This is a genomic window from Flagellimonas marinaquae, assembly GCF_023716465.1.
Lineage (GTDB): Bacteria > Bacteroidota > Bacteroidia > Flavobacteriales > Flavobacteriaceae > Flagellimonas > Flagellimonas alginolytica.
The window spans coordinates 332,180-389,850 of sequence record NZ_CP092415.1 but is presented as its reverse complement, the minus strand read 5'-3'; the positions used below and the strand labels follow the sequence as shown (position 1 = coordinate 389,850).

At 41.3% G+C, this 57,671-nt stretch carries 55 protein-coding genes and 1 riboswitch (2 of these 56 running past the window's edge); of the genes, 30 read left to right on the top strand and 25 right to left on the bottom strand.

The annotated features are described in order from the left end of the window. The 3 genes from MJO53_RS01790 to gndA form a co-directional block, all read right to left on the bottom strand. Window positions 1-247: the 5' end (the start) of a S9 family peptidase gene (locus MJO53_RS01790; RefSeq protein WP_252080246.1), read on the bottom strand. Its footprint begins 1,784 nt before the window's first position; 247 of the gene's 2,031 nt are visible here — the first part of the coding sequence; the start codon lies at window positions 245-247; its stop codon lies off the left edge, out of view. A 161-nt stretch (window positions 248-408) separates the two neighbouring features. Further along, entirely contained in the window at window positions 409-1,260 is an 852-nt protein-coding gene (locus tag MJO53_RS01785; protein ID WP_252080244.1) for a ChaN family lipoprotein, read from the bottom strand. A gap of 10 nt (window positions 1,261-1,270) precedes the next feature. Continuing rightward, window positions 1,271-2,680, bottom strand: a complete 1,410-nt coding sequence (gndA, locus tag MJO53_RS01780; RefSeq protein ID WP_252080243.1) for an NADP-dependent phosphogluconate dehydrogenase — start codon at window positions 2,678-2,680, stop codon at window positions 1,271-1,273. A gap of 168 nt (window positions 2,681-2,848) precedes the next feature. Between gndA and zwf the strand changes: the two genes are divergently transcribed. Next, window positions 2,849-4,381, top strand: a complete 1,533-nt coding sequence (gene zwf, locus MJO53_RS01775) for a glucose-6-phosphate dehydrogenase (RefSeq protein WP_252080241.1) — start codon at window positions 2,849-2,851, stop codon at window positions 4,379-4,381. 104 nt (window positions 4,382-4,485) lie between these two features. Next, window positions 4,486-5,211, top strand: coding sequence for a 6-phosphogluconolactonase (gene pgl, locus MJO53_RS01770; RefSeq protein ID WP_252080234.1), 726 nt, complete (start codon window positions 4,486-4,488; stop codon window positions 5,209-5,211). Here the strand turns inward: pgl and MJO53_RS01765 are convergent. The 6 genes from MJO53_RS01765 to MJO53_RS01740 all read right to left on the bottom strand — a co-directional run bounded on the left by MJO53_RS01765 (window position 5,192) and on the right by MJO53_RS01740 (window position 10,616). Next, complete coding sequence (locus MJO53_RS01765) at window positions 5,192-5,737, bottom strand: acyl-CoA thioesterase (protein ID WP_224837791.1); 546 nt, start codon at window positions 5,735-5,737, stop codon at window positions 5,192-5,194. The two genes, pgl and MJO53_RS01765, sit on opposite strands and share 20 nt — an antisense overlap. Before the next feature lie 71 nt (window positions 5,738-5,808). Next, window positions 5,809-6,174: a 6-phosphogluconate dehydrogenase gene (locus tag MJO53_RS01760; RefSeq protein ID WP_252080233.1), complete on the bottom strand. Its 366-nt coding sequence runs from the start codon at window positions 6,172-6,174 to the stop codon at window positions 5,809-5,811. A gap of 10 nt (window positions 6,175-6,184) precedes the next feature. Beyond that, window positions 6,185-7,519 carry a DNA recombination protein RmuC gene (rmuC, locus tag MJO53_RS01755; protein WP_252080231.1) on the bottom strand — a complete coding sequence of 445 codons (1,335 nt, stop codon included), beginning with the start codon at window positions 7,517-7,519 and terminating at the stop codon, window positions 6,185-6,187. 134 nt (window positions 7,520-7,653) lie between these two features. Then, entirely contained in the window at window positions 7,654-8,433 is a 780-nt protein-coding gene (locus MJO53_RS01750; RefSeq protein ID WP_252080230.1) for an ABC transporter ATP-binding protein, read from the bottom strand. Further along, window positions 8,433-9,464 (bottom strand): FecCD family ABC transporter permease, encoded by a 1,032-nt coding sequence (locus MJO53_RS01745; RefSeq protein WP_252080229.1) that lies wholly within the window; start codon window positions 9,462-9,464, stop codon window positions 8,433-8,435. The genes MJO53_RS01750 and MJO53_RS01745 overlap by 1 nt, the downstream gene beginning before the upstream one ends. Then, window positions 9,465-10,616 carry an ABC transporter substrate-binding protein gene (locus MJO53_RS01740; protein ID WP_252080228.1) on the bottom strand — a complete coding sequence of 384 codons (1,152 nt, stop codon included), beginning with the start codon at window positions 10,614-10,616 and terminating at the stop codon, window positions 9,465-9,467. A gap of 55 nt (window positions 10,617-10,671) precedes the next feature. After that, window positions 10,672-10,895: riboswitch (cobalamin riboswitch) on the top strand. A 68-nt stretch (window positions 10,896-10,963) separates the two neighbouring features. Between MJO53_RS01740 and MJO53_RS01735 the strand changes: the two genes are divergently transcribed. Then, window positions 10,964-12,826, top strand: coding sequence for a TonB-dependent receptor plug domain-containing protein (locus tag MJO53_RS01735; protein ID WP_252080227.1), 1,863 nt, complete (start codon window positions 10,964-10,966; stop codon window positions 12,824-12,826). A gap of 33 nt (window positions 12,827-12,859) precedes the next feature. Here MJO53_RS01735 and MJO53_RS01730 read toward each other — a convergent pair whose 3' ends face one another. Then, window positions 12,860-14,353 carry a S41 family peptidase gene (locus MJO53_RS01730; RefSeq protein ID WP_252080226.1) on the bottom strand — a complete coding sequence of 498 codons (1,494 nt, stop codon included), beginning with the start codon at window positions 14,351-14,353 and terminating at the stop codon, window positions 12,860-12,862. A gap of 212 nt (window positions 14,354-14,565) precedes the next feature. Between MJO53_RS01730 and MJO53_RS01725 the strand changes: the two genes are divergently transcribed. The 6 genes from MJO53_RS01725 to MJO53_RS01700 all read left to right on the top strand — a co-directional run bounded on the left by MJO53_RS01725 (window position 14,566) and on the right by MJO53_RS01700 (window position 18,896). Continuing rightward, window positions 14,566-15,075 carry an RNA polymerase sigma factor gene (locus tag MJO53_RS01725; protein ID WP_224837783.1) on the top strand — a complete coding sequence of 170 codons (510 nt, stop codon included), beginning with the start codon at window positions 14,566-14,568 and terminating at the stop codon, window positions 15,073-15,075. After that, a complete protein-coding gene (locus MJO53_RS01720) occupies window positions 15,062-15,496 on the top strand; it encodes a hypothetical protein (RefSeq protein ID WP_224837782.1) in 435 nt (144 codons plus the stop codon). The genes MJO53_RS01725 and MJO53_RS01720 overlap by 14 nt, the downstream gene beginning before the upstream one ends. Window positions 15,497-15,510: 14 nt before the next feature. Continuing rightward, window positions 15,511-16,050 (top strand): DUF4252 domain-containing protein, encoded by a 540-nt coding sequence (locus tag MJO53_RS01715; protein ID WP_224837781.1) that lies wholly within the window; start codon window positions 15,511-15,513, stop codon window positions 16,048-16,050. A gap of 117 nt (window positions 16,051-16,167) precedes the next feature. Further along, window positions 16,168-16,707 (top strand): DUF4252 domain-containing protein, encoded by a 540-nt coding sequence (locus tag MJO53_RS01710; protein WP_224837780.1) that lies wholly within the window; start codon window positions 16,168-16,170, stop codon window positions 16,705-16,707. A 139-nt stretch (window positions 16,708-16,846) separates the two neighbouring features. Beyond that, window positions 16,847-17,662 (top strand): mechanosensitive ion channel family protein, encoded by an 816-nt coding sequence (locus tag MJO53_RS01705; RefSeq protein ID WP_224837779.1) that lies wholly within the window; start codon window positions 16,847-16,849, stop codon window positions 17,660-17,662. 403 nt (window positions 17,663-18,065) lie between these two features. Further along, window positions 18,066-18,896, top strand: coding sequence for a DUF1963 domain-containing protein (locus MJO53_RS01700; protein ID WP_252080225.1), 831 nt, complete (start codon window positions 18,066-18,068; stop codon window positions 18,894-18,896). Window positions 18,897-18,952: 56 nt separating this feature from the next. Here the strand turns inward: MJO53_RS01700 and purB are convergent, their stop codons facing one another. Continuing rightward, complete coding sequence (gene purB / locus MJO53_RS01695) at window positions 18,953-20,296, bottom strand: adenylosuccinate lyase (protein ID WP_252080223.1); 1,344 nt, start codon at window positions 20,294-20,296, stop codon at window positions 18,953-18,955. Window positions 20,297-20,342: 46 nt separating this feature from the next. Beyond that, window positions 20,343-20,915 (bottom strand): hypothetical protein, encoded by a 573-nt coding sequence (locus MJO53_RS01690; protein WP_252080222.1) that lies wholly within the window; start codon window positions 20,913-20,915, stop codon window positions 20,343-20,345. A 34-nt stretch (window positions 20,916-20,949) separates the two neighbouring features. Here MJO53_RS01690 and MJO53_RS01685 point away from each other — a divergent pair, with 34 nt between their 5' ends. Next, on the top strand, window positions 20,950-21,402 hold the full coding sequence (locus tag MJO53_RS01685) for a heme-binding domain-containing protein (RefSeq protein WP_252081210.1): 453 nt from the start codon (window positions 20,950-20,952) through the stop codon (window positions 21,400-21,402). Here MJO53_RS01685 and MJO53_RS01680 read toward each other — a convergent pair. Together MJO53_RS01680 and MJO53_RS01675 are read right to left on the bottom strand one after the other, a co-directional pair. After that, on the bottom strand, window positions 21,392-22,084 hold the full coding sequence (locus MJO53_RS01680; protein WP_252080220.1) for an SIR2 family NAD-dependent protein deacylase: 693 nt from the start codon (window positions 22,082-22,084) through the stop codon (window positions 21,392-21,394). The two genes, MJO53_RS01685 and MJO53_RS01680, sit on opposite strands and share 11 nt — an antisense overlap. Window positions 22,085-22,165: 81 nt before the next feature. Next, on the bottom strand, window positions 22,166-24,364 hold the full coding sequence (locus tag MJO53_RS01675) for a DUF5916 domain-containing protein (RefSeq protein WP_252080219.1): 2,199 nt from the start codon (window positions 24,362-24,364) through the stop codon (window positions 22,166-22,168). A 148-nt stretch (window positions 24,365-24,512) separates the two neighbouring features. On the opposite strand from MJO53_RS01675, the gene MJO53_RS01670 reads away from it, so the two are divergent. Further along, a complete protein-coding gene (locus MJO53_RS01670; protein ID WP_252080217.1) occupies window positions 24,513-25,283 on the top strand; it encodes a S1/P1 nuclease in 771 nt (256 codons plus the stop codon). Window positions 25,284-25,290: 7 nt separating this feature from the next. On the opposite strand, the gene MJO53_RS01665 is transcribed toward MJO53_RS01670, so the two are convergent. Continuing rightward, window positions 25,291-26,160: an AraC family transcriptional regulator gene (locus tag MJO53_RS01665; RefSeq protein WP_224837771.1), complete on the bottom strand. Its 870-nt coding sequence runs from the start codon at window positions 26,158-26,160 to the stop codon at window positions 25,291-25,293. 210 nt (window positions 26,161-26,370) lie between these two features. On the opposite strand from MJO53_RS01665, the gene MJO53_RS01660 reads away from it, so the two are divergent. Then, window positions 26,371-26,748: a hypothetical protein gene (locus tag MJO53_RS01660; protein ID WP_224837770.1), complete on the top strand. Its 378-nt coding sequence runs from the start codon at window positions 26,371-26,373 to the stop codon at window positions 26,746-26,748. Window positions 26,749-26,797: 49 nt separating this feature from the next. On the opposite strand, the gene MJO53_RS01655 is transcribed toward MJO53_RS01660, so the two are convergent. Further along, complete coding sequence (locus MJO53_RS01655) at window positions 26,798-27,430, bottom strand: MOSC domain-containing protein (protein WP_252080215.1); 633 nt, start codon at window positions 27,428-27,430, stop codon at window positions 26,798-26,800. Between the two features lie 66 nt (window positions 27,431-27,496). After that, entirely contained in the window at window positions 27,497-27,850 is a 354-nt protein-coding gene (locus tag MJO53_RS01650) for a DUF6249 domain-containing protein (protein WP_224837768.1), read from the bottom strand. Between the two features lie 135 nt (window positions 27,851-27,985). Here MJO53_RS01650 and MJO53_RS01645 point away from each other — a divergent pair, with 135 nt between their 5' ends. Both MJO53_RS01645 and MJO53_RS01640 read left to right on the top strand, forming a co-directional pair. Further along, complete coding sequence (locus MJO53_RS01645; RefSeq protein ID WP_252080213.1) at window positions 27,986-28,564, top strand: RNA polymerase sigma factor; 579 nt, start codon at window positions 27,986-27,988, stop codon at window positions 28,562-28,564. Further along, complete coding sequence (locus MJO53_RS01640; protein ID WP_252080211.1) at window positions 28,557-28,967, top strand: hypothetical protein; 411 nt, start codon at window positions 28,557-28,559, stop codon at window positions 28,965-28,967. The genes MJO53_RS01645 and MJO53_RS01640 overlap by 8 nt, the downstream gene beginning before the upstream one ends. Here MJO53_RS01640 and MJO53_RS01635 read toward each other — a convergent pair. The 3 genes from MJO53_RS01635 to htpG are packed head-to-tail and all read right to left on the bottom strand — an operon-like array spanning window position 28,964 to window position 32,639. After that, complete coding sequence (locus tag MJO53_RS01635) at window positions 28,964-29,320, bottom strand: MauE/DoxX family redox-associated membrane protein (protein WP_252080209.1); 357 nt, start codon at window positions 29,318-29,320, stop codon at window positions 28,964-28,966. The two genes, MJO53_RS01640 and MJO53_RS01635, sit on opposite strands and share 4 nt — an antisense overlap. A gap of 5 nt (window positions 29,321-29,325) precedes the next feature. Next, window positions 29,326-30,732, bottom strand: a complete 1,407-nt coding sequence (locus MJO53_RS01630) for a hypothetical protein (RefSeq protein WP_252080207.1) — start codon at window positions 30,730-30,732, stop codon at window positions 29,326-29,328. A 20-nt stretch (window positions 30,733-30,752) separates the two neighbouring features. Then, complete coding sequence (gene htpG / locus MJO53_RS01625; protein ID WP_252080205.1) at window positions 30,753-32,639, bottom strand: molecular chaperone HtpG; 1,887 nt, start codon at window positions 32,637-32,639, stop codon at window positions 30,753-30,755. Between the two features lie 331 nt (window positions 32,640-32,970). Here htpG and MJO53_RS01620 point away from each other — a divergent pair, with 331 nt between their 5' ends. Together MJO53_RS01620 and MJO53_RS01615 are read left to right on the top strand one after the other, a co-directional pair. After that, window positions 32,971-33,627 (top strand): TetR family transcriptional regulator C-terminal domain-containing protein, encoded by a 657-nt coding sequence (locus MJO53_RS01620; RefSeq protein WP_252080203.1) that lies wholly within the window; start codon window positions 32,971-32,973, stop codon window positions 33,625-33,627. Window positions 33,628-33,632: 5 nt separating this feature from the next. Next, window positions 33,633-34,943, top strand: a complete 1,311-nt coding sequence (locus MJO53_RS01615) for an ABC1 kinase family protein (RefSeq protein ID WP_252080201.1) — start codon at window positions 33,633-33,635, stop codon at window positions 34,941-34,943. A gap of 77 nt (window positions 34,944-35,020) precedes the next feature. Here the strand turns inward: MJO53_RS01615 and MJO53_RS01610 are convergent, their stop codons facing one another. After that, a complete protein-coding gene (locus MJO53_RS01610) occupies window positions 35,021-37,438 on the bottom strand; it encodes a prolyl oligopeptidase family serine peptidase (RefSeq protein WP_252080199.1) in 2,418 nt (805 codons plus the stop codon). A gap of 149 nt (window positions 37,439-37,587) precedes the next feature. Here MJO53_RS01610 and MJO53_RS01605 point away from each other — a divergent pair, with 149 nt between their 5' ends. After that, window positions 37,588-38,595, top strand: coding sequence for a 3-oxoacyl-ACP synthase III family protein (locus MJO53_RS01605; RefSeq protein ID WP_252080197.1), 1,008 nt, complete (start codon window positions 37,588-37,590; stop codon window positions 38,593-38,595). Window positions 38,596-38,706: 111 nt separating this feature from the next. Here MJO53_RS01605 and MJO53_RS01600 read toward each other — a convergent pair whose 3' ends face one another. Further along, window positions 38,707-41,157: a TonB-dependent receptor domain-containing protein gene (locus MJO53_RS01600; RefSeq protein WP_252080195.1), complete on the bottom strand. Its 2,451-nt coding sequence runs from the start codon at window positions 41,155-41,157 to the stop codon at window positions 38,707-38,709. A gap of 343 nt (window positions 41,158-41,500) precedes the next feature. Here MJO53_RS01600 and MJO53_RS01595 point away from each other — a divergent pair, with 343 nt between their 5' ends. Beyond that, on the top strand, window positions 41,501-41,860 hold the full coding sequence (locus MJO53_RS01595; protein WP_224837757.1) for a CoA-binding protein: 360 nt from the start codon (window positions 41,501-41,503) through the stop codon (window positions 41,858-41,860). Here the strand turns inward: MJO53_RS01595 and MJO53_RS01590 are convergent. Beyond that, complete coding sequence (locus MJO53_RS01590) at window positions 41,844-43,331, bottom strand: sodium:solute symporter (protein ID WP_224837756.1); 1,488 nt, start codon at window positions 43,329-43,331, stop codon at window positions 41,844-41,846. The genes MJO53_RS01595 and MJO53_RS01590 overlap by 17 nt on opposite strands. Window positions 43,332-43,407: 76 nt before the next feature. Here MJO53_RS01590 and recR point away from each other — a divergent pair, with 76 nt between their 5' ends. The 9 genes from recR (at window position 43,408) to MJO53_RS01545 (ending at window position 49,255) form a co-directional block, all read left to right on the top strand. Then, the gene (recR, locus tag MJO53_RS01585) at window positions 43,408-44,028 is read left to right on the top strand and encodes a recombination mediator RecR (RefSeq protein WP_224837755.1); all 621 of its coding nucleotides are present in this window, start codon (window positions 43,408-43,410) and stop codon (window positions 44,026-44,028) included. A 79-nt stretch (window positions 44,029-44,107) separates the two neighbouring features. After that, window positions 44,108-45,472, top strand: coding sequence for a dihydrolipoamide acetyltransferase family protein (locus tag MJO53_RS01580; protein ID WP_252080193.1), 1,365 nt, complete (start codon window positions 44,108-44,110; stop codon window positions 45,470-45,472). A gap of 72 nt (window positions 45,473-45,544) precedes the next feature. After that, window positions 45,545-46,318, top strand: coding sequence for a 3'-5' exonuclease (locus MJO53_RS01575; RefSeq protein WP_224837753.1), 774 nt, complete (start codon window positions 45,545-45,547; stop codon window positions 46,316-46,318). 31 nt (window positions 46,319-46,349) lie between these two features. Then, window positions 46,350-46,961 (top strand): fumarylacetoacetate hydrolase family protein, encoded by a 612-nt coding sequence (locus tag MJO53_RS01570; protein ID WP_224837752.1) that lies wholly within the window; start codon window positions 46,350-46,352, stop codon window positions 46,959-46,961. Then, window positions 46,961-47,299 carry an Hpt domain-containing protein gene (locus MJO53_RS01565; RefSeq protein WP_224837751.1) on the top strand — a complete coding sequence of 113 codons (339 nt, stop codon included), beginning with the start codon at window positions 46,961-46,963 and terminating at the stop codon, window positions 47,297-47,299. Before MJO53_RS01570 ends, MJO53_RS01565 begins: the two co-directional genes overlap by 1 nt. Next, window positions 47,300-48,550, top strand: coding sequence for a competence/damage-inducible protein A (locus tag MJO53_RS01560; RefSeq protein WP_252080191.1), 1,251 nt, complete (start codon window positions 47,300-47,302; stop codon window positions 48,548-48,550). Window positions 48,551-48,624: 74 nt separating this feature from the next. Beyond that, window positions 48,625-48,852: a 50S ribosomal protein L28 gene (rpmB, locus tag MJO53_RS01555; RefSeq protein WP_100817573.1), complete on the top strand. Its 228-nt coding sequence runs from the start codon at window positions 48,625-48,627 to the stop codon at window positions 48,850-48,852. Between the two features lie 28 nt (window positions 48,853-48,880). After that, a complete protein-coding gene (gene rpmG / locus MJO53_RS01550; RefSeq protein ID WP_100817574.1) occupies window positions 48,881-49,063 on the top strand; it encodes a 50S ribosomal protein L33 in 183 nt (60 codons plus the stop codon). Between the two features lie 39 nt (window positions 49,064-49,102). After that, window positions 49,103-49,255 carry a DUF4295 domain-containing protein gene (locus MJO53_RS01545; RefSeq protein WP_224837749.1) on the top strand — a complete coding sequence of 51 codons (153 nt, stop codon included), beginning with the start codon at window positions 49,103-49,105 and terminating at the stop codon, window positions 49,253-49,255. Between the two features lie 74 nt (window positions 49,256-49,329). Here MJO53_RS01545 and MJO53_RS01540 read toward each other — a convergent pair whose 3' ends face one another. Further along, a complete protein-coding gene (locus MJO53_RS01540; protein WP_252080189.1) occupies window positions 49,330-51,213 on the bottom strand; it encodes a hypothetical protein in 1,884 nt (627 codons plus the stop codon). Window positions 51,214-51,424: 211 nt separating this feature from the next. On the opposite strand from MJO53_RS01540, the gene ftsY reads away from it, so the two are divergent. From ftsY to rimO, 3 genes are all read left to right on the top strand, one after another. Then, entirely contained in the window at window positions 51,425-52,381 is a 957-nt protein-coding gene (gene ftsY, locus MJO53_RS01535) for a signal recognition particle-docking protein FtsY (protein ID WP_252080188.1), read from the top strand. A 2-nt stretch (window positions 52,382-52,383) separates the two neighbouring features. After that, complete coding sequence (locus tag MJO53_RS01530) at window positions 52,384-54,048, top strand: amidase family protein (protein ID WP_252080186.1); 1,665 nt, start codon at window positions 52,384-52,386, stop codon at window positions 54,046-54,048. A gap of 112 nt (window positions 54,049-54,160) precedes the next feature. Then, window positions 54,161-55,462 carry a 30S ribosomal protein S12 methylthiotransferase RimO gene (gene rimO, locus MJO53_RS01525; protein WP_252080185.1) on the top strand — a complete coding sequence of 434 codons (1,302 nt, stop codon included), beginning with the start codon at window positions 54,161-54,163 and terminating at the stop codon, window positions 55,460-55,462. Here rimO and MJO53_RS01520 read toward each other — a convergent pair. Beyond that, a protein-coding gene (locus tag MJO53_RS01520; protein WP_252080184.1) for a cyclic nucleotide-binding domain-containing protein crosses the window boundary here: on the bottom strand, window positions 55,459-57,671 show its 3' portion. It continues 370 nt past the right edge of the window; the window shows 2,213 of its 2,583 coding nt (coding positions 371-2,583); its start codon lies off the right edge, out of view; it ends in the stop codon at window positions 55,459-55,461. The two genes, rimO and MJO53_RS01520, sit on opposite strands and share 4 nt — an antisense overlap.

Here is a 57,671-nt window from a genome sequence, read left to right as displayed (position 1 = left end):
CCGTGGTAAGCGGGCGGTTATTGGAACCGTCAAAATCAATGATCCAAAGATTGGAGAGGTTCCGGTCTGTCATAATATCCTTAAAGTTTCTGACATAGATGATCTTGGAGCCATCGGGAGAAATTTGAGGGTCGGATACATATTCCATATTAAAGATATCCAACAATTCAAGGTTTGATTGTACTTGACCAAATCCTAATGAGTTTATGGCCACAAACAATAATAAGGTAGCGATGATTTTTTTCATGATTACGGGTTGATTAGTGTCTTAAAAATAAGGATTTTATCCCGGGTTGGGGCTGGTATGTGGCAATAGTTGTAGATGGTACTTAAAATGGACCGTGCCTTATCGGAAATGTATGGGGTCAATTAGAGAAATGTTGACTGTTCTCTGCTGCTCGGTAATGATTAATAGGTGGTCGTCATGTTACTGTCCACACAAATAATAAAGTCGGCTATTCCTATATTTTCTTCATCCAGTTGATGCACATTCTCCTGCATAACGGTCGAGATGGTTCCGTAGATCAAGTCGGGTCTGTTCAATTGTAAATACCAAAGAATACCTTCATAATCGTTGGAATGGTAGGCTCCGTTGTAATGTATAAAAAGAGAGCCCTCTTTATAGTTCTTAAGAATAAAATGTGCCATGGTAGCATCTTTGATCGCTTGTGCCATTACCAATGTGGGGCTACCGTGATCGCCCATCATGGTTAGAATATTCTGGTATCCTGGCAATTCGGGGTCGTATGGAATGGGCAAGGGGGCAATCCATTCCTTTTCTCTGGAGGGCAATGTGTCCAATGCTTCAAAACCACCTTTGTAAACCATGCTAGCATAGCGTCTAGGTATATTGGAGGCTACAAAAACAAGATCATTATCCTTGGCAATATCGACCAACGGTGCATAATCGGTCTTATGGTTGTTCCAAAGTCTTGCGGTGGAATCCAATGCTTTGTAATCTATTGTTCCGGACAAATAATCGTTAAGCTCCTTTTGGTTATCGGCTTCGACCATTTCTGCTCCAAGAATAAGTGGCCGTTTGGTATGGAGGTCGGTAGTGAGCTCGTATTGTAACCAATGCGCGATGGGATTGTTGTGGAGTTCACCGAACAATACCATATCCTTTTTCTCCATGGTCTTCAACATTTTTTTGTAAGAGACCTTTTTGCCTTTGGCGTTATAAATAACGTATGGTTTCTTTTGAGCATTTATGGTGGAAAAGCAAAATGAGCATACAACTAACAGGAATACCTTTTTCATAACCCACATTTTATTTTTCCCATTCTGTATGGAAAATACCCTCACGGTCCAGACGCTCATAGGTATGCGAGCCAAAATAATCGCGCTGTGCCTGAATCAAATTTAATGGCAAACGGCTACTGGTATAGGCATCGAAATAGGTGAGTGCGTTGGATAATCCAGGTAACGGGATACCATTCTCGGCACCATAACTTACCAGTTCTCTTGCGGCATCTACAGTGCTTTTCACTTTTTCCACAAAAGAAGGAGAGAGCAAGAGGTTCTGTAACGCTTTATCGGCTTGGTAGGCTTCGGTAATATCCGCCAACAAAGCGGCCCGGATAATACAACCGGCTCGCCATATTTTGGCGATCTCCCCCAGTTCCAATTCGTAACCATATTCCTTGGAGGCATCGGATAACTGGTGCATCCCCTGAGCATAAGTAATAATAAAGGCAAAATATAAAGCTTGTTCCGCTTTTATCGCAAAATTATCCTTGTCCACCGCTTTTGGGGTGGGACGGTCATACAAATTGTCCGCTTTGATACGTTCGGGTTTTAATGCGGAAATCTCTCGCATACTCACGGCAATATCTATGGTGGGTACGGGAATTCCCAAATCCATTGCGTTTTGAGAGGTCCATTTGCCCGTTCCTTTTTGTTTGGCCTTATCCAAAATCATGTCTACCAGATCATTGTTGGTCAAGTCATCTTTTTGGGCAAATATTTCGGAAGTGATCTCGACCAAAAACGATTGTAACCTTCCGTTGTTCCACTGAGAAAATGTGTTGTGCAGTTCGCTGTTGGAAAGTCCCCCTGCCTTTTTAAGCAGATCGTATATTTCCGAGGTAAGCTGCATCAATCCATATTCAATGCCATTGTGCACCATTTTTACATAGTTGCCGGCAGATTTTGGACCTAAATAAGTTACGCAGGGTTCACCTTGGTATTTGGCGGAAACAGCTTCGAAAATGGGTTTTACGTGCTGGTAAGCTTCCTTGGAACCGCCTGGCATAATACTTGGACCTTTACGAGCGCCTTTGGCACCTCCCGAAACACCAGCTCCAAAAAAGTTGATGCCTTTTTCTTTTAAATAAGCTTCACGGCGATCCGTATCGGTGTAGAACGAGTTTCCACCATCAATGATAATATCACCTTTGTCCAAGTGGGGCAAAAGCCCATCGATTACACTGTCCACAATTTTACCTGCCGGTACCAACAACATAATTTTGCGAGGCATGGTCAGGGATTGTACAAAGGTTTTAATATCGGAGGTAGCATTGACCTTGGCCGCATCTCCACCTTCATCTATCAGGGCGTTCACCTTTTCTTCATCTAAATCGTTTCCGAATGCGGTAAATCCGTTATCCGCCACATTAAGAATAAAATTACGTCCCATTACTCCCAGGCCAACAAGACCAAAATCGTATGTATTTGCCATGATGTATTTTTCTGCTCTTTTTTATTGTTAAGACAACACTAAGGTTGATGTTTATTGAATTATGAACCTAAAATAAACCTTATCTTCGTGATGCTCAAAGATAATGATACCAACTTGAAAAAGGGTAATAACCTTTGATGCAATACTCGCCAGAAAACAAAAAAATATATGAAAAAGACAGAGAATCAGATGCTCGTGATTTTTGGGGCATCAGGTGATTTGACCGCTAGAAAACTTATTCCATCGCTATTTAATCTATACATGGCCGACCAGTTGCCAAAAAACTATGTGGTACTTGGTGTAAGCCGGAGCAATCTTTCGGACGAAGCCTATCGTGAACGGGTTGTTTACAACAGTTCTTTTTTGACCGAAAAGACCAAGAATATCGATGAGGCTAAACTCAAGGGCTTTGCCGATAAACTCTACTATGAGGATATAGGGGATGATTATGATACGGACTACTCCAACCTGCGAAAACGTGTCGAATCACTTAAAGAAAAACACAATACCTCGGGAAACATCATATATTACCTCTCGACCCCGCCAACTTTGTACGAGACTATTGCACATAGACTTTCGGAAGTAAGGATGAATACCCAAAACAATGGTTGGAAACGATTGATCGTGGAAAAACCATTTGGCTACAGTCTGGAAACCGCAAAAAAACTGAACAAAGGCTTGCACCAGTACTTTAAGGAAAATCAGATCTATAGAATAGATCATTATCTGGGCAAGGAGACGGTACAAAACTTACTTGTGACACGGTTTTCCAATAGTATTTTTGAACCTTTATGGAACCGTAACTACATACAACATGTCGAAATAACCAATGCGGAAAGCGTTGGCGTTGAAAAACGCGGTGGATATTATGACAAGTCCGGTGCGCTCCGCGATATGTTCCAGAACCATCTTCTACAAATTGTATCCTTGGTGGTTATGGAACCTCCAATTGGTTCTGAGGCCGAAGAGATTAGAAACGAAAAGGTAAAGGCCTTAAAGTCTTTGCGTATAATGACCGACGAAAAAGAATTGGCAGAAAACACCATTCGCGCCCAGTATGTCGGGTCTACCATTAAAGGCGAAACCGTTAAAGGGTACCGTGATGAGGATGGGGTGGACCCAAATTCGACCACAGAAACCTATGCCGCAGTAAAATTCTACGTGGATAACTGGCGTTGGCACGGTGTTCCATTTTATGTGCGTACGGCCAAACGTATGCCCACAAAGGTGACCGAAATCGTTATTCATTTCAAAAAACCGCACCACCAAATATTTAAAGGTTCCGAAATGCAGGAAATGGACAATAAACTCATTGTTAGGATACAACCAGATGAGGGAATACTGATCAAGTTCGGGGTCAAGGTACCGGGTCAAGGCTTCAAGGTGGAAAGGGCCAATCTCGATTTTTACTATTCCAGCTTGGTCGAAACCTATGTAATGGAAGCCTATGAGCGCCTATTGCTGGATTGTATGCAAGGTGATGCAACCTTGTATGCCAGAGCGGATGAGGTGGAAGCAGCATGGGAGTTTGTAGATCCGATTCTAAATTATTGGAAAAATGGCAAGGATGTTCGTATGTACGGATATGGTGCAGGGGCCTGGGGACCTGAAAATGCCGATGACCTAATTGAAGAAGAAGGATACTGGCGCAATCCTAGCGAGAATTTAGCCGACGACCCGGGATATTGTGTGATTTGTTAAATACAGTAAGCAGAAAGCAATCGGCAATGGTCAATACTTCTCTGTTATAATTGTAATACTGGGCGTAGCCGAACTAAAAGTCGAGAAACGAAAACTATATTAAGATGGAGTTAAAAATATATAGGGACAAGCAGGAAGTAGCCGAAAATTTTTCGGACTATTTTGTAAATAAAGTGAAAGAGGCAGGTGCTTTTCATGTGGCCTTGTCCGGCGGTAGTACGCCAAAAATAGTTTTTGATCTATTGGCCCGGAAATATGCAGGTACAGTGGATTGGAACAAAGTACATTTTTATTGGGGCGATGAGCGTTGTGTGCCGCCGACCGATGATCAGAGCAATTATAAAATGACGGTCGAGCATCTTTTCTCTAAAATAGAGGTGCCCAAGGAGAACATCAATCGTATTTTGGGCGAAAAGGATCCCGTAAACGAAGCAATGCGATATGCCAATCTATTGGAAATTGATCTCGATAGGGTGCAAGGGGTTCCCCAATTTGATTTGGTAATATTGGGCATGGGCGATGATGGGCATACAGCATCAATATTTCCGCACGAGATAGAACTTTGGGATTCCGATGACCATTGTGTAGTTGCCAATCATCCAGAGTCCGGTCAAAAACGGGTATCCATAAATGGCAAGGTGATCAATGCGGCCAAAGAGGTGGCCTTTTTGGTCACAGGGGCATCAAAAGCCGAAAAAGTGAAGGTGGTAGTGGAAAAAACCAAAGGCTCCGAAGTTTACCCTGCCTCTTTGGTGAATCCTGCATCAGGAAATTTAGTTTGGTTTTTGGACGAGGAAGCAGCGGCCAAGCTCAATCAAGATCCATCTTAACATTTTCACCTTCCAAAAACTCTAAATATTCGTTTACTTTAAAGTTGTTGGATTCGTATTTGCTATCGCGTTTGTACGCTGATTGTTTACGTTCCTTGCTGCGGGCAAAGCGGCGTATATCCTGCTTTGTTTTTAGGATAAGTCCGGGCACTGCTTTGTTTTTGCCATCTTTTCCTTTGGCGACCATGGTAAAATAAGAGGAATTGCAGTGTTTTACTTCTCCCGTAGTTACATTTTCGGACTCAACACGTACTCCCACCACCATTGAAGTTTTACCGGTATAGTTGATGGACGCTTTTAGCGTGGCCAGTTCGCCAACTTCGATCGGGTTAAGAAAATCCACCCGGTTTACCGATGCTGTAACGCAATAGCTTTGTGAATGCTTGGACGCACAGGCAAATGCAATTTGATCCATAAGGTTTAGGATGTGCCCTCCGTGTACTTTTCCACCAAAGTTGGAGTGGGAGGGCAACATAAGTTCGGTTATGGACACTCTACTTTCTCTGGATGATTTGAACTTTTTCATAGTTTATAATTATCTCGTTTTTTCAAAGAGATAAGTTGGTTTCCTTTGTATGCGGTCGTAAAAAGATAGCTTTAATTTCTAAAAATGGGTGATTTTTCGGATTTTACCTCGGTGATAAAGTATTTGGTGTCGCCCAACCAGAAAAAGGTGGCGTAGCGCTCCTTGTAGGTCATTTTAATATACTGTCCTTGGTATTCCTTCATTTTTTCAATGATTTCTTTTTCTCCATCTTCCACCGAAAAGGAGAATACATTGGTCCCGGATAATCCTTGGCTTATCTGTCCTTCCCATGTTTTTACCAATACACCTTTTCTACTGAACTTGATCAGTTCCCCGGAACGGTATCCCTCGCTATAGGGAACGTAATATACAAATGCAAAATATCCCAATATGCCAATTACAATGACAGCAATAAAAATGGTAAGGAATTTTTTCATGGTTCGTTCTCTAGTTTAGTTCTTCAAAATCGTCTTCGTGGGCGCGTTTTAAATAATTTTCAGGCATATCCTTTTTGGCTTTAGCCCCCATCTTCTTTAACCTTTCAACTCTTCTAATCAAATTCCCATCTCCTTCAGAAAGCTTTTTCATTGCTCCAATATAAAATTCCTGTGACTTTTTAATACTTTTTCCCACCGAGTCCAGATCATTTATCAAACCGACAAATTTATCGTAAAGGCCTCCAGCCTGACGAGCAATTTCCATAGCGTTTCGTTGTTGTTTTTCATTGTTCCACATCGAATCTATGGTTCTAAGGGTAGCCAATAGGGTAGACGGGGTAACAATAACAATATTTTGTTCAAAGGCTTTATTGTAGAGAGAATTGTCCTCATTAATGGCGATGGCAAATGCAGGTTCTATCGGAACGAACATTAAAACAAAATCAGGGCTTTCCATTTCGTAGAGATCCTCGTATTTTTTGGAGGAGAGTTGTTCCACATGCCTGCGCAGTGAATTAATGTGGTCTTTTAAAAATTTAGCTTTATCCTCTTCTTCTGCATTGGTAAAACGTTCGTAATCGGTAAGCGATACCTTGGAATCTACCACCATTTTTTTGCCATCAGGTAAGTGGATGATCACATCGGGCATAACCCTGCTGCCATCTTCACGCTTAAAACTTTGTTGCACACTGTATTCCCGATCTTTTTCCAAGCCGGATTTTTCTAAAACGCGCTCCAATACCAATTCGCCCCAGTTACCTTGCATTTTGCTGTCGCCTTTCAAGGCTTTGGTCAAGTTTTCCGCTTCTTGGGTAATTTTTAAGTTTTGTTGTTGAAGACTTTCCAACTGTTGTTTTAGGGAAGAGTTAATGCTAATGTTTTCCTTTTGGGATTTTTCAACTTTTTCCTCGAACTCTTTAATCTTTTTATTGAGAGGTGTAAGTATGTTTTCTATGTTCTCCTTATTGCTCTTGGTAAATTTTTCACTTTTTTCGTCCAAAATTTTGTTGGCCAAATTTTCGAATTCCTTTGTGAATTTTTCCTGTAGCTTTTCAACTTCTTCTTTCTGCTCTTTGTTCTTTATTTGAAGGTTCTCCAAATCTGCTTGGTACCGAACAATTTGATTGCTTTGCTGTTCTTTTTCCCGTTGCAACTGTTTTTGGTCCTCCTCGTTTAGCTGTATTCTATCTTTTAGGGATGTGATAGTGGCGTTTAGTTGTTGTTCTCGCTCCCCCCAAACACTTTCGTTCGATTTGGTTTTCAGTTTTTGGATATAAATACCGACAAAAAGGCCTAGGGCCATTGCTATTAAGCCAATAATCAAATAGATAAATACTGTGCTCATTAAATTGTTTATTGAAGATAAAGATAATGGATTACAAAGATAAAATGTCATTCGGGCTTTTTAGGAAATCCACAATATAAATATTGACTGTTTTTGATTTAAAAAAGCAGTTTTGTGCATCAGGAATGTTGTTCCTATTTTGAAACCTTATACGAACCTGTTTTAGCATCAAACTTTACCATTTCCGATGGAAAAAGACGGTCAAAGTGCTGCTTTTCTATCAATTTGCAGGGGTCGCCAAAGGGTTGGTGCTTACCGTCCAAAATTAATATTCGATCGCACAGTTGGATGGCCAATTCTATTTCATGGGTTGTAAAAAGGATGGTTTTATGTTTGTTGTGGGCCAATTCCTGGAGCATTTTAAGAATCTGTACTTTGTGGTACAGGTCTAAGTGGGTGGTAGGTTCGTCAAGCAAAATTATGGAGGTGTCCTGTGCCATGGCGCGGGCCACCAGTACCCTCTGCATCTGGCCATCGCTGAGCTCATGGCATTTTCGGTGTTTAAGGTCTTCCAGCAAAAAAGCGGCCACACTTGATCGTATCTGCTCCTTGTCCAGTTCGGTAAGTGAGCCCAACCAATTGGTGTACGGTTGGCGGCCCAATGCAATCAATTCTTGAACGGTCAGATTTTTAGAAGCAGGTTGCTCCGTCAATACCACACTAAGTTCTTTGGATAAATTGGAAGCGGTGTAATCTTTCAAGTTTTTATGGTTCAAAATTATATCACCGGATATTTTGGGTTGAAACCCGCCCAAAGTGCGAAGTAGAGTAGATTTTCCAATACCGTTTATGCCCACAATTCCGCAGAGCATTCCAGCTTTTAAGTCAAAATTGATATGTTCAGCTACGACTCTTGAATCGTATCCAATGGTCAAATCCTTTATGGATAGTATGTTTTCGTCAACTTTAGCCATTAGAACATCATTTTGCGTTTACGGACCAAAATCCAAATAACAACCGGTGCACCGACCAAAGAGGTGATGGCGTTTATGGGCAATACACTAGCGGAGTTGGGCAATTGGGCCAAGGTATCGCACAACAACATTAAAATGGCCCCGTACAGCATTACGGCCGGGATCAATACTTTGTGCTCCATGGTATCAAAAATTTGACGGGTAAGGTGCGGAACGGCCAGGCCAACAAATGCGATTGGGCCGGCAAAGGCTGTGATGCCCCCGGCCAATAAACCAGTGGCGATAATGATGGTCAATCGTGATTTTTTCAAGGAAACCCCTAAGCTTTGCGCATAATTTTCACCCAGCAAAAAAGCGTTCAATGATTTAATGGAGCGCACACTGAGCAACACCCCCATGGCAACAATAGTTCCTAAAAGCAATAATTGGTCAATAGATAGGTTCCCAACGCTTCCGAACGACCAAAAAATAAAGCGTTGTAAATTTTCTGCGCTCGAAAAATAAGCGAGCACACTGACTATGGCCGAGGTAATACTACCGAACATCAAACCGATGATCAGTAAAGCCATGGTGTCCTTTACCCGTTGTGCGACAAGCATAACAACAAAGAGAACCAAAAAGCTTCCAATGCTGGCCGCGATGGCGAGGGAAACATCGCTCAAAAAAGAAAAGGTAGCAAAACCGGTTAAAAATGTTGAGCCCATTAACAGTAGTGCGGCACCCAAACTGGCCCCGGAACTTATTCCCAAAACAAAAGGTCCGGCCAATGGATTTCTAAACAATGTTTGCATTAAAAGACCGCTCAAGGATAATCCTGCGCCAACCAATATGGAGGTAAATGCTTTTGGAATCCGATAGTTCCATATAATATATTCCCAAGAGTCTGTCTTTGGCAATTTTCCAAGCAAAATAGATAGCACGTCGGCAAAGGGGATGGAAACCGATCCTGAACTAATATTCAACAACGAAGAACATAATAATGCAACCAACAATAGCAAAAAGGAAATGCGATATGTTCTTGTGAATGGCATTTATTTTATGGGTTTGATAAATTGCAGCTGGTGTTCCGGTAATAGTTCCGGATGCAATATCTTAATAAAATCCTTTAAGACCACATCGGGTCGGTGAGGTGCCGATTCGTAAAAAATAAGTCCACCGGTTTCGCCTTTTTCAATGGCATTGGAATATACTTTTTGGTTCGTAAAAGCAGAAAACCGGCCGTAATGTGTATTTGCGGCTTTTATTTGTTCGTAAGTGGTTTGTGCTGATGGGTTAAACCAAAATTCGGCATCTTGGGCTTTTTCCAAAACCGATTCGAGACTTAGCCCAATGCTTCCGGTCTCGGGTGTGGAAGCCCACGCATAATCGGCATTTGCATCTTTTATAAAGCGGGCCATCCAACTTTGGCCCCCAGCCACATACCACACATCCTTGTAAAGTCCCCCGGTTAGCACGGTAGGTTTGGATTTTGCTTTTTTTGCAATCTCTTTTGCTTGTTTGTAAGATGATTCTACTTCTGTGAAAATACTATCGCCCAGGGCTTCCTTATTGAAAAATGGAGCAAAAAACTTGATCCATTCGGCTTTACCGAGCGGGGTATGCTCCACCCAATCACCATTGTAGGCTACTGGAATTCCTGCCTGTTTTAAAATATCGTAGGCCTTGTTCTCCTCATTAATGCTAAATCCAAAAATAAGTTCGGGGTCTAGGGCCAATACCATTTCTGTGTTGAGAACATCATTCATTCCCAAATCCTTTATGTGCCCTGCCGAAATTCGCTCTCTGGCCTCGGGTGTTGAAATGTAGTCCGTATTTGGAAAGCCGATTACGGTATTTAATGCCCCTAGTTTTTGTAAGGGTTCTATGTGGGTAGTGGAAGTGAGCACCACCTTTTCTACTGGGGTGGCGATAATGGCATCGTATGCATCTTTTGGTAGAGTAATGGACGGTAATTTTTCCTTGGGGACCAACGCATATTTAAAACTTTTTGCCCCGGGCCAAGCCCCGGTGACCTCTATTATTGTAAGATCGGTCTCTTTGGTTACTTTAAATCCGGTTGCATATTTTACTTTGGAATCTAATTCTTGATTTTGGGAAGGTTGCTGTTTTTTTTCCTGTTTGCAACCTACCGAAGTCATCAAAAGAAATCCTAAAACTAGAATTGACCATTGTTGTTTTGCCATGGCCCAAAAGTAAGATTATTTAATTTTTGAGGAAAAAGATTAAACAGATTGATTAGCTTTGGCCTCGAATTTTGGTTCTCACGGTTTTCCGTGGGATTAAAAGGGAATCCGGTGCAAATCCGGAGCTGTTCCCGCAACTGTAAGTTGTGCCCAAGAATTACTGTTTTTTAAAAGTAAGTATTGGGCGTTTGTCTCATCTTCTAAAACCACTGCCCAATGGGCGGGAAGGTAGGAGGCAAAACACAAGCCAGGAGACCTGCCACATTCAAACAAACATTGTTAAACTTTCGGGATAAAGGTTTACGTATGCAACACATACTATTCTCCCGTTTATTCAATTAAACGAAATGAAAAAAAATCATTTATGGTTAATTACCGCTTTATTAGCGGGACAGGGGGTCTTTGCACAACAGATACAGCAAGATTCACTTAAAGTTCAACAACTGGACGAGGTTGTTGTTAGCGACTCAAAATTTGAATTGAAGCGTGAAAACTCAGGAAAAACGGTAATCAAGATCACAGCTGAGGAAATGCAGCGAAACCAGGGCAGAACGGTTGCCGAGATCATCAACACAAAAAGTGGTATCGAAATTGCCGGTAGCCGGGGCAGGGATGGCGATGTGCTAGGGGTTTACGCCCGGGGTGGCCGTGGCAGACAGGTCTTGATCATTATCGATGGCGTTCGTGTGGCCGACCCATCCACATTTTCTGCCGAATATGATCTACGTCTGCTGTCTCCCAGTACAATTGAGTCCATTGAGATCATTAAAGGAGCGGCCAGCACACTTTACGGAACCAATGCAGTTACTGCGGTGATCAACATTACAACAAAAAAGAGTTCCAAAAAGAAGATAGCCGGTAATTTTGAAACCAGTGTTGGGACCAATCAAACTGCGGAGGACCAGAATTATAATATAGGTAGCATTCAAAATTCCGCAAATGTAAATGGCACATTGGGCAAGTTCAATTATGGGGTGGATTTTTCCAATCGGTACAAAAGTGGATTGTCTGCTGCTGTGACACCTGAAAATGAAGAGGATGTTTTTTCAAATTACAGCACCAATGTAAGGTTTGGCTATCAATTTACGGAAAGGTTCGGCGTTCAGCTATATGGCAATCAAACCAAATTTAGGAATGAATATGATGCTTCTTTGGCCGAAGCTCCAAATGTAGGGGAGAACGAGCAGCAAAGGGTTGGGGTTTCCTCTGAATTTGAGTATGGCAAAGGATCGGTTCACTTAAATGCGGCCTATACAGATTACGAGTCCATGGCCAACGATACTTTTGGTGAAAGCACTACCGAAGGCAACAATTGGGTATTGGATGTGTACCATAAATATGTTTTTGGAGAGCAGTTCCATACGATACTTGGAGTAAACTATATTAAGGACGAGGCTATTTTTGCGGAGGAGGTTGATTTTACCATTGTAGATCCTTATGCCAATGTGGTCTATGTTTCGGATTTTGGATTGAATTTGAATGCAGGTGCCCGCTTGAACAATCACTCCGAATATGGAAACCATTTTGTGTACAACCTGAACCCATCTTATGTATTTGATACGAATAAAGGGTATATAAAATTGATGGGATCGTATGCAACCTCTTATATTACACCGAACTTGACCCAGTTGTTCGGTGCTTTTGGTGGAAACCCAGACTTGGAGCCAGAAGAAAATACCACTATTGAGGCGGGCGTGGAGTTTAAATTGAACAATACATTAAGAATCAGTACGGTTTATTTTGATAGAAACGAAACAAATGCCATTGGTTACGATGCTAACTTTACAACGATAAATGTTGCCGATGAGATTGATGCCAACGGGGTGGAAGTGGAAGCAACTTGGTTGCCTTTGAGCAATTTTAGTGTAAATGCCAATTATACCTTTACGGAACGGAAAGGCGACAATGCCATACGTATTCCCAAGCACAAGGCCAATGTTTCTGTATGGTATCAGTTTTGTGAAAGTACCAATGCATCTTTGAGCTATGCCTATACCGGTGAGCGCTTTGATACTGATTTTTCTACTTTTACCGATGTAGCCCTTGACCCGTTTTCAATATTGAATCTTTCTGTTCAGCATGAGTTGATCAAAAACAAATTAAATGTTTTTGTCAACGCGGATAATTTGTTGAACGAGGATTATAGGGAGTTGCTTGGGTTCACCACCAGAGGACGAAACTTTAGGGTCGGCCTCAGCCTGAACCTTTAAAAAAAGAAAAGCGGCCGATCGGCCGCTTTTTTATTAGTTGTTTAACTGTAGTGGTTTTTCCAAATACATATTGTCCTTTATAGGAGTTTCCAATCTAGATGACGTAAAAGATTCTGCGGGCATTTCCACCGTAAAGTCTATTTTGGCAGAGCTACCTGTAATTTCTTGTAGAGCACGGGCCAGGAGAGGCTCGTTTACATCGCCTAAGACTCCAAAATTGGTTAAATCTTCTTCTAGGGCAATGTCTGGCGCCAAACCATTGGTGTAATCATAAAACCCATCGGCATTCTCGTTCCTTCCAACCAAAGGTTGTAATCCCCAAGAATTTTCAGCATTGATATTGCCCTCACGGTCACTATTATAAATAAAAGAGTTTTCTGGGTCATCTACCAAGGTAATTGAAAATTCATTTTTACCACGAGTTGTTTCTCCAATATGGATTACATCGATATAAGGGTCAAGTCCGTTCATTACCAATTCGCTTGCCGAGGCAGAATCACCTGTGGCAATAACAAAAACACGGTCTAAATTTAAGGAGTTAATGGCGCTGGTGCCTGTGGAATTTGCAAAATAATCGGTTAAAAATTCTTCGCTGAACTGTACTTGTATTTTATCGTTCCACCTTTGTTTTATGTATACCTCACCTGTGTTGGTCCCATAGACCATACTGGCCAGTAAACGGGATGTGTTTACGGAACCTCCCGGATTGTAGCGCATGTCCAAAACAAGTTCTGTTGCTCCGTCGGCTACAAATTTGGCAAAGGCAGCGTTCAAATCTTCATCGAAACTGCTTAAAAAACGGTTGTACATTAAATAGGCAACTTTGGTCCCGTTTACATCCAGTGTTTCGGCAATCAAGATGGGGTCCTCGACTTGGTTTTCTATTTTGGTAAGTTCTACTTCTTTGGCGCTATCAGAGATGGTATTGTCGGTAACGGTCGCCATTCCAAGCGTGTAAGTGCTGTTATCACCGAACAAAAGATTCCTGTAGTTGTTAATGGTAAGTTGGGTGCCATCGACCCTGGTGAAAAACTCGCCACGTTGTATATCTTTGGTCGAGGCATCGGAATCCGGCCATATGTAAAGTACATAGCCAAAAACATTTTCCGTGCCGCTAATCAGGCTCAATCTAAATTCGACCCCATTACTTTGGGATATTCCAGATAGGCCACTTACCAGTTCCGAATAGTCATCATTGGCAAAACTAAATCGATCTATGGCGTTGTCATCCCCAAAAATCTCCTCATGTCTGTTACAAATGCTATAAAAAAAGTTTTCGGCATTTGAATTGGCCTCTAAAAAAGCAGTGTACTCGGCATTTGTGGAAAATCGGTCATCAGCCAAATCCTCTACATCCCCTTGCCAAAAATACCAAAGGTTCATGGCCTGCCACATAAAATTTTGTGCTGTAACATCCGCACCGGGTTCTGGGTCGGGGGTAGGGCCATTATTAATTTCATTGTCGTCACTACTACAAGAGGTGAAGAGGAGTGTTGCTCCAAAAAATAGATAGAGGTACTTTTTCATAGCTTAATTTTTTTTGAATTTACTCAAATTTTGTTCCAAACTCTAAGAAACTGGGGTGGGTAAGAGTAAAACCAAACGTTATATCAAATAAATTTACCTTGCAAAATAGGCTTATCTGAGGAAATCGCAAATTTTTTGTAACAATATTCGATATGTATCGTCGTGATAGTGTAGGTCGATAAGAAAGGCCTTAAAATAACTAAGACAACCAAATGAAACAAGCAGAATTTTTAAACGTGGTTTTGCCTTTTCAGGATAAACTTTTTAGGCTCGCCAAGCGCCTATTGGTCTCCCGAGAAGAAGCGGAAGACGCCACTCAAGAAATTTTGTTGAAGCTTTGGTCTAAGAACGAGTCGATGGGGAAGTACAAAAATGTAGAGGCTTTTGCCATGACCATGACCAAAAACTTTTGTTTGGACCGCTTAAAGTCCAAGCAAGCAGGGAACCTAAAATTGGTTCACAGTAATTACAGTGATGAAAACACCTCCTTACAAAAACAATTGGAGGCCGAAGACAGTGTAAACTGGATGGAACGAATTATAAAAGACCTGCCAGAACAACAAAAAATGATATTGCAACTACGCGATGTGGAGCAATACGAGTTCGACGAAATATGCGAGCTCATGGACATGAAACCGACAGCAGTGCGCGTAGCATTGTCGAGGGCAAGAAAAACAGTAAGAGAAGAATTGATAAAAAAACATAACTATGGAATTGGGTAACATAGAAAAAATATTGGAAAAGTATTTCGAGGCCACTGCTACAGTGGACGAAGAAAGAACACTTAGGGCCTATTTTTCACAAGAGGAGGTCGCACCTCACTTGGAGCAGTACAAGCCCATGTTCAACTACTTTTCCATGGCCAAGGAAGAAAAGTACACCAAGCAGGTACCATTAAAACCTAGAGTAAACTATTACAAGTGGCTATCCGTTGCAGCGGCAGTAGTTTTGACCTTTGGCATCTATTTTGGTAATCAGTACCAAGAAACAAAGCGTTTGGAGCAAGAAAAGGCAGAGTTTGCCTACGAGGAAACCAAAAAAGCACTCGAACTCTTAGCAGTGAACTTTAACCGAGGTACGGAAAAAGTGGCCTACTTAAAAGAGTTTGAAGATGCAAAACAAAAAATTTACAATAACAATTAAAAAACGTAACAAAAATGAAAAAGTATATTTTAATAACAGTAATGGCATTGTTGCCTTTGGCAGGATTCTCTCAGTCCGTTTTTGACAAGTTTGAAGATCTGGACGATGTGACCACAGTGATCGTGAACAAGAGTATGTTCAATTTATTGGCAAAAATAGATGTTGAAGTGGATGATCCAGAGGCACGCGATTTTATGGAAATTGCCAGCAGTCTTAAAAGTTTAAAGGTGTTTACCACCGAGAACAAGAAAATTGGCGACGATATGAAATCTTCTGTCGATAGCTACCTAAGGTCTTCAAAAATGGAGGAGTTGATGCGAATCAAAGACAAGGATGCCAATGTAAAATTCTACATTAAAGAAGGTAAAGATGCCGATCATGTAAGCGAGCTGCTGATGTTCATTACCGGAATGAAAAATGTGGAGGCCAATGGTCAAAAGTTTGAAACGGTAATCCTTTCCCTAACCGGCGATATAGATTTGAACAACATAAGTTCTTTGACCAAAAAAATGAACTTGCCAGAAGAGCTTAACGAAGCAGGAAAGAAAAACTAGATAAGAATATCGGTTGGCAATAATCGGTTGGAAATTGTAACAAAATACAAAACCCTCCAACTAATTATTGTCAACCGGTAATCAGTTGACACTATCAATCAAAAAAAGAATAGAAAGATGAAACATTTAATTAAATCCATAATGGCAATCGGAGCATTGTTCTTGGCTTCGTGCGCGTCGCAGCCCACTTTGCAGGAGTATTATGTGGACAATTCGGAAAACCCGAATTTTTTGTCCATCGATGTACCGGCAAGCATTCTCAAAATGGATGAGGTGGAGCTGACCCCGACCCAAAAAGAGGCCATAGAATCATTGCGAAAGTTCAATTTATTGGCCTTTAAAAAGAATGAGGACAATGTTGCCGAATACGAGATCGAAAAAAAGAAAGTGAGCCAAATCTTAAAAGGGGACGACTTTGTTGAACTCATGAAGATAAACTCCAAGTATGGCAAGGGGGTTATCAAATATTTGGGAGATGAGGATGCCATTGATGAAGTGATTATTTATGGAGATAGTAAGGACAAAGGCTTTGCCCTGGTCCGTGTGCTCGGCAAGGATATGAACCCGGCACATATCATACAATTAATGCAGGCCATTCAAAAATCCGATTACAAAGGCGAAGGGCTAGGTGAAATCGGTGATTTTCTAAAAGGCTAAGACCAATCATTATATAATCCAAGGAGGGCGACAATTGTCGCCCTTTTTCTTTTTACGATAAAGATTCGATGCATAAAAAAGTGACCTAGTTTAGTATCTTAGTGTCTAACAACAAGAACACTAACAAAACTATAGCATCATGGAAAAAGCACAAGAATGGTTCGACTACGGTATTGAACTGGCCAAAGAATTCGGCCCTAAACTAATTACAGCACTTCTTATCTACATTGTGGGGATGTGGGTGGTAAAGAAAATCATCGGTGGAACCCGAAAGGTAATGTCCAAAAGTAAATATGATGAATCCCTGCAAAAATTTTTGTTGAACCTACTGTCTTGGTCGCTCAAAATATTTTTGATCATTATCGTTATCTCTCGACTAGGGGTAGATGTTACCACATTTGCTGCAGTAATCGCAGCTGCAGGTCTTGCCGTAGGTTTGGCGCTGCAAGGTTCGCTGTCCAATTTTGCCGGCGGTGTACTTCTCATGATATTTAAACCTTACCGTATTGGAGACCTTATCGAGGCCCAAGGCGTTCTTGGAGTTGTAAAGGAGATAGAAATTTTTACAACAAAAATGGTAACACCACAAAACAAACTGGCTATTGTCCCGAACGGAGCAATGGCCAACGGCAACATAATCAATTACACGGCCGAAGGTAAAATGCGGGTGGATACCGTTATTGGCGTAGGTTATGGCGAAGACATCAAAAAAACCAAAGAAGTGCTGTTGAACGTGCTCACTTCCAACCCAAAAGTACTTAAAGAACCTGCACCGTCGGTTAATGTGATGGAACTGGCCGATAGTTCAGTGAACTTTGCAGTACGGCCCTTTTGTAAGCCCGAAGATTATTGGGATGTGTACTTTGGAACCTATGAAAATTGCAAAATTGCCTTGGATGAAGCCGGAATCGAAATTCCTTATCCACACCAGGTGGAAATCCACAAAGAAGCATAAGAATTTTTGTCACATCGAGCACAGTCGAGCTGTCTTAGTTGGTTCTCGACTGCGCTCGAGCGGACACAAACTTAAACCCCAGTGTAATTCGCTGGGGTTATTTGTTTCAATTTGGTTTTGATCGTATTGGTACCTCCAAGGTTTCTATAATACCGACAATGTTTTTTTTACTTAAGCAATGATCATGGGTTGATCTATAGGCTTTGGTTGGATTATATAAAGTAAAATTCTAACTTTACTAATACCTGCCAGCATAGAGGTACCTATTTTATTATAATAGTAGCGCAAATAAATTAAGTTCTACAGTTGCATATCATTATCTCTTCATAAAGTAAATTAATTTCTAAAATTAATATGGCTGGAAGATCTTGTGTAAGTTGCCGCTTAGAAATAAACCTATAGTATGGATGGGCCGGAGCTTTTAAATAAATATTATTATTTAATTAAAAAACGAACGAAATTAATACCTAAGGACCAAGTAGGTTGGTCCAAGAATATATTGGCCACTCGTTTTGGAGGGCAACCAACAGGGAAAATAGGTGTGCAATGGCCAATTTGTGAAGTATGCGACAAGCCTATGACATTTATTGGACAAGTATATTCATCCTCATATTTACACACTTCTCCGTTCCATTTTTTTTCTTTTTTTTATTGTCATTCTTGTAATACTGCGAATTCTCGAATATCGGCATCGGACAATGACGCAGCAGATGGGGCGTTAGGCTGGAAAATCTTTGCATATGAAGAATTAAAGACCGAAGATGCTTGTTTAATTCCATTACCGGATTATGGTGACCCTAAAGAGTTGATGATCAAAGAGCAACAGGTAGAGTCGATTTTGGAAGACAGTTTTCCTGATTTTGTAGGATTAAAATTGTATATACCCATTATTTGGAATAATATAGACAAATTGATTGACCCTGAGACAAATAGGGTTTCAAAGGATTATTGGGACAAGGTAGAGCAAATTGAAAAAGCTGCTGGCAAGCTAGTTGGTATTGAGCAAAAACCATATTTGAGAAATAAAGGCGTAATGCTCGGAGGGTACCCTAATTGGTGTAATGGACCTGATGAAACACCCAATTGTCCCATATGCGAATCCCCAATGGATCTGTTGTTACAAATTTCACCTTCCCAAATTGTAAAATATAATTGGGGAGATTGCTGGACGCTATATATTTTTTATTGTACCAAACATAAACAGCAATTTTCCTTACATTTTCAAGGAACCTAGGTTATGGTAGATAAGCTAGACAACGAGTTGAATAAAATTCCCTTTAAGGAACCAACCTAAACCCCGGTATAATTCGCTGGGGTTATTTGTTTCAGTTCAGTTTTAATGGTATCCGATACCTCTAAGGTTTCTATAAAATCGGCAATGGATTTCTGGTTGATTTTCTCGTTGGTACGGGTCAGACCTTTTAAAGCTTCGTAGGGGTTCGGGTAGCCCTCCCTTCGTAAAATAGTCTGAATGGCCTCTGCGACCACGGCCCAGTTATCCTCCAAATCCTGCTCAAACTTAGCTTGATTTAGCACCAATTTGTTCAATCCTTTTAAAGTGGATTGAAAACCAACAATGGTATGTGCGAAAGGGACTCCCACATTTCTTAAAACCGTACTATCCGTAAGGTCGCGTTGTAGGCGTGAAATTGGCAATTTAGCAGATAAATGCTCAAAAATGGCATTGGCCAAGCCCAAGTTACCTTCGGAATTCTCAAAATCAATAGGGTTTACCTTGTGCGGCATGGCCGATGAGCCAACCTCTCCTTTTTTGATTTTCTGTTTAAAGTAATCCATGGAAATATAGGTCCAGATATCTCTGTCTAGATCAATTAAGATAGTGTTGATTCGTTTAAGGCAATCGAACAGGGCGGCCATATGGTCGTAATGTTCAATTTGGGTGGTGGGAAAGGAGTGGTGCAACCCCAGTTTTTCCTGCACGAACTGTTTTCCGAATGCCCTCCAATCGTTGTTTGGATAAGCAACTTTGTGAGCGTTATAGTTTCCTGTAGCACCGCCAAACTTGGCTGCACTTGGAATATCGTTCAATAAATTGAACTGCTCTTTAAAACGCTCTACAAAAACATCGAATTCCTTGCCTAAACGCGTAGGGGAGGCAGGTTGTCCGTGCGTGCGTGCCAACATAGGGATGTTTTCCCATTCCTTGGCCAGCTCCTTCAATTTATCAAAAACCTCTAAATATGATGGCACGTACACATTGTTCATGGCTTCTTTGATGGAGAGGGGGACAGCCGTATTGTTAATGTCTTGCGAGGTCAACCCAAAGTGGATAAACTCCTTGTATTTTTGAAGGTCCAATGCATCAAACTTTTGTTTGATGAAATATTCCACTGCTTTAACATCGTGGTTGGTGGTTTTTTCAATGTCCTTGATGGCCTGTGCATCTTCCGCGGAAAAATCTTGATAGATTTTCTGTAATTCTGGGAACAGTCCCTGGTTAAAATCGGCCAATTGTTGCAAAGGGATCTCACAAAGCGCAATAAAGTATTCGATTTCTACCTGGACGCGATATTTGATCAAGGCTTCTTCGGAAAAGTAATCTTTTAAACTTTCGGTTTTATTTCTATATCTACCGTCGATCGGCGAAATGGCGTTTAGTGGTGTCAATGACATGGTCAGGAAAATTTTGAAAGCATCAAAGATACTTAAACGCTGCGGTTTAGACACCTAATTTGGCCAACTTATCCAGAGTTTTTTTTGCTCTGTTTTTGTACCCTGTGGTTCCGGTCGCGTAACTATCTTCCAGAACTAGTTTGAGCTCGGGGTGTACCCAATCAAAGCGTAGCCCCAAATAATATAGACTGGTCATGGAAAATACCTTGGGCGCCATGTTCATTGGGCCTATTAACCAATCAAAACAAGCGGTCAATATTTTTTCCAGTTGATCATTGGTAATATTTTCAATAAAAACAGGGTCTTTTTTCTTAAAATAAGCTTCACAGACCATTTCGCAAACATGGGCAACGGGCCTAATGCACGATTCGGTCTTTAATTGGGCAAGGCCGTTTACAAAATCATCAAAAAAAGGGAGGAGATAGGTCAGTTTTTTGCGCATTAAATGATCAAAGGTCCAGCTGGCATTAAAGGTACCTTCCTTGTCTTCCGCTATTATTTCTTTATAAAGCGTTTTGGCCAATTGGGGGGATTGCTGTAATTGCAATACCAAATCATCTATTTGTGATTTTGATATTCTACCGGAATTAAGTGCGATATGGAGCTCGGTTTCGGTCACAAAAAAATCGATATATTTACTAAAATCCTGTATGATGAAAATAGTAAAAAAAATAGCAATTGCCCTATTGGTGGTTTTGATAGGAATGCAATTTTATCGTCCTGAAAAAAATATCTCCGAAGGGGACTATGTTGCCGCCTTTGAAGCTGAAACAAAGCCCTCCCGGGAGGTGAAGCAAATTCTGAAAACAGCTTGCTACGATTGTCACAGTGCGAATACCGAGTACCCTTGGTACAATACTATTGCTCCGGTCTCGTATTGGCTGGCCGACCATATTGAAGATGGTAAAAAACATTTGGATTTTTCCGATTGGCAGAATTATGACGAGAAGAAAAAAGACCACAAATTGGAAGAGCTCATAGAGGAAGTAAAAGGGGGCAGTATGCCGTTGAACGAGTACACTTGGACACATGCCGATGCCAAATTGTCCGAGGAGCAGATCAGTGCATTGGTAAGTTGGGCAGAAAAGACCAGGGCTACCTATTAAAAAGATGTTCCACTAAAGTGGGAACTCCTTCGGCAGCGGTTTTTGGGATTATAGTGAGGTTCTCAAAATCCGATGTACGGATATTGGGCCTTGGGTCTATAAAATAAATTGGGGTATTGCTGGGGGCGTAGTGTATTAAACTTGCCGCAGGATACACTTGCATGGAGGTGCCTACGATGATCAAAATTTCGGCCTGTTGCGTAATTTGAGCCGCAGTTTCCAGCATTGGGACCATTTCGCCGAACCAAACAATATGTGGTCGTAGTTGATGTCCGTTTTCATCGGAATCCCCTAGTACCAAGTCTCCTGTCCAATCCAAAATATAATTTTCGTTCCTTGTACTTCTTACTTTGAACAATTCTCCGTGCAAATGGACCACGTGTGAGCTGCCGGCCTGCTCGTGTAAATTATCAACATTTTGCGTAACAATACTAACATCGAAAGTTTGCTCCAACCGTGCCAATGCCAAATGACCTTGGTTCGGTGCCACATCCAACAATTGTCGCCTACGTTGGTTGTAGAATTCCAACACCAATGCCGGATTTTTGGCAAAACCCTCCGGAGATGCAACCTGCATTACATCGTGTCCTTCCCATAGTCCGTTTTCATCACGAAAGGTTTTTAGGCCGCTTTCGGCGCTCATTCCCGCTCCGGTAAGTACTACGATCTTTTGCCTCGACATTTTTTATCCAAATTCACAATTAAAAAACTGTACGATGCAATTTAAACATTGGAGCCAGAAATAAATAATTATTTAAACTGATTAAATGTTGAGCCAATAGGTCAACTTAAGATTAATGGACCGGCTTCGGGGCATAAACGAGTTTACAAAGTAATTGTCGTTATATACCAGAAACAGGTCGGAAAGCGGTGCAAATCTCCATTGTAGCCTCGAATTGAATCCAAGATTATCCAATTGGTTTCCATATTGGATCAAAGTGGACCAAAAAATGGATTTGTTGAACGTAATGTTTATTCTTGGACTTAACAATAAGATGTCCTCGCTCTCATAAGGTTCTGGCAATTTTATACTGTTATATATAACCCCTAAAGAAAGGAATACCGTCGGTTGAAGCCTCAGGCTCATGTCCCCTTCGAAGACATATCGTGTTCCATTGTAAAATTCGCCGTATCCGGGTTCAAGATTGTATGAAAAGACTTTTCTACGGTCACTTTCAAAAGATACTTCAAAACTGGTATAATGGTATCCATTGTCTCCTAAAAGTTCTACTCCGCCATCGGTGCCGGTTGGATCAAAGGTGTCGGTGAGGTAAGTGTACCGATTGAACAAACGAAAGGCCAATTTTTCTTGTGAGGTAAACTCTGCTTGCCACTGGGTAAAAATAGTATAATCTGTATTTTGGTAGTCCAAGGTAGGTCTCCATATAAAGTTGGGGCTAAACCGGAAACCATGGGTATTCACCTTTCCTTTGCTGGGCCAAAAATTAAATTCCACAAAAGGCCTTGCAGCAACAATGTCCTCTCTTCGGATAAAGCCGAGGTCCGACCTAAAATCATTCCCGACAAAATTTCCGCGTAACCCAAAGTTGAAGTATCTGGAGTTGTATTGGAGGTCCATGCCGCCTGAGTCGTTACGGTCCCCAATATCGTGGGCAAAGGCCTTATGGTAAAAAAACTTGCCTGTCCAAATATTGTTTTTTGATGCAAGGTTGTAGTCCAGTCCCACCACACGGTTGTACCGGTCCATGGGGTCCACAAAGTCGTAATCCCCAAAAGTTTGTCGGTTAACAAAAAGGAAGCTTAAATTGGATCTTGAAAACATTTTCTTTTGCAACGCGAGTACGGTGTTGTTGTTACTGGGTATCTCGTTGATCTCGTCTTCTTCCGTTTGGATATTGAGTAGGCCCAACCTCCAGTTGTTGTTCAACTTCCCACTTAATCTAACCCCGCCTATAATCCCATTTTCTATGGTTTCACCATCTTTGTCCTCTGCAATTCCAATTCTTCTGGAGAAAAATGGATTGGAATCCCTTTCGTTCCCGAAGGAACCAAAAAGGTCACTGTTATCTATAAAAAATTGTCTTCTCTCTGGTAAAGAAACCTCAAATCGGGTTAAGTTGGTAACAAAATTATCGACTTCCACATTGGAGAAATCCGGGTTTAGGGTTACATCGAGATTCATGCCGTTTCCTATGGAGATTTTTGCATCTCCACCAAAGCCCATTCTGCTTAGATCTTCATTGTTTTCGTAGTCTTTGGCAATTATCCCATTGGCATAAGGTATCAATGCCATTGGAGTCCTGGATTTTCCCAATGGTTTTTCAAACACCATATCTCCCATAAAAGCCAAACTGTATACAAGTTGGTTTTGTGGAATTTTCATCCAGGTACTGGTTTCGTTGGTCTGCATATCAAAACGGTAGCTGTTGAACCGCCATTTGGTCTCACCCTGTTTAAATTTGAAGGAAGTTAATGGAATGGCAAGTTCGCAGATGTAGTAGCCATCGTACAATTTGGCTTCGCCTTGCCATTTTACGTCCCAAGAGGTGGTGAACCCATTTGGACCAGACCCGCCGTTGGATATCAAAGCTTCCCTTCGGACTCCATAAGGATTCATTCCAAACAGGAATGCGTTGGTACCGTCGTTAAAAGTATCGAACATTAAACTAATGTTGTCATTTCCTCCTGCCCTGTAATCTCTTTGTAGTGAGGGTATCACATAATTGTCGCCCTCTGTATATAATTTAATACCAATAAATAGTGTAGTGTTATTGTAGACCATTTTGATCTGGGTCTGCTGGAAGGCGAGGGTGGTGTCGGATGGAAAATATTGATGGAAATCGTCTGCATTTTCTGCAATCTCCCAAACACTTTCATCTAAGATACCATCTACTTTGACTAGGTCGTCGACATATTTTACGGTAAAACTTTTATGGTCTGTTTGAGAAAGTAAGGCGAAAGGCAGAAGAATTGCAGCAAGTACAATACATTTTTTTAACATTGGTCGAGTTTAGTTGGTGGTTCAAATTTAACAGATACATAGTTAAAAATTTACTAAAATTTTAAAATATGTTGCTGTTTGGTAAATCATTGCGAAAATTAGTGGCAAGAATTTTCTAAGCCTTTTTCTAATTAAGGGACGTTAAAAAATGAAAAAAACCTTATTCCTATTCTTATTTTTTCCTGTAATTGTTTTTGGTAACGCCTTTTGGGGCAAAACGGGACACAGGGTAACCGGTGAAATTGCAGAAAACCATTTGTCCGGAAAAGCGAAGCGGGCCATAAACGATCTGTTGGATGGACATAGCTTGGCCTTTGTATCTACATTTGCTGATGATATAAAGGCTGACCGCGCCTATTCCAAATACTCGGCATGGCACTATGTCAACTACCCATTGGGGATGTCCTATGCGGATTCCGATAAAAGCGAGTATGGCGATATTATTACAGCAATAGAGACATGTAAATCCGCTATAAAGGATAAAAATGGCTCAAGGAAAGATCGTATTTTTCATTTAAAAATGCTGATTCATTTAATCGGCGACCTGCATCAGCCCATGCATGTGAGCAGGGCCGAGGACAAAGGGGGAAATACCATACAGGTCCAATGGTTTGGACAAGGAAGCAATCTACATCGGGTTTGGGACAAAAACTTGATAGAATCTTATGGTATGACGTATACCGAGCTTGCCATGGAACTACAAAACGTCAGTAGAAAAAAGCGAAAGGAGATTCAGTTGGGAACTGTGTACGATTGGGTGGACGAATCGCACGAACTATGTGCGGAATTATATGATTCCGTTGAAATTGGTGAAAAACTGGGCTATCGTTATTCCTACGACCATAACGATCTTTTATTCGCACAGCTACAGAAGGGGGGTCTTAGGCTCGCCAAGGTATTGAACGATATTTTTGGGTAGTTTTTTACTAGTGCAGGACCGTTTTTAACTGGTTTCGGTATTCCGAAGGATTCTGTCCGGTAAATGCTTTGAACGATTTATTGAAATGTGAAAAGTTGTTGAAACCACTTTCGTAACAAACTTGGGTTATGCTCATGGGCTGTTCTGCCAATAGCTTGGATGCATGTACCAATCTATATTCGTTCACGAACTGAGTAAATGTTTTATTGGTTATTTTTTTAAAGTACCTGCAAAAAGAAGGGACCGTCATGCTTACCATATCTGCAATTTGCTCAAGTTTTACGTCCTCTTTGAAATTGGTCTTCACATAATTAAAAACAACATTGATACGATCGTTGTCCTTTACTTCGGTTTCCAGTGAGAAACCTTCTGCGTTCAGCACGTTCATTTCGCTGGACGTGGCCAAGATGTTCAATATATTAAGGATGGACAATAATCGCTGAAAATCTGTCTGATACTCCAAGATTTCCATTTTTTCGCCAACCTTCATTTTGGTTTTACCGGAAAAGGCAATTCCGCCTTTGGCAACTTCGAACAACTTTTGGATATTCTTCATCTCGGGAATATTAAAGAAATCACTTCCCAAAAAGTCGGCTTTCATTTGGACCAAAGTCTCACTTTTATTGCCCGTAAGTCTGTCCGTAAAGCCACAATGTGGTAAATTGGACCCTATTAAGATGAGGTCCCCGTTCCTATAATAGGATACATGGCTTCCAATTTGTCTTTTGCCCGAGCCTCCGTTTACATATACCAACTCCAATTCTGGATGGTAGTGCCAACCTAAGTTCTTGTTCTCGTGGTTTTCGTTAAACTTTTGAAAGGTAAACGAATGGCCAAAACTTGGTGCTATAGCTTCAAATGCCGGTTTCTGAATCATACTCAACTATTTTCTTTTTTCTACAAACAATAACTTGTGTGTAAAGTGCAAATATCTACAATGTTAACGCAAAGTTATGCTATTTTATCATTAATGCCATGTTAAGTGTGTTGCCATGTTAATATAGCATAGAAAGTGGAAAAAATGGTGGTATTCCACTGTTCCAACCCGACATACATTTGTACTGTAATCTTAAAAAAGCGATGTGTTATGAAAACAGTAAAGAACCTAATAGTAGCAACGGCCTTGTTGATCAGTGCAATCGGGATGGCCAACACAGCAACAGCCGATTTCGGTAAAAAAGTAGTAAAAAGATACGAGGTAGAGAAAAACTTGGTAAAAGTCAACTTGGACCCAGTATTCATCAAAAAAGGTCAAAAGGTAATGATGAACCTTTTGAACATATCTCAGGGTAAAGTACTTCTTAAAGTATACGATAGCAAGAATAGATTGGTCTTTGACGAGGCTATCGACGGAAAAGTAGTAGTGGAAAAAGCTTTCAACTTCGAGCAGGCATTCGAAGGTGAATATACCATAGTTGTAGTAGACAAATTTGGAACCTACAAGGAAACTATGGAAGTAAGATAGTTTGTTTAGTTAATTTTTATGTGCATGGGGGGTCGGGAGGCCCCCTTTTTTATGCCCACTTTTTTAGTTTTTCCCTCTTGCTCTTTGGGATAGCTTCATTCTGTAAGGCTAATCGCAATACATGGCTATCCTTGGTTTTGGCATATAGAAGTTTATAAAATTCCTGCACGGTCAATGGAGTTTCGGATGCCTTTGACAACTCTATGGAATCACCTGTTTTTACAGTTCCACTCTCCAGAACCCGCACATAGGTCCCAGGAAATCCTTGATCTATAAATTGTTTGATCATGTTCTGGTCCTTAAAACGTATGCCTAGTTTATAACAGGGCTCCCTAGGTTGTGTAATTTGAACCAATGCAGTGCCGAGCCGGTATATGCTTCCGATTCTAATTTGGGATTCATCCAAACCTTGAATGGTCAAATTTTCACCGAACATACCCCAATTCCATTCTAAATCGGGATATTTCTCCTTCCAGTATGCGTAACGGTCAGCAGAAAAAAGGTAGGCAGCCTTGTAGATGCCGCCATGGTGCTTTCGGTCTATCACCGAATCGCCCTTTACATCTGTGCTCTCCAATAAAATGGGTTGGTCCACGGGAAATTTGTAAATGCCAGTGGTGGTTTCTTTGCCGTTCCAAACTATTTTGGTAGGGTTTCCGAGATTGGTGGATATTATTTTCATAATGGCAAGTTATAAAAAACCACCGCCACAAGCGGTGGTTTTTACCTCTTTTTAAAAGAGATGGTTTTAGTCCTTCTTTTCCAATTTTTTGGTCATGTTAAAACCTACCATAAGGCCAACGCCCGCCAAAAGGAATATGGTTCCCGGATAAGCGACCTCATCTTCCACCCCTAAATTATAGTGAAGAATGGAAGCAACAAAAATGGCAACCCCGATACCCATTAATAATAAAGAAAGGTTTAGAATGATGATTTTCCAGAACGGAGCGGCGCCTTCCCGTCTTCCTTTCATAAAAATACTGGCGTCGGCACCTTTTTCGATTAAGGCCAAGCGTTCTTTGTTCCTTGTTGAAAAAAAGAGGTAGGCAATGGCAAAAATTACTCCAAAAATGATTGGTAAAATGATTACTTCAGATCCCATAACTATTCGTTTTAATGATTATTCATAATTTGTTTGTTCATAACCTATGACGACGGTTTTCTGAGTAAGGTTACATTTTTTTATAAATTTTATTTTCTGTGTAACCTTAACAATGGTTTAATCGTCCAATGAGCAATGCTGACCAACAAGGAAAAAGAACTGATCTCGAAAATTTGCATGGGAAATTCCCGTGCATTCTCGGATTTTGTGGATAGTTATAAGGATTTGGTGTTTACATTGTGCATAAGAATGTTGGCCAATAGGGAGGAGGCCGAAGAGGTTTCGCAAGACGTATTTATCAAGGTGTACCGATCTTTGTCCAATTTTAAAGGGGGGTCTAAACTTTCCACATGGGTGTATAGGATTGCATATAACTCATGCCTGGATAAGATGAAACAAAATAAAAAGGCAAGACTGCACGACGATTTAGAACAATTGGATCAAATTGCCTATGCAGAAATCGATACGGCCCTAGATAGTATGATAAGGGAGGAAAAAAACAGATTTATAGATCAATGCCTGTTACAGCTATCCTCGGAAGATGCTGGAGTCCTTACTTTGTTCTATCTTGAGGAGAAGAATCTACAAGAAATGGAAAAAACTACAAATCTTCCCGCAAATACACTAAAAGTAAGGTTGTTCAGGGCCCGGAAAAGACTGGCTGCGATCATGGAAAAAAGTATGAACAAAGAAATTTTGCAGAGCAATGGATAAGGAAGAAAATAAAAAACTGGAAGCTTTAATGGATAAATTCATGGCAGAGGCGCCAATCGAATCGCCTTCTGCGGATTTTACCAAAAATGTACTGCGGCAAATAGAGGCGGAATCCCCAAAAGAGGTTTTTAAGTACCAACCGATTTTATCCGGAAGAGTTTTATCCTTCGGGTTTATTGCATTTGTTGCACTTTTGGCTTATTTAGGCACACAGTTAGGACCGAGCGGTGGCCAAGGCTGGTTCAAAAACATCAATATGAATGCTTGGTTCCATATGGACTGGCAATGGATGAGCGGTTATTCTTTTCCCAAAACCATGGTGTATGCATTTTTGTTCCTAGGATTATTGTTCTTTGCTCAGGTACCTTGGCTAAAAAAACATTTGGGCGGTAATAGTTATTAGAGATACGCGTAAAAATACGCCCAGTACATTAAAAAGAACTGTAGCGGTATCCTAAGGATCAATATCCATTTTGGAATGCCCGCCGATGCTTTTTCGCCCGAGAGCATATAAAAGTGTACGGATAGAAAAACGCCCAACATTAAAATAATACCAAAAGAACTCAGTTTTCGGGTGGCATCAAAACAAACGCCAATGCCCAATAAAATTTCCACCAACCCGCTCAAGTACACCAAAAGCTTATGTTTTGGCAAATACATGGGCATTATCCGCATATAGATTTTGGGTTTTATAAAATGCATTGCGCCTGCAAAAACATACATTCCGGCCATTGCATAGAGGTGCCAAGGAATCATAACATTTAGTTTTTAAAGTACCAAAACGGTAAGATAGCATCCGATACCGTTACAATAGAATCTTTTTCCTTCCGTTTTCGCCTCAAACGAATAATATGTTTCCCTTCTTTCAGTTGAGAGATTTTGAGGTAGGTTTCAAAACCCAGAATATCGTTCATTGCAGTAGTTATTATAAAATCCTCGTCCATTTCAAGGGTGTCGATTCGGAAGGAATACATCTCGTTAAAGGTTTTTAAATATTTTTTGCGAATACTGTCCTTTTGACGGAGGCTCGTGATCTCGTCGCTCCAGTTTGAATTGACTTTTATACTACTGGAAAGTCCTCTGCGGTCTTCTTTGGGAGTCAAAGAATCGTTGAAGGCAAATACACGATTTTCCAAATTTTCGGAAAAAGGAACAAAAACTTGGAGATAGGGTTGGGAAATTACTTTTGAAGGAATCACCATGCGTCCGGGGAAATCTCCTTCCTCTGTCATCATGTCCCAATAATTATCTTTTTTGGCAAACATGCTGGACGATCGCTGTTCTTTGTCCAGATAGTTGGATTGACGGTATTCCAAACTGGTCAGCATCAAAATGGCAATATAGATCGGGGTCAGGAGCAAGGTCAGTTTTTTTCCAAAGCGGTTATCCAAAAAATTATAGACCAATGGTCGATAAAGAAACGAAAGGGTGAGAAAACTAAAAACCCAATATATGGGGAAATATATACGAGAGACCCATTTCTTTTTTTTTAACCAACCTTGTGTAATAAAGTCGATAAAGGTCAGGAACATTCCAAAAATGATGAACAAGATCAATATACCCCCTATTATACTGGCGGCGGCTTCGGGCAAAACATCGCTCTCGAGAATATAGTTGGCCACCAATATGATCGATAGGATGATCATGGTCATGGCGAGCACATAGAAAATCAACAGAAACGAAATGGCGAACAATACACTGCAGTAATTTTCCAGATTGGCGATGTAGCGATCAAAAGAAATTATGCGCTTTTTTAAATATTTGGTAAAGCGTTCGGAATAGCGGAGCCGCTCGAACTCAATATCTCCAGAAACATAACGAAGACCGAGCGCACCGATCCATAAACCTCTTAAAACAACGTGGAGCAATAGGTTGAACAGCAGAATGGAACAGGCAATGTTAAGGATAAAGTAAACCACAAAACGGTAGATCTGGTCTTCGTTTTGTGCATTAATCATTTCTATACGAAGCGGTTCGTAGGCGGTAAAGAGCCCAAAAATGGCAAAACCGGAAATGATGAGTTCCAATTCCCAACTCTGTTGTTGAAGGGAATCCAATAATTTTCTAAAAGTTGGACTGTTGTAATCGTTGTTGCCCACGGTGTAATTGGTTTGCCCTCTCAAGATAGTCATAAAATACAAAAACCGCTCATTTAGAGCGGTTTTCACGATCAATAGGATTTTTATGTCTACTTGATCATATCGTAGCTACGGGAAATAAACTTGGTAAGTTCCTCTCCCTTTAAGAGTCCTTTGGACAATTTTGCCAAGTCCAGGGACTGATTGATCAATCTTTCCCGCTTTTTTGCTGTTTTGGTATTCAGTATTTCGCCCACCAATTCGTGGTTGGTGTTTACGATCAGGTTGTACATATCCGGCATGTTGCCCATACCGAACATTCCTCCGCCCCCGGTTTGCTGCATCTCCTTCATTCGGCGCATAAATTCTGGCTCGGTAATAATAAAAGGTGAAGCACTGCTTTCCATGGCCTCCAATTGAATTGTATAGCCCTTATCTGAAATTACTTTTTCCAAATCAGCCTTTAGGCTGTCTTTTTCCTCATCGGACAATTTGGATATGGTCGTATCTTCTTTTTTGATGAGGTTGTCTATATGATCCGAATCCACTCGCACAAAGGATAGATTCTCTTTGGAGGTCTCCAATTTCTGCATCAAATGGGGGACAATGGGCGAATCCAGTAGGAGCACTTCGTAACCTTTTGCCTTGGCGGCTTCTATATAACTGTGCTGCGCTTCTTTATCGGAAGTGTAGAGTACCACCAATTTATCGTCCTTGTCGGTCTGGTTGTCCTTGATTTTGGCTTCCAGCTCTTCAAAAGTATGGTAATCCCCATCAATGGTTGGATAGAGCGCAAATTTGTCCGCTTTCTCAAAAAACTTGTCTTCCGAAAGCATACCGTATTCTATCACTACTTTAATGTCGTTCCATTTTTGCTCGAAGTCCTCTCGATTATTCTTAAAGAGCGAGCTTAATTTATCCGCAACTTTTCTGGTGATGTAAGAGGATATCTTTTTAACCGCACCATCCGCCTGTAAGTAGGACCTAGACACGTTCAATGGAATATCCGGGGAGTCGATGACACCTTTCAACATGGTCAGAAACTCAGGAACAATACCTTCTACGTTATCCGTTACGAACACTTGGTTCTGGTACAGTTGGATTTTATCCTTTTGGATACTGAGGTCGTTGGTCAACTTTGGGAAATATAAAATACCTGTTAAGTTAAACGGATAATCCACGTTGAGGTGGATGTGGAACAAAGGTTCCTCGAACTGCATCGGGTATAGCTCCCTGTAAAAGTTTTTGTAATCCTCGTCCTTTAAATCCGAAGGTTGCTTGGTCCAGGCCGGATTTGGGTTGTTGATGATGTTGTCCACCTCTTGGGTTGGAGCTGGATCTTCTTCTTTTGCATCTTCAGGTTTGGGAAGCGTCTCGGTTTTTGTTCCGAATTTGATCGGAATGGGCATAAACTTATTATACTTTACCAAAAGCTCCCTTATTCTGGCATCCTCCAAAAATTCGGTGGAATCTTCGGCGATATGCAGTATGATCTCTGTTCCTCGCTCTGTTTTGTCGCTAGGTTCAAGGGAGAATTCGGGAGAGCCGTCGCAGCTCCAATGCACCGCTGGCTCATCCTTATGGCTCTTGGTAAGGATTTCCACTTTTTCCGCAACCATAAAAGCCGAGTAAAATCCAAGGCCAAAGTGCCCAATGATCCCGGCATCCTTGCTCGCATCTTTATACTTGTCCAAAAACTCTTCTGCACCGGAAAAAGCTACTTCGTTAATGTACTTTTTCACTTCATCCTCCGTCATCCCGATACCTTGGTCTATAATATGGATTCGTTTATTGTCCTTGTCGACTTTTACCTCGATCATAGGGTTGCCGTATTCCACCTTGGCCTCTCCAATGGATGTGAGGTGCTTTAGTTTTAAGGTCGCATCCGTAGCGTTGGAAATAAGTTCCCTTAAGAAAATCTCGTGATCACTGTATAGGAATTTTTTGATCAAGGGAAAAATGTTCTCTACTGAAACATTGATTTTACCTGTTGCCATCGTTTTGTTGTTTTAGTCTTTTTATTGCTGACTGGTCAAAAAAAATACCAGAATCATAAATATGACAAACTGACATTTGGACGAAAAAAATGACCTGATATCATTTTTAACAAAATTTTGTTTATTTAATTATAAAAATCATTAAACAAAAAATGTATCTTTACATTGTTATGGGAAAATTGCTATGAAAAAGCACTACTATAACAAGTTTGTTTATTTATTGGTTAGGTTGTGAAAATGCACTTTCGCTCGAAAGTGCATTTTCTTTAAAAATTCAATTTTATCACCTGCCAATAACATTTTATACAGAACCTTTTAAAAACATACCAAAATGGCAAATACATCAAAATCCAAAATAACCGAGGATAAGATAATCGGCTTGTTCATGGAGTCCGTATTGGAGCAGGAAAAAATACCTGGCTCGGTTTATAAATTCTGTAAGGAGAACAAAATTAAGGAGGATGAGTTCTATGGCTTTTTTGGTTCTTTGGATACCCTGCAAAAAACCATATGGAACAAGTTTTTCGACAATAGTTTTGAATTGATCCAAAAAAATAAGGAATATCCGGGAATGACGAACGAGGAAAAGATGCTTACTTTCTTCTACACCTTTTTCGAGAATTTGACACTTAATAGAAGTTATGTTCTCTTTATGATTAAGGAGCACAAGCATTCCATGGAGGGATTAAGTCAGTTAAAGGGGCTTCGTAAACGTTTTAAGGATTTTGCATCTACTTTGATCGAAGAAAGAAATGAGGAGAAAAATCTAAAAATCTTAAAATTTAATGCGCCATTGTTTTCGGAGGGTGCTTGGCTGCAATTTTTGTTCATTTTAAAATTTTGGGCGGAAGATGGTTCTCCCGGACTGGAGAAAACAGATATTGCCATTGAAAAGTCGGTGACCACTATTTTTCAGATTTTCGAGAACACATCACTGGAAAAAATCGTAGATCTAGGAAAATTTCTTTATAAAGAAAAATTCGTGTAACGCCTATGAAAACACTCGATACCATCCCGACCGGGAAAATAGAACGTGCCGGGAAACTCGTAAAAACGGGCGTAAAAATAGGGGGCAACTACGTAAAGTATTACGGCAAAAAACTGGTGGATCCCCAAACCTCACGGGATACTTTGAACCAAGATAATGCCGAAGATATTTACGATGGCCTAAAAAGCTTAAAGGGGAGTGCCCTAAAAGTGGCGCAAATGTTGAGCATGGAAAAAAACCTATTGCCAAGGGCCTATGTGGAAAAGTTTTCCCTGTCACAATTTTCCGTACCACCTTTGTCCGCTCCTTTGGTGCGAAAGACATTCAAAAAATATTTGGATAAATATCCGGAACAGATTTTTGACGAATTTGAAAAGGATTCCGTAAACGCAGCAAGTATTGGTCAGGTGCACCGTGCCAAAAAAGATGGAAAACAATTGGCCGTTAAGATCCAATACCCGGGCGTGGCCGAAAGTATCAGCAGCGATTTGGCATTGGTAAAACCGGTGGCCATTAAAATGTTCAACTTAAAAGGAAAGGATTCTGAAAAATATTTTAAAGAAGTAGAGCATAAACTAAAGGAAGAAACCGATTATATATTGGAACTCGAGCAAAGTCGTGAAATTACTTCCGAATGTGCCGTGATCCCGAATATGCAGTTTCCAAAGTACTACCGAAATCTTTCCAGTGAACGTATCTTGACCATGGATTGGATGGAGGGCGTGCATTTGGGAGAGTTTACCCAAAAGGATTTCAATGCCGAACTGGGCAATACTTTGGGTCAGGCACTATGGGATTTTTATATGTTCCAGATTCACAAATTAAAGCGGGTACACGCTGACCCCCATCCGGGAAATTTTTTGGTGAGTGATGAAGGTAAATTGATCGCAATCGACTTTGGTTGCATTAAACAAATCCCGGATGAATTTTATGTGCCTTATTTCGAATTGGCCAAACCCGAAAATATAAATAACGATGAGGTTTTTATGGAGAAACTCTATGAGCTCGAAATCCTGACGCCTACTGATTCGGAAGAGGAGCTTCGGTTTTTTACGGCCTTGTTCAAAGAAATGTTGACGATTTTTACATCACCTTTCCATAAGGAAACCTTTGATTTTGGTGATGAAGATTTCTGGACCAAAATTGCAAATTTGAGCGAACGTTATTCCAAAGACGAACAGATTCGCAAAATGAACGGAAACAGAGGTTCCAAACACTTTTTGTACATCAACCGTACATTTTTTGGCCTTTATAACCTCTTGCACGACCTAAAAGCCAAGGTTGAGGTAAATGCTTACAGACAGTTCTTGGGTTGATTTCTTGGTTAGGAAAGAAAAATCCCGTTCCAATTTTTTTGGAACGGGATTTTTTTTATGCCTAAATACGTAATAGATTACTTTTTTTGCTTCACATATTTTTCCAACCATTGGTCTTGTTCCCAAAGCATGTGCAAAATACTTTCCTTGCCCCGGTATCCGTGACTCTCTTTTGGCAACATCACCAATCTAACGGTGGCGCCCAAACCTTTAAGAGCGTTGAAATAGCGCTCACTTTGCATAGGGTATGTACCGGAATTATTGTCCGCCTGCCCGTGGATCAACAGTAAAGGGGTTTTCATTTTTTCTGCATGCATAAATGGAGACATGGTGTAATAGACCTCCGGTGCTTCCCAATAGTTTCTTTCCTCACTTTGAAAACCAAACGGTGTCAAAGTTCTATTGTAGGCACCGCTTCGGGCGATACCTGCAGCAAATAGGTCCGAATGGGATAGTAGGTTGGCCACCATAAAGGCTCCATAACTGTGCCCGCCCACTGCAATACGTTCGCGATCAATGTACCCCAAATTATCTACCGCATCAATGGCCGCTTTGGCGTTGGCCACTAGTTGGCTTCTAAAACTGTCGTTGGGCTGTTCGTCACCCTCACCGATAATGGGAAAGGCTGCTCCATCCAATACAACGTAACCTTTGGTTACCCAATAAATGGGTGATCCCCAAAATGGGTATGTAAACTCGTTGGGGTTCGAGGTATTTTGCGAAGCACTGTTCTTGTCCTTGTATTCCCTTGGATATGCCCATAAGATCATTGGCATTTTTTCTTTTTTCTCCATGTCGTATCCAACAGGAAGGTATAGGGTTCCGGAAAGTTCCAATCCGTCATCTCTCTTATAGGTTATTACCTCTTTGTGTACGTTTTGAATGCTTTTGTACGGATTATCAAAATCTGTCAACTGCACGGGTCCTTTTCTTTTTATCAAACTTTTGTAATAGTAATTCGGGTACTCGCTGGCAGATTCAATACGCACTAAAAGTTGGTCTTTTTTAGGGTCATACTCAATCAAGTTCTCAAGTTTGCCTTCTAGCTTTGAGGTGTACAGTCTGGTTTTTTTAAGGGTTTTTAAATCCATTTTTTCTACAAAGGGGAACTGGCCCTCTTCGGTATACCCATCTCCGATCAGAAAGGCATTGTTGTTTTTGTCCAAGGACAGTACCCAACTGCCGTTTTCGTTTCTTTTGGTAACAAAACTTCCGGGGTCGCTATATACATCTTGATAGTTTCTATCTTCAATAATTTGAGCTCCTTTTTCTGGGTTGGAGGGGTCAAAAACATAGGTTTTTGTGTTTCTGTTGTTCCACCAACGGTCGTGGGCGATCGCCAAATTGTCGTTGCCCCATTGTATGTAGCTAAACCTGTTTTTGGTTTTTAAAATGGACCTGCCCTCACCATTAAATGGTGCTTCGAGTTCAAAGACTTCATCGCGGAAGGGTACTTCGTTTTCAGGATCACCGCCATCCAAGGCTTCTACATAGGTAATGGTTGCCGGTTTGTCGTTTCTCCATCTTATGTTTCGCATGCCGGTTCTGGTTGCCATAAAACCTTTGGGGAGATCTTCTATAAGTGGAACTTGCAACAAAGTTTTAACCATACCGCCATCGTTCGTATAAACAGTGGTCGTGTTCGGAAATCTATAATAGGGCACTAAATAGGAGAAGGGCTTGTCCAAGGTTACCGTCATCACATATTCCCCATCGGGCGAAAAACTGATGCTTGTATATAGATTGGCATCTTTCCACTTGGTCTTACTGCCGTCCATGTTCACCTTATAAAGTTCTGAACGGGCCAATTGTTCAAAATTGAACTCGTCGTTCGGGTTTTTTAAAAGGTCTTGATAGGTTCTGTTCTGTGCCTTTTTTCCATCATTGGTGGAAATGGTTGGTCCTTCCGGAACGGCTTCGTCCACATTGATCAATGGTTTTCTGTCGGAGGGCAACATTTTTACCAAAATGGACTCTCCATCCTTGAACCAATTGATGATATCCCGCATATTGGCATTCACGTTGGTATCCGTTATCGATTTGGCAGAGGCCGATTTTAAATCCAGTACCATAACCTCCACTCCTTCTGGGGTAGTGTTTGTAAATGCTATTTTAGATTGATCTGGAGACCAATTAAAATTGGCCAATCGCGGATTTTCCGACAGACCGGTTACCTGCACGCCATCTTTATCACCAATTTCTTTTACCAATATATTGTTATAATAATTGGTGCGGCTTCCGATATTGGTCTTAGGATTGATCCGTAAACCCGCAAGTCTTAGTTCGGTTTCCGATAATTCTGCAATTGTTTTGTAATAATCCCTGTAGAGCAATACCATATACTTGCCATTGTCCGAGATGAGTACACTGGGAGCCAATGGGGCGTTTACAAGTTCTAAAATTTCTTCTGACGGTTTCTGATAAGTGAGTTTTTCCTGAGCTTGGGCCAAACTTATGGCGAAAGCAGCCAAGAATAACCAAACGTAATTTTTCATTATCTTGTTTTAAGTTTTATGAGTGAATTTTTAGCGATTTTTAAAAGTACAACTTTTAAAAAGTTTTATTTTGCCGACTTCTTGAAAATTTGGCATGTATATTTGCTAATTTTCAAATTCTAACTATCTTTTTATTCAAAACAGTATACATGTACAATTCCAAGATTGCTGGACTAGGTTTTTACGTCCCTGAAAATGTGGTCACCAACGATGATCTGTCCAAAGTAATGGACACGAATGATGAATGGATTCAAGAGCGTACCGGGATAAAGGAAAGACGCCACGTGGTCAAAGGTACCGATACCACTACTTCTATGGGGGTCAAAGCAGCCGAAAAGGCGATTGAGCGTGCCGGTATAGACAAGAACGATATTGATTTTATTGTATTTGCCACATTGAGTCCTGATTATTATTTTCCTGGGCCTGGGGTATTGGTTCAGCGAGACCTGGGACTAAAAACAGTGGGCGCTTTGGATGTACGCAACCAATGTTCGGGTTTTGTTTACGGAATCTCCGTGGCAGACCAATATATTAAAAGTGGCATGTACAAAAATGTACTTGTAATTGGTTCCGAACTGCATTCGCATGGGTTGGATATGACCACAAGGGGCAGGGGAGTGTCCGTAATTTTTGGAGATGGTGCCGGTGCTGCCGTGCTTACCCGGGAAGAGGATACCTCCAAAGGTATCTTATCCACCCACTTACATTCCGAAGGTCAACATGCCGAAGAGCTTTCCTTGATCGCCCCTGGCATGGGCAAACGTTGGGTTACCGATATTATCGAAGATGCCGATTCCGAGGATACTTCATATTTTCCTTATATGAACGGCCAGTTTGTGTTTAAAAATGCCGTGGTTCGATTCAGTGAAGTGATCATGGAAGGATTACAAACGAATGATTTAAAACCAGAGGATATCGATATGCTGATTCCGCATCAGGCCAATTTGCGTATCTCACAATTCATACAAAAGAAATTTGGTCTAAAAGATGATCAGGTGTTCAACAACATCATGAAATATGGAAATACTACCGCAGCATCCATTCCCATTGCCTTGACAGAGGCTTGGGAGGAAGGAAAAATCAAAGAAGGAGATGTAGTGGTGTTGGCCGCTTTTGGCAGTGGTTTTACATGGGGGAGTGCCATAATTCGGTGGTAACCCCTTTTTAAACTAAAAGTTAAAACCCCGATCACCAGGATCGGGGTTTTTTATTGATGCTCTCACAAGATAGATAACCAACCAACACTCGAATATGGAGCATCAATATGTTTATAGGATTCCACCGCTACCTTGCTTAGTGTTGTCGTCTCTTCTTTTACGTTGCTTGGCACGATACTTTCCACTTCCAAAACGATAGGAGAGTCCAACGTAAACATTATTGCTTTCCCAGTTAAAACCGCCTTCTTGGGCATATGGAAAATCTCCATCAAAAGCAAACCGCATGGTATTGAAAATGTCGTTGTAATTAAAGCTAAGGGTGCCTTTGCCCTCGGCAAAGCTGTAGCGAGCTCCCAAGTTCACAAAGTACATGGGTTCTGCATCGAACTGTATACTTTTGTTTCTTCCACGGTAGAAACCAAAGGCTTGTAGCGTTAGCTTTTTTGTTACCGTAAAGCTATTGTTCATCCGTAGGTTCCATGCCGTATTGTCAACCTCCACCCGTTGTTCCACGATGTCCTGCTCGCTAGGTGTTGGCCCGGTAGCGTTCAAGGTTTCTGTTATTCCTCTTTGCGTTTGCGAAACAAGGTCGAAACTACCATTTATATTCCACCATTTAGTGGGGCGATAATTGGTGGAAAGTTCAATTCCGTAGGCCGAGGTTTTATCAAAATTATCGAAAGTCAGAATGGTTTTGTTCAAATCCAAGCGATCTATGTACACGGCTCTGTTGATTTCGTCGGTAATACTTCTATAAAAGACTCCGCCTGTAACACTACCGTTCTTTATTCTTTTGGTATAATTGGCTTCGTAGGAACTGGTGAACTGCGGTACCAAATTTGGATTTCCGAAGGAAGATATCAGAGGCGTGGCAAATTCCCTGATAGGATTTACTTGTTGTAGGCCTGGACGATCTACCCTTCTGCTATAGCTTACTTGGAGCTGGTCTTTTTCGTTGGGCTTGTACGTAACAAATGCCGAGGGATAGATTTCCGTGTACTTATCGGTAAAGGCTCGTACCGCATTGGTATCCGCTTTTACCTGAACATCTTCTAGGCGAACACCCACTTGATAGGACCAACGCTCGTAAGATTGGCCAAAAGTGGCATATGCGGAATAAATATCCATGTCGTAAATAAACTTTGTGGAGGGGGTGGGTACCAAATTACCATTGCTATTGAACGATTGCCCGGTAGAGGAGTAGTCCACTTCGGTCTCAAAGTTTCTGGATTCGAGGCCAAGTTCGAGCTTGGAAATGCTGTCCAAAGGATTAACGTAATCCAAGTTTGCCGTAGTCTGCGTTCTCTCCGTATCCACAAAATCCATATAATTTGGATAGGTAGATGCGCCGGTTGAGCTAAAATCCGCATCTTGTTCGCTTTCGAACTGGTTGTGGTCTATTTCCAGTTCAATGTTGTGCCCCTCTTTGTTAAAATCAAGTTTGTAATCAAAATTGTACTGTTCACTTCGGTTATTGGAATCGTCCAGGAACAATTGGTTCACGTTGCGAGATGGGTCGTTAAAATAGGATACCTCCGTACTTCCGGTTCCTTCGCCCTCAAAAATATTTTGGTTGGTGAAAAAGGAGATGGTGTTTTTATCATTCAGGTAAAAATCCACTCCCAATTTGTAAAGGTGTGATTTGTTGTTGTTGAAAAAATCAAACTCTTGTAGTGAGTTTTCCTCGGTACGAAGAATGCTTCCATCGTTTACCCATTTGCCAATGTTATTTCCGTAGTTTCCGTACAAATTGAATTTTCCGTTGCGATAGTTCATATCTATGGAGCTATTGAATTTGGCTTCGATACCCTTGGTAAGACCTAAATTTACATTACCGTTAAAACCGATATTTGCATTTTTGTGCAGTACAATATTAATGATACCGCTCATGCCCTCAGGATTGTATTTGGCGGACGGATTGGTGATCAATTCTATGGATTTAATGGCAGTGGAGGGAATCTGTCTTAGCAATTGCGCCACTGGTATGTTGGACAATTTGCCATCTACCATTACCCGTACATTGGAATTTCCCCTTAGGCTAATGTCACCAGTTTGGGAATCCACATTCACAGAGGGTATGTTGTTCATAATATCGGAAGCGGTTGCACCTGCAGTGGTCAGATCTTTACCAACATTAATAACTTTTCGGTCTACGCGCTGTTCTATGGTGGTCCGTTCGGCCACCAGTTCCACACCTTCCAGCTCTTTGGTTTCTTCAATAAGGGTTACAGTGCCTATATTGAGGTTTCGTTTTCCTTTCGCAATTACCAGTTTTTGGGAATAGGTTTTATATCCAATAAATTGAACTTCGAAAAGGAAAGTGCCATCGGGGAGTTTATCTATTTCAAAAGTTCCGTTTTCGGTGGTGATGCTACCGGTTATGGTCTGGCTGCCATCTTCGGATTTGATTACCACGGCCGCATAAGCGACAGGTTGTTTGGATAGTTCATCGACAACGGTTCCATTAATGGAACCCAAGGCGCTGCCAGGGTCGTTTGCAGATAAAGTTTTAGGGAGTGCCATGCACAGAAAAAGTGCAAAAAGAAAGCTCACATTTTTCATGAGTAGTTCGTTTTTTGATTGATGATTAGATTGATTGATGATATACTTAAGACGCCGAGGCCCGAGGTTTGTTACACGTTAAATCATTTTTAACAATCTTTAACAAGTATGGAGGTAACTTGGGTCTTGTAAGGAGTTGGGTCTTCGTAAGACCATTAGGTAGGTCCTTAAAAGAAGAAACCCCGGTAAATTTACCGGGGTTGTACATTGATAAGCTATACTAAACACTAACCATTAACTATAAAAATACAGTCTTACCAATGAAGTTTAAGATATAAAAAATAGACGAGTATCTTTATTAAAAGTTACAGTCTACATTAAAGTTTAACACAAAAATTAACAAATGCAAAAAACACTTGTTGTAGGGGCTTCTACAAACCCGAGAAGATACAGTAACACAGCAATTCGTAGGCTGGTCGATAACAAAATTGAAACAACCGCATTTGGGATACGTGGGGGAACTGTATCAGGGGTGCAAGTTAAGGATAACTGGAGTGATTTTCAAAATATTGAGACGGTAACTTTATATCTTAACCCAAAAAACCAAAAGGAATATTATAAAAATATACTGGACCTTAACCCCAAAAGGGTCATTTTTAATCCCGGGACCGAGAACCCTGAGTTTTATCAAATCCTTCAAAATAAGGGTGTTGAGGTGGAGGTCGCCTGTACTTTGGTGCTGCTTGCTACTGGGCAGTACTAGTGTTGGGCAACGGTTCTTTTTTTCGTATTAACCATAAACCAATAAAGGTCAACAAGCCATTTAGCGGCAAAAGTTCGTAGCCAACTTGGTATCCTCCTAGGTAAGAGGCGGGAATATTGGCGATACAAACTATGGATACAACGGACACGAGGGCCACGATCCATACATAATTGTCCTTGATCTTGTGCTTGGTGAAGATGCCGAATGCAAAAAGTCCCAATAAAGGGCCGTAAGTATACCCTGCAACGGTCAACAGGCTATCTATTACGTTGCTGCTCAATATATATTTAAAGGCTATGATCACCAAAATAAGCATCAGGCTCATTACAATGTGGGTTCGTTTTCTGATCTTTTTTTGCTCTTGATCCCCCATTTGCTGAACATTTAAGAAGTCCACACAGAAAGATGTGGTCAAGGAAGTAAGGGCGCTGTCCGCGCTACTGTATGCCGCTGCTATAAGTCCCAACATAAAAGTAACGGACAAGGCCAGGCCGAGCCCCCCGTTCAAAGCAATTTCCGGGAAGAGTAAATCTGTTTTGGGCGAACCATCCATCAATGGAATGCCAATACCTTCTCGCTGTGCAAAAATATAGAGCAATGCACCCAAAAGCATAAACAAAAATGTTACCCCGACCAGAACAAAACTAAAGGATACCATGTTTTTTTGTGCATCTTTCAGTGATTTGCAGGTAAGGTTCTTTTGCATCATATCTTGGTCAAGGCCTGTCATGCAAATGGTAACGAACATACCTCCCACAAAAGATTTGATAAAGTAACTTCTATCGAGAAAACTATCGGTCACCCAAAAATCATTATAATTTTTTAATTCTTCAGAGGCTAAAAACTCACCAAAGCTCCATCCCAATTCTTGGTTGATCATAATTATGGATAGGATTACGGCCAAGATCATAAAAAGCGTTTGCAGAGTGTCTGTCCAAACTATGGTCTTTATGCCGCCTTTATTGGTGTAGATCCAAATCAGTAAAATGGAAATTACCACCGTAAATTCAAAACGTACCCCAAGGTCATCAAAAACGAATTGTTGCAGAACAATGGCTACAAGGTACAATCTGAAAGCTGCGCCCAAAACCCTCGAGATAAAAAAGAAAAATGCGCCGGTCTTGTGGCTTACTTTGCCAAATCGCTCCAAAAGATACTCATAAATAGAGGTGAGGTTCAGCTTGTAGTACAGTGGCAAAAGCACATAAGCGACCACAAAATAGCCGACCAGATATCCCAAAACTACTTGCATGTAGGTCAATTGGCTGTCACCGACCCAACCGGGAACCGATATAAACGTAACCCCGGACAGTGATGCGCCCACCATTCCAAAGGCGACCACGTACCAAGGAGATTGTTTGCCCGCCTTAAAAAAATCGGCGTTGGAGTCGTTTTTACCAGTAAAGTAAGAGATAAGGATAAGCACCAAAAAATACGCGCCTATCAACAATAGAATTTGGGTGGCTGACATAGTTGAAATTTGATTTGCAAAGTAAGAAAGTAAATTGATAATAGTAAAATCGTAATTTTGCAAAAGAAATACTAGTATGGAATTTTCATCTAAGCTATTGGAAAATGCGGTTTACGAGATGTCCCAATTGCCCGGAATCGGGAAGCGGACGGCATTGCGATTGGTGCTGCACCTTCTAAAACAGCCCGAGGAAAGAACCGAGCTTATGGCCCATGCCTTGCTTAAGTTGAGAACCGAAGTAAACTTTTGCAGGAACTGCCATAATATTTCCGATACCGAAGTGTGCGAAATCTGTGCCAACCCCAAACGAGACGAAACCATGGTATGTGTTGTAGAGGATATCAGGGATGTTATGGCCATAGAAAATACCTCGCAGTACAATGGATTGTACCATGTTCTCGGAGGGAAGATTTCGCCAATGGAAGGCGTTGGTCCCCAAGATTTGAATATACCGTCCCTAATAAAAAAAGTGAAGGACGGAACCGTGAAAGAATTAATTTTGGCCTTGAGCTCCACCATGGAAGGTGATACCACCAATTTCTATATATATAAGCAATTGGAAGGGCTGGAAGTCGCCACCTCCACAATTGCACGGGGTATTTCGGTAGGTGATGAATTGGAATATGCAGATGAGGTTACTTTGGGAAGAAGTATCATTAACAGGGTGCCTTTTGAAACCTCTATTAAAGCAAATTAATGAACATAAACCAAAAATAAGTCGATTTCTTTAGTATTTTTGAAAAATATAAATCAAAATCTCTTCGATAAATACGAATATGTCAAAATTTGAATTGAAATTACCGCAAATGGGTGAGAGTGTTGCAGAAGCTACACTGACTACTTGGCTTAAGGAAGTGGGCGATACCATAGAGATGGACGAAGCCGTCTTTGAAATTGCTACGGACAAAGTGGACTCCGAAGTTCCCAGTGAAGTAGAGGGGGTGTTGTTGGAAAAGCGGTTCGATGTAGACGATGTAATTAAAGTAGGAGAAGTTGTTGCCGTGATCCAAGTGGAGGGAGAGGTGGACAACGTTGCAGACGATGCCGGTGTCCAAGAAGCCCGGGCGGAAGAATCTGCCGAGGCCCCAGCAATGGAACTGGAAGCTCAAATGGCAGGGGTAAAGGAATCCGTATCTGCATCCGCTCCCGATTTTTCCAGCTCCGATAGGTTTTATTCGCCCTTGGTAAAAAACATAGCCAAAGAAGAAAAAGTTTCCATGGATGAATTGGAAGCTATTGTGGGCACAGGAAAAGAAGGCCGGGTAACCAAGAATGATATAATGGCCTATTTGGAAAACCGATCCAATGGCAATAAGGTGAACCAGCCCACAACACAGCAAACAGAGGCTAAAGAGGAAAGGGTTTCCGCTCAACAACCAGTACAAACTAAGTCAGCGGATAAGCCGATGGCCGCCAAAGTACCTGTTAAAGCAGGTGATGAGGTAATCCCTCTTTCCCGAATGGGTAAATTGATCGCCCATCATATGGTGGAAAGTATCTCCACATCGGCTCACGTTCAAAGTTTTGTCGAGGTGGACGTAACCAATGTGGTCAACTGGAGAAACAAGGTGAAAAATGCCTTCCAACAGCGCGAAGGAGAGAAATTGACCTTTACTCCAATATTTATGGAAGCTGTGGCCATGGCCCTTAAAAAGTTTCCGATGATGAACATTTCCTTGGATGGGGACAATGTTATCAAAAAGAAAAATATCAACCTAGGTATGGCAGCTGCCCTGCCCGATGGAAATTTGATTGTTCCCGTAATTAAAAATGCCGATCAACTAAACTTGGTGGGTATGGCCAAAACAGTCAACGATTTGGCCAACAGGGCAAGGAATAATCAGTTAAAACCGGATGAGATCAAGGATGGGACCTACACGGTAACCAACGTAGGTTCTTTTGGTAGTGTTTTTGGAACGCCGATCATAAATCAGCCACAAGTTGGCATCCTTGCATTGGGGGCAATTAGAAAAATACCAGCGGTTATAGAGACGGACCAAGGTGAGTATATTGGAATACGCAGTAAAATGTATCTTTCCCATAGCTACGACCACAGAGTGGTAAATGGTGCTCTGGGAGGAATGTTCGTAAAATCGGTGGCCGATTATTTGGAAGCTTGGGACATAAACAGGGAAATATAACGGAAAACCGATCATATTCCTGTCACTATGCTTAATTTAGAAGTCACGTGAATTTTATTTAATAATCCCCACATGCAATTACAATTGACCAAACCTATCTGTTTTTTCGATTTGGAGACCACCGGTACCAACGTCGCAAAAGATAGAATAGTAGAAATTTCCATTTTAAAAGTATATCCCAATGGAAATAAAGAAAGTAAAACCTGGTTGGTGAACCCGGAAATGCCAATACCGGCAGAATCGGAGGCCATTCACGGAATATCCGACGAAAAGGTGGCCAATGAGCCTACTTTTAAACAATTGTCCAAAGAAATTTACGCAATGATCCGCGATAGCGATTTAGCGGGGTTTAATTCCGATAGGTTCGATATACCGTTATTGGCGGAGGAAATGTTGCGTGCTGGGGTGGATTTTGATATGAAGAGCATGGTTTCCGTAGATGTACAGACCATTTTCCATAAAATGGAAAAAAGAACCTTGGAAGCCGCCTATAAGTTCTATTGCGATAAAAACCTGGACGATGCCCACAGTGCGGAAGCGGATACCCTGGCAACATACGAGGTGTTATTGGCGCAATTGGAGCGTTATCCGGAACTCGAAAACGACATAAAAAAACTATCGGAGTTCACCACAAGAAGACAAAATCTGGATTTTGCAGGTTTTATAGGGCTTGATGAAAACGATAACCCTATATTTTCGTTTGGAAAACACAAAGGAAAAACCGTGGACGAGGTAATGGAAAAAGAACCCGGTTACTTTGGATGGCTCCTAAACGCAGATTTCCCCTTGTACACTAAGAAAGTGCTTACCCAAATAAAGTTGAGCAAGCTCAACAATAAATTTTAGAATACATACTCGTAAACCCGAAGAACAAATTATGAAGCTGATTTGTATTGGACGTAATTATGTGGACCACATCAAAGAGTTGAGCAACGAACGTCCGGAAGAGCCCGTGGTGTTCATAAAGCCGGATTCTGCAATTTTGCCCAAAGAGCAGGATTTTTATATCCCGGAATTTTCCAACGATGTCCATTACGAAGTAGAAGTGTTGATCAAGATCAAAAAAGTGGGAAAACATATTTCGCGCGAGTTTGCCCATAAATATTTTGACGAAGTAGGGCTGGGCATCGATTTTACAGCGCGAGATCTACAGGGCAAGTTAAAGGCCAAAGGCCTCCCTTGGGAAAAAGCCAAAGGTTTTGATGGTGCCGCCATAGTTGGAAAGTGGCTGTCCAAGGAAAGGTTCAAGGATATGGACAACCTTAATTTTTCATTACAAAAGAACGACCAAACGGTACAAGCAGGAAATACCTCTTTAATGTTGTGGAAGATAGATGAGATCATAGCCCATGTTTCCCAGTATTTTATGTTGAAAAAAGGAGATATCATCTTTACAGGTACGCCGGCCGGTGTTGGTAAAGTAAGCCCAAATGACTACCTTGTAGGTTTATTGGAAGGAGAAAAAATGTTTGATATTAATGTAAGATAATGATTTACAACCTCGATAAGATAAATGAAATGGCGGAAGGTGATGAGGAATTTATCACCTCTGTAATTTCTGTGTTTTTGGAAGAAGTGCCGGAGGATTTGGACAGTCTGGAAAAAGCTATTCATTCCAAGGACTACGAAAACATATATAAGCTCGCACACAAAATCAAGCCCAATGTGGATATTTTGGGCATGGAGCAGACCAGGGCCAAGGCGCTGGAAATAGAAACCTTGGGAAAAACGACCGGGAGCATGCAAGAAATAGAGGCAACCTTCCCTATTCTAAAAAAAGATGTGCTCCAAGTGGTCACGGAATTAAAAAACGACTTTAATTTATAGATGCAAGCCGAAATCATCACCATTGGAGATGAGATTCTCATTGGCCAAATAGTAGATTCCAATTCTGCCTTTATTTCCAAAGAATTGAACAAAATAGGAGTTTCTGTCTATCAGATTACTTCGATTCAAGATGATAAGGAGCATATACTAACATCCCTTAAAGAGGCTGGAGAACGTTCTTCTGTAGTTATACTTACAGGAGGACTTGGGCCAACAAAGGACGACGTTACCAAGCGGACCCTTTGTGACTTTTTTGGGGATGAGCTGGTTCGTAACGATGCTGTACTCAAGCATATCGAGGAACTTTTCAAAAAATACATCACTACGCCCATTTCCGATTTGAACAGGGAGCAGGCCTTGGTGCCATCAAAAGCGACGGTGCTCCACAACGAGTTTGGAACAGCACCCGGTATTTGGATGAAAAAGGGAGAGACGGCCTATATTTCGTTGCCCGGGGTACCATACGAAATGAAAAACCTGTTGGTCAAAGCCGTTCTTCCCAAAATAATCGAAGAATACAACCGACCCCATATTGTACATAAAACCCTTATGACCTATGGTCTGGGAGAGAGTGCGATTGCAGAGAAGATCGAGGACTGGGAGAATAATTTGCCCTCCTTTATCAAATTTGCCTACCTACCCAATCTGGGCAGGGTTAGATTGCGCTTATCCGCAAAAGGATACGATAAAGAAGCGTTGATATCGGCTATAGATGAACAAATACAAAAATTATACCCCCTGATCGGCGATATAATTTATGGGGAAGAAGAAGAGAACGGGAATGTAGAAAAGCAGATAGGTGCATTTTTGAACGATAAAAGGATGACCTTGTCAACTGCAGAAAGTTTTACGGGAGGTAGTATTGCTGAACGGATAACCGCAATTCCTGGTGCTTCCAGTTATTTTAAGGGTAGTTTGGTATGCTATGCCACAGAAATGAAGGTTCGGTTATTGGGCGTTCCACAAGAACTTATAGATAAGCATTCCGTAGTTAGTAAAGAAGTGGCCATTGCCATGGCCGAGAATGTGAAAAGCAAAATGGCAACAGACTTTTCTATAGCCACAACAGGTAATGCCGGTCCTACAAAAGGCGACTCCAATGCCGATGTTGGTACCGTTTATATAGCAATTGGAACACCGTCCGGTACGTTTGCCCATAAATTCGTGATGGGACAGCATAGGGAACGGGTGGTAAAAAAGTCTGTAAACAAGGCTTTTGAGTTGTTGTACAAAGAAATTTTAAATTTCTGAAAAAGAATTTTGTACGTCCCATTAAAATGGTATAAATTTGCAGCCTCAATAAAATCACTCAAATAGTTAGGGAGATGTCTAAAGTTTGTGAAGTAACAGGAAAAAAGGTGATGTTTGGAAACAACGTTTCCTTTTCTATCAATAAGACCAAAAGGAGATTCGATGCAAATATCTCCAAGAAGAGATTTTATATCCCAGAAGAAGATCGTTGGGTAACCTTGAACGTTTCTGCCCGTGGGTTGAAAATTATCAACAAAAAAGGAATCTCTGCTGTCTTAAAGGAAATCAATTCCAAAAAGTAAGTTGTAAAAGCATTTTAAGTACAATACAATGGCAAAGAAAGGAAATAGGGTTCAGGTAATTTTAGAGTGTACAGAGCACAAGGAATCTGGTATGCCAGGTACTTCTAGGTATATTACCACAAAGAACAAGAAGAACACGCCAGATAGGATGGAAATCAAAAAATACAATCCTATTCTTAAGCGTATGACCGTTCATAAAGAAATTAAGTAATCGCTTTTTTACAAAGTAAAGAGCAGAAAAAGATAAGCCATGGCAAAGAAAACAGTAGCAACACTTCAGTCATCATCCAAAAGATTGACAAAGGCCATTAAAATGGTTAAGTCACCCAAAACCGGTGCATACACATTTGTAGAGTCTGTAATGGCACCAGAATTGGTTAACGACTGGTTGAACAAGCAATAAATAAGGAACGTTTCCTTATTCAAATTTTAGAAGCCGCTGATTAGCGGCTTTTTTTATGGCATAAAATTAACGGGTTAGTTTTTATTTACCCTATATGTAATCCGTCTGTTGGTAATTACCGAGCCCACTTGGAGTGTAAGTGTAGCAACATCGGAGGTTGTGATGCCACATATGTATCCGTTATTGCTCGCAACCAAACGATATTGGGTGTTGTTTTCGATTGTAGTTGGTCCAGTAATGGTCAGTGTTGTAGTGGTAGTTCCAGAGTAAATGCCTCCGTCCGTAAGATTTGTCCAAATAGTGCCATTATAGTATTGCCATTGGAACTGGTCGGCTGTTACGGTTGCGGATAAAGCAGTGGTACACCCAGGGCATGTAACTGTATTTGTAGGCTGTGCAGTTATGTTTGGGGCAGAACCTATTTCCCTGTAATCGTATGTGGTGTTCGCATTGTTGTCGGCCGGAGTTGTATATCCGTCCGATCCACTGGTAACCAATCCCTCGATATTTACCGTAACCGGGTTAGGGCCTAAGTAGCCATCATCGTTATTGTCGGTAAACCCAGCTTCGCGAACATCGTTGCATCCATCACCATCTGCATCCAAAACATAGGCGTCGTAGCTGCCATCGGAATCAGAATCAAAAATTGAGTAGGACAAGAGGGCGTATTCGGTGTCTGTATCCTCAATAGTGTTATAAAGCCCATTAGTTCCAGATCCAGCTACGGCTCCATCAATTCTGCCGTCGTTGTTTAGATCTGTAACACCTATTTCACTCAAAACACCAGATTCTACAATATCAAAAATACCGTCGTTGTCGGAATCCAGGTCTAGCTCATTGCTAATGCCATCTCCATCGGTATCACAAATTGCACTGGCGAATAGATTGCCTGTAAACCCTTCAGGTCCGGGGCCTGCTTGATTAGTGATTGTAAAGGTATTGTTGTTTGCGGGAATCCATGGAATGGTGTTGAACGGAGTGCCCCCTTGGGCCTCCATGGGTTCCAATGTCGTAGAGCCGGTATTTTTGGTGCCATATAACTGGATTTCCCCCAATTCATTTACAATTAAACGCAGTCGGGGTATCCCATTTGAGTTGGCTACCCAAGGCTGACTGATAAAACTACCATCGGATTGGAATACAAAATATTCGTCCCCGGCATCCAACGCACCATTTTCAAACTCCAAAACAGAAGGGTGGATTACACTGCCATTAATGTCCAATTGAAAGGAATTGTCCATGGAAGAAAAATCAAGCCGTAAATATTCTGTATCGGTATGATTGATAACAACAGAACGTTCACCTACATTGGACGAGGTCAAGAATGACGTGTTTATGGTAGAACAATACTCTTCCTCATCTGTTATTCCGTCGTTGTCATCGTCCAGGTCAACCGTATCAATTATGCCGTCCCCGTCAGTATCCGTTTGAGGAACAGAGGTGGTTGAAATGGTTATGTTATCTATATAAGCTCTATCGTTGTTGTTGGACCAATCAATTCCTCCCTTGCTGAACCGTATAGTTGTAAGATTGGATATAAAGGCAGTAATGTCTTGATCAAATGTTCCGCTCTGGGTCCCGGAAAAGATATCCAAGGTTGTAAAACTAATACCATCGGAAGATATCTCAACGGCCAGTGTCTCGCCAGGTTCAAGGCTCGATGTTCTCCAATCAAAAGTAAGATTGGCAGTAGAATAAGCACTTAGGTCGGCAGTACGCCTCAAGTTTTCTGTCCAAATGTATCTAAACCTTAACTCGTTGTTGTTTATGCTGATATATCCGTTTGCAGGATTGTTGTTATCGTTAAACTCCAGCCAATCCGTAGTCCAACTTTGGGTACCATCATTGTTGGCATAGGACACATTGCTAAAAGTATCGGAAAATGTATCCTGAGCAAAAATGGTTAAAGAAAAGAACGTAACCATTATGAACAATATCCCTTGCAACGGATTTTTCATATATAATCGGTTAATCTCCGGCCTAAAGATAGCAAGGGTCCGCCAAGCATTCGAAAAAATGTTGCAAAGAGATGATAAGCAATTGTAAAACTTTGATTAATTGAGGTTTGTGTTTTAGCTCATATTGAAATTTCTTTGGGTTTTACTTGGATATTGAGTTGATAAAACTCCCCTTACTTTCCTATCTTTGACCATTCTCAAAGAATACAGGATGAGCTTATTCAAAAATATATTTTCAAAAGACAAAAAGGAGACCTTGGACAAAGGCCTCGAAAAATCAAAGACCAGTTTTTTTGGCAAGTTGGGCAAGGCTGTGGCCGGTAAGTCCAAAGTTGATGATGAGGTACTCGATAGTCTCGAGGAGATTTTGGTCACTTCCGATGTTGGTGTGAACACCACACTTAAAATTATCGACCGAATCGAAGAGCGGGTATCCCGAGATAAATATTTGGGAACAGAAGAACTCAATACAATTTTACGGGAAGAAATAGCCGGGCTGCTCTCGGAAACGGAAACCGGTGAAGATAGTGAAGTCACGGTTCCAAAAGATAAAAAGCCTTACGTGATCATGGTTGTGGGCGTAAACGGTGTGGGCAAAACGACCACGATTGGAAAACTCTCCCATAAATTTAAGAATATGGGCCTAAAAGTGGTGCTGGGAGCGGCCGATACCTTCCGTGCAGCGGCCATTGACCAATTGGAGGTCTGGGCCAAACGTGTGAATGTCCCTATTGTGAAACAAAAAATGGGCAGTGACCCCGCGTCCGTTGCCTTCGATACCCTAAATTCCGCGATCGCGGAACAGGCAGATGTTGTTCTGGTGGACACAGCAGGCCGATTGCATAACAAAGTCAATTTAATGAACGAACTTTCCAAGGTAAAGCGCGTCATGCAAAAAGTTGTTCCAGATGCCCCGCACGAGGTACTTTTGGTATTGGATGGCTCTACCGGGCAAAATGCATTTGAACAGGCAAAGCAATTTACTAAAGCCACCGAAGTCACCAGTTTGGCCGTGACCAAATTGGATGGTACTGCAAAAGGTGGGGTCGTCATCGGTATTTCCGACCAATTCCAGATTCCAGTGAAATACATCGGTGTGGGCGAGGGCATTGAAGATCTTCAGGTGTTCAATAAATATGAGTTTGTGGATTCATTCTTTAAAATATAGCTATGTTCCGGTACCTTTGGTTTGTTTTACTGTTGATCGGATTCATTTCTTGTAAAGATCACAAGGCCAAGACCAACGAAAACATTGTACTCTGGACTCCCTACAACGATTCCACCGAAGTGGCTGCCAATGCAGAGCACGAAAATAAGAGAATGCGCTACAAATTTATTCAAAGTAAGGTCTTGGATAAAAATGAGGTGTTTCTTCCTTTGTATGATGAAGTCTCAAAATTTTCTGAAGAAAGTTATGAAGCCATGAGACCATTGGTTTTGGAGCAGGACATACCAACTATACAAAGCCATATCGACCAAGGAAAATTCACTTATGAAGAGTTGGTGCTTTTTTATCTGCATAGAATCTACAAATACGAATTGCCCAACAGTACCACATTAAATTCCATAATCTCCTTAAATCCGAATGTGTTGCATGAGGCACGCCAGTTAGACGAATCACTGGAAATCCATCATCCTATTTATGGTATGCCCATTCTATTAAAGGACAATATCGGGGCCGCGGGAATGAAAACGACTGCAGGCGCCATTGCTTTAATGGAAAATGAAACCGATGATGCATTTATTGTGGAACGTTTGAAGGCAAATGGAGCCTTAATATTGGGCAAAGCGAACCTTAGCGAGTGGGCCAATTTTATTTGTGACGGATGTCCGAACGGGCAGAGTGCGGTCGGCGGACAGACCTTGAACCCCTACGGAAGAAGAATTTTTGATACAGGAGGTTCCAGTGCTGGTAGTGGCACATCTGCTGCTGCAAATTATGCCGTAGCAACAGTGGGCACGGAGACTTCGGGTTCCATTTTGTCCCCGTCAGGTCAAAACTCAGTGGTCGGACTAAAACCAACTATAGGCCTCTTGAGCCGAACCGGGATTGTTCCTATATCCAGCACTTTGGACACGCCTGGGCCCATGACAAAAAATGTGACCGACAATGCCATTTTATTGGATGCCATGTTGGGTAAGGATGAAACAGATTACAAATCGGTAAAAGCGGAACCGGGCATTTTATCCGCGTGGAATAATCCGGAGCCTTTAAAGTCAATCCGTTTTGGGGTGATACAAAGTTTAATGGAAGGTGATTCCCTGTATGCCGCTGCAGTAGCCAGATTAAAAGAAGTTGGAGTAGAGATTGTAACATTTGAAAACCAAAATTATCACCTGCCCTCTACATTTCTCACCTTATTGGAGGCAGATATGAAGAACGACTTGAAGACTTATTTAGAGACTCAGGTTAAAAATAAAGATGCTGTTAAAATAAGTTCGGTGTTAGACGTGGTAAGTTTTAATGGTAAAGATTCGTTGGTTAGGATTCCATACGGACAATTACGTTTTGAATCCATTCTGCGTGATTCAACATCAGAAGAAAGATTAAAAAGAATAAAAGAGGATGTGTTGCTTACGGGAAGAGGCTATTTTGAGCCAATGATCCAGAATGATTTGGATGTTTTGTTAAGCATCAACAATTACCATGCAGGTTACGCAGCTGCTGCTGAATATCCTGCCCTTACCGTTCCCATGGGCTATAAAGCAGATGGTGAGCCCGAAAATTTAACCTTTATAGGTCAACCGTTTTCCGAGGCCCTGCTATTACGAATAGGAAAAGCATTTGAGGATATTACCAACGCTCGAAAAATACCAGAAGGCTATCAAGATTAGTGTAATCGTTTTGGGATATTGTATCCGTAGAAACCTTCATTTCCAAAAATATATCCCAAATTGATCGTAATGCTCCTTGTTGTTGTATTTTTGCACTCCATTTAAAGAAAATATGCGCACAAAATCGCTCAAAAAGAATAAAATCAACGTGGTGACCTTAGGTTGTAGCAAAAATGTCTACGACTCGGAAGTGTTAATGGGACAATTGCGCGCCAACAACAAAGAAGTGGCCCACGAGGAAGAGGGCAATGTCGTGGTAATCAATACCTGCGGATTTATTGCCAATGCAAAGGAAGAAAGTGTCAATACTATTTTGGACTACGTACAGCGAAAAGAAGCAGGGAAAGTGGACAAGGTTTTTGTGACAGGTTGCTTGAGCGAGCGGTACAAACCGGATTTGGAGAAAGAGATTCCCAATGTGGACGAATATTTTGGAACTAGTGATCTTCCCAATTTATTAAAAGCTCTTGGAGCCGATTACAAGCATGAGCTCATCGGGGAACGACTTACCACAACCCCTAAGAATTATGCCTATCTAAAAATTGCGGAAGGATGTGATCGTCCTTGTTCTTTCTGTGCCATACCTTTGATGCGAGGAAAGCACCGAAGCACCCCCATTGAGGATTTGGTCTCCGAAGCAGGGAAACTGGCTGTGAACGGGGTAAAAGAGCTCATTTTAATTGCGCAAGACCTGACCTATTATGGCCTTGATCTGTACAAGAAAAGAAATTTGGCAGAATTGCTCCAAGCGTTGGTGAAAGTTGAGGGGATAGAATGGATCCGTTTGCATTATGCCTTCCCAACAGGCTTCCCAATGGATGTTCTGGAAGTAATGCGCAACGAGCCAAAAGTGTGCAATTATATAGATATTCCCCTTCAACATATATCCGATTCCATACTTAAAAGTATGCGGCGGGGGACTACACAGGCGAAAACTACAAAACTGTTGAACGATTTTAGGGAAACCGTACCTAACATAGCCATTCGAACCACTTTGATCGTTGGCTACCCTGGAGAAACCGAACAAGATTTTGAGACCTTGAAACAATGGGTACAAGAAATGCGCTTTGAACGTTTGGGCTGTTTTACTTACAGCCACGAGGAAAATACACATGCCTTTAATTTGGAGGACGATGTTCCCGAAGAAGTAAAGCAAGAACGCGCAAACATTATTATGGAGATCCAATCACAGATTTCCTGGGAATTGAACCAAGAGAAAATAGGGGAGACTTTCCGCTGTATCATCGACAGGAAAGAAGGCAGCCATTTTGTGGGCCGCACCGAGTTCGATTCGCCCGATGTGGATAACGAAGTGCTGATCGATGCCACCAAACATTATGTGAAAATCGGGGACTTTGTAAATATCAAGATTACAGATGCATCGGATTACGATTTGTTTGGGGAGCCAGCTTAAGCATCTGCAGCCAAATCAAACGATTCTTTTTCCATAGGATTCTCGGAAGAGAGCAAAGCTGTTTTGATCACCTCGCTCCAAATAGTATATCCTTTTTTGTTTAGGTGCAATCCATCCGACATGTACAGATCAGGTTTTGGCCGGTTGTCCGCAGTAATCATTTGTCCGAACACATTTATATACTGCGCATTAAGCTCTCCAATTGCGTATTTGGACAACAATAGATTGGTCTCTATGATCTGGGGAATCATGTCCTCGCGTTCCAAACTGGGTTTCAGGCTTATAAAAGCCAGTTCCACCTTAGGATATTTTTTAAGGATCATTTGAACCAGTTGGTTGCAGTCGTTCAAAACTTCTTGCGGCGATTTGCCTTGTGCAAGGTCGTTTTCACCGGCGTACAGTACAATTTTGCTAGGTTCTGCTCCTTTAAAGATTTCATCAAAATAATGAATGCACCACACATAGGTAGATCCACCAAATCCTAAATTAAGAACATTAAATGGAGCTAAATCCTTTTTCATTCCTACCCATAGACGCACAGAGGAACTTCCATAAAAAACAATCAGGTCGTTCTGGTTTTCCAGATTGTTTACCCGTCTTTTTAAACGCTTGATCTCGTTGCGCCAAATTTCTGGTGGTTCTTCGATAACGTTTGGGACTGGTTTCATGTGCAATTCTTCGGCACGTTCCTTTGCTTCCTCTACGTACCCTGCGTAGGTGTACTGATAATGCTTTACAAAATCGGACAAATTTTTCCCAGTCTCCAATAGTTTGTCACTCAGTTTAAAAGGTTCGTGGATCTTACAGTAAAAAAGGCCGTTCGAAATGCGCTTATCAAAATTCACTAAGACAATAGGTACAATGTAAGGTTCGTTTTCCATGGATTGGGCCAGTTTAAAAACACCCATTTTAAAAGGTCCAGGGGATTCCTCGGTAGAGTAGGAGGTTCCTTCCGGACTAACGACCAAATTGTGTCCGGTCTGTAAAAATTCTGCGGCCGTTCTATAGAATATACTACGTGTTGCCTTTTTACATTCTTTGTCAACCGCCTCAGAATCTTTGGTATAGACATTGATATATCCCAACTTGGTATAATAGTTTTGATGGCCATATTCTTGTCCCTGACCTATACGCACCGTCCGGATACCAGGATCGTTATATTTATCATCCAATATTTTGGCACTGATAAAATGTGAATCCAATGTAATTTGAAATTTGTTGTTGAGCGTATAAAATGGATGGTTGAAAAGATGATTGTATATAAAAATACAGCCACTTTTGTCCGGAAGGTTATCCAGTCCTTCAATTTTATGCTGCACGTGTTCAAAAGCTTTTTTTGTTGCAGTAGCGCAAGATTTGCGGATATCCATGCCTGTTTCGTTCTTATTTTCCGCTACCGTTTCATAAATATGCTGGAGTCCTTTAAGAAACTTTAGCTCCTGCATATCTTCTTGCAAAAGCTCCAGGCTCAACGAAGCGATATGTCGTTCCAGATGAGAGCCGTAGGAAATGAGTTTGGTGAGAGCATTGTACCCCAATTGTTTGGTGTTGGTATTGGATAGCAAATGCCCGACCTGATGCAAAGGGGATGATACGGCCAATCTTGATTTGTTGTTCTCTATCAATTGATAGACAGCTTGGAGGTTGTGCTTGCCCAAAAGTCCCAGGTAGCGGACGAAGGCTGCGTTGATCTGGTTGCCCATCAGCCAAAACAACCGCATAAAAAAGTTGTGTGCGAAAACGGAGCATTTGTCCAGCAATTGTAGCAAATCCTTTTGATGGATAAAATAAATGGAGGTTTTCTGAGTAGTGACAGCGGAGCAAATATCCTTTTCTCCCATAGCACAGGACCAGCCAAAAATAAACCCTGGATTGTTTATGGACCGCTGGCGTATCTCAATGTTCCCTTCCAATCGTTTGATGGCAACTTCACCACTGATCAAAATAAAGAGCCCGTTGGTAAGCCTGTCTTGTATATAAAGTACTTCGTCGGGTTCATATTCCCGCCGTTCGGCAATGGAAGCGAGTTGTGATAGTTGCTGATCGTCAAAATAGTCCAAAAAAGGGGAGCGTCGCATCAAGGAGACTATTTCCGCCTGTTCGGTCGCCGGGCCCATAAAAAACTGTTGATCATTGTTCAGGGAGCGATAACGTGCAGCTTGTAACAAATCGGTCTGTTTTAAAAGTGCTTGCCTCAATTGATGGTATA

Coding starts and splice junctions, on each gene's coding strand:
- pgl (WP_252080234.1), top strand. CDS start 4,486: ATGGAGTTAAAAATATATAGGGACAAGCAGGAAGTAGCCGAAAATTTT.
- MJO53_RS01540 (WP_252080189.1), bottom strand. CDS start 51,213: ATGAAAAATCCGTTGCAAGGGATATTGTTCATAATGGTTACGTTCTTT.
- MJO53_RS01645 (WP_252080213.1), top strand. CDS start 27,986: ATGCTGACCAACAAGGAAAAAGAACTGATCTCGAAAATTTGCATGGGA.
- MJO53_RS01640 (WP_252080211.1), top strand. CDS start 28,557: ATGGATAAGGAAGAAAATAAAAAACTGGAAGCTTTAATGGATAAATTC.
- MJO53_RS01670 (WP_252080217.1), top strand. CDS start 24,513: ATGAAAAAAACCTTATTCCTATTCTTATTTTTTCCTGTAATTGTTTTT.
- MJO53_RS01750 (WP_252080230.1), bottom strand. CDS start 8,433: ATGGCTAAAGTTGACGAAAACATACTATCCATAAAGGATTTGACCATT.
- MJO53_RS01605 (WP_252080197.1), top strand. CDS start 37,588: ATGTACAATTCCAAGATTGCTGGACTAGGTTTTTACGTCCCTGAAAAT.
- MJO53_RS01580 (WP_252080193.1), top strand. CDS start 44,108: ATGTCAAAATTTGAATTGAAATTACCGCAAATGGGTGAGAGTGTTGCA.
- MJO53_RS01610 (WP_252080199.1), bottom strand. CDS start 37,438: ATGAAAAATTACGTTTGGTTATTCTTGGCTGCTTTCGCCATAAGTTTG.
- MJO53_RS01765 (WP_224837791.1), bottom strand. CDS start 5,737: ATGAAAAAGTTCAAATCATCCAGAGAAAGTAGAGTGTCCATAACCGAA.
- ftsY (WP_252080188.1), top strand. CDS start 51,425: ATGAGCTTATTCAAAAATATATTTTCAAAAGACAAAAAGGAGACCTTG.
- MJO53_RS01570 (WP_224837752.1), top strand. CDS start 46,350: ATGAAGCTGATTTGTATTGGACGTAATTATGTGGACCACATCAAAGAG.
- MJO53_RS01680 (WP_252080220.1), bottom strand. CDS start 22,084: ATGTCGAGGCAAAAGATCGTAGTACTTACCGGAGCGGGAATGAGCGCC.
- MJO53_RS01760 (WP_252080233.1), bottom strand. CDS start 6,174: ATGAAAAAATTCCTTACCATTTTTATTGCTGTCATTGTAATTGGCATA.
- MJO53_RS01565 (WP_224837751.1), top strand. CDS start 46,961: ATGATTTACAACCTCGATAAGATAAATGAAATGGCGGAAGGTGATGAG.
- MJO53_RS01710 (WP_224837780.1), top strand. CDS start 16,168: ATGAAACATTTAATTAAATCCATAATGGCAATCGGAGCATTGTTCTTG.
- MJO53_RS01685 (WP_252081210.1), top strand. CDS start 20,950: ATGAAAATAGTAAAAAAAATAGCAATTGCCCTATTGGTGGTTTTGATA.
- MJO53_RS01575 (WP_224837753.1), top strand. CDS start 45,545: ATGCAATTACAATTGACCAAACCTATCTGTTTTTTCGATTTGGAGACC.
- purB (WP_252080223.1), bottom strand. CDS start 20,296: ATGTCATTGACACCACTAAACGCCATTTCGCCGATCGACGGTAGATAT.
- MJO53_RS01725 (WP_224837783.1), top strand. CDS start 14,566: ATGAAACAAGCAGAATTTTTAAACGTGGTTTTGCCTTTTCAGGATAAA.
- MJO53_RS01530 (WP_252080186.1), top strand. CDS start 52,384: ATGTTCCGGTACCTTTGGTTTGTTTTACTGTTGATCGGATTCATTTCT.
- rmuC (WP_252080231.1), bottom strand. CDS start 7,519: ATGAGCACAGTATTTATCTATTTGATTATTGGCTTAATAGCAATGGCC.
- MJO53_RS01705 (WP_224837779.1), top strand. CDS start 16,847: ATGGAAAAAGCACAAGAATGGTTCGACTACGGTATTGAACTGGCCAAA.
- MJO53_RS01590 (WP_224837756.1), bottom strand. CDS start 43,331: ATGTCAGCCACCCAAATTCTATTGTTGATAGGCGCGTATTTTTTGGTG.
- MJO53_RS01720 (WP_224837782.1), top strand. CDS start 15,062: ATGGAATTGGGTAACATAGAAAAAATATTGGAAAAGTATTTCGAGGCC.
- MJO53_RS01600 (WP_252080195.1), bottom strand. CDS start 41,157: ATGAAAAATGTGAGCTTTCTTTTTGCACTTTTTCTGTGCATGGCACTC.
- MJO53_RS01655 (WP_252080215.1), bottom strand. CDS start 27,430: ATGAAAATAATATCCACCAATCTCGGAAACCCTACCAAAATAGTTTGG.
- MJO53_RS01560 (WP_252080191.1), top strand. CDS start 47,300: ATGCAAGCCGAAATCATCACCATTGGAGATGAGATTCTCATTGGCCAA.
- MJO53_RS01675 (WP_252080219.1), bottom strand. CDS start 24,364: ATGTTAAAAAAATGTATTGTACTTGCTGCAATTCTTCTGCCTTTCGCC.
- MJO53_RS01615 (WP_252080201.1), top strand. CDS start 33,633: ATGAAAACACTCGATACCATCCCGACCGGGAAAATAGAACGTGCCGGG.
- MJO53_RS01715 (WP_224837781.1), top strand. CDS start 15,511: ATGAAAAAGTATATTTTAATAACAGTAATGGCATTGTTGCCTTTGGCA.
- recR (WP_224837755.1), top strand. CDS start 43,408: ATGGAATTTTCATCTAAGCTATTGGAAAATGCGGTTTACGAGATGTCC.
- MJO53_RS01650 (WP_224837768.1), bottom strand. CDS start 27,850: ATGGGATCTGAAGTAATCATTTTACCAATCATTTTTGGAGTAATTTTT.
- gndA (WP_252080243.1), bottom strand. CDS start 2,680: ATGGCAAATACATACGATTTTGGTCTTGTTGGCCTGGGAGTAATGGGA.
- zwf (WP_252080241.1), top strand. CDS start 2,849: ATGAAAAAGACAGAGAATCAGATGCTCGTGATTTTTGGGGCATCAGGT.
- MJO53_RS01735 (WP_252080227.1), top strand. CDS start 10,964: ATGAAAAAAAATCATTTATGGTTAATTACCGCTTTATTAGCGGGACAG.
- MJO53_RS01545 (WP_224837749.1), top strand. CDS start 49,103: ATGGCAAAGAAAACAGTAGCAACACTTCAGTCATCATCCAAAAGATTG.
- MJO53_RS01595 (WP_224837757.1), top strand. CDS start 41,501: ATGCAAAAAACACTTGTTGTAGGGGCTTCTACAAACCCGAGAAGATAC.
- MJO53_RS01785 (WP_252080244.1), bottom strand. CDS start 1,260: ATGAAAAAGGTATTCCTGTTAGTTGTATGCTCATTTTGCTTTTCCACC.
- MJO53_RS01635 (WP_252080209.1), bottom strand. CDS start 29,320: ATGATTCCTTGGCACCTCTATGCAATGGCCGGAATGTATGTTTTTGCA.
- MJO53_RS01730 (WP_252080226.1), bottom strand. CDS start 14,353: ATGAAAAAGTACCTCTATCTATTTTTTGGAGCAACACTCCTCTTCACC.
- MJO53_RS01665 (WP_224837771.1), bottom strand. CDS start 26,160: ATGATTCAGAAACCGGCATTTGAAGCTATAGCACCAAGTTTTGGCCAT.
- htpG (WP_252080205.1), bottom strand. CDS start 32,639: ATGGCAACAGGTAAAATCAATGTTTCAGTAGAGAACATTTTTCCCTTG.
- rpmB (WP_100817573.1), top strand. CDS start 48,625: ATGTCTAAAGTTTGTGAAGTAACAGGAAAAAAGGTGATGTTTGGAAAC.
- MJO53_RS01740 (WP_252080228.1), bottom strand. CDS start 10,616: ATGGCAAAACAACAATGGTCAATTCTAGTTTTAGGATTTCTTTTGATG.
- MJO53_RS01660 (WP_224837770.1), top strand. CDS start 26,371: ATGAAAACAGTAAAGAACCTAATAGTAGCAACGGCCTTGTTGATCAGT.
- rpmG (WP_100817574.1), top strand. CDS start 48,881: ATGGCAAAGAAAGGAAATAGGGTTCAGGTAATTTTAGAGTGTACAGAG.
- MJO53_RS01745 (WP_252080229.1), bottom strand. CDS start 9,464: ATGCCATTCACAAGAACATATCGCATTTCCTTTTTGCTATTGTTGGTT.
- MJO53_RS01700 (WP_252080225.1), top strand. CDS start 18,066: ATGGATGGGCCGGAGCTTTTAAATAAATATTATTATTTAATTAAAAAA.
- rimO (WP_252080185.1), top strand. CDS start 54,161: ATGCGCACAAAATCGCTCAAAAAGAATAAAATCAACGTGGTGACCTTA.
- MJO53_RS01620 (WP_252080203.1), top strand. CDS start 32,971: ATGGCAAATACATCAAAATCCAAAATAACCGAGGATAAGATAATCGGC.